Genomic DNA, 56,277 nt, shown 5'->3' with positions numbered 1-56,277 from the left:
CGGGACCTTCTCCGGATGGCAGCGGCGAGCGCACACGCACACGATAGCGAAACGGCCGAGGTTGTCGCGGTGAACATCATCGAAGTCCCACAGCAGACTTCACTGGAACAGGACCTCACATTCGAGGAGACACGAGTCGAACGCCAGCAGGAACTGCTGGACTCTGCACGGGACATCGCTGACGACCTCGATGTCGGGCTACGAACGCGCGCCATCGTTGGTCGCAACGCTGGCTCTGCGATTCTGGACGTTATTGAGGAAGAAGACGCTGACCACGTTCTCTTGGGCTGGAAAGGCAAGCGAAGCCGCCGAGAACACGTTCTCGGCTCCACGATCGACCCTGTCATCGGTCGTGCATCGTGTGATGCGACGCTCGTGAAACTCGGTCCTGAGGGTGGACGCGCGACGGGCGAAATCATGGTCTTAGCCGGTGAGGGGCCACACGCACCAGTGGCTGCTCGTCGGGCCAAAGAGTTTGTCAAGGCGGCCGACGAGGAAGCCACGTTAACGCTGTTCAACGTTCAAGAGCCAGGCGAAGACGACGAAGGCCTTTCCCCACGGGAGCGAGGTGAGGCGCTCATCGAAGAGTTCGTTGAACGGACTGGTCTCGAAGAGACGCAGTACGAGAGCCGTATCGAGGTGGCCGAGGATATCGAAAGGGGGATTCTCGATGCAGCTACAGGATACGATACAATCTGTGTGGGAGCGACCCGCACGGGAGCGGTGTCACAGGCTGTCTTCGGCTCGCTGCCCGAGACGATTGGTGAACAGACGGATCAGACTGTCGTCATGGCCCGTGGGCCTGAAGAATCCGCGATGTCGATCCGCCAAGCCATCGTTCGACGCCTCGAATCGTAGGCAGTGGGTCCGGTCCCCACTACTGCACGCAGGGGAGACCGCATTGATGCTCAACCTGTCTTCTTGTATGAATCGGCACCTCACTGAAATCGACAAGCGCTTCAGCTCGTTCTATCCTGTCGCCATGCTGGCCGAGCCAGTACAGGCCACAGTACTGTCTCGCTTGGCTTCGCGGCTCGTTCCGTAGCCACCAAGTTGTGTTGATAAAGTCAGGACACGACGTTCTGACGTATGGTCTCACTTGCTGGACTCGCTCTCGCTCTCGCCACCTTCGGCCTCAATTCCTCGTTTCCATCGGTAGTAGAGAGACCGCATGGTCTGGTTAGAATCACGAGACATGAGAATAGTCAGCTCATCGAGCTCAGAGAGCGTCTCTTGTACAGACCCATAGACTAACGTTTCTAGTTGTGATTTCTGTTCCGGCGCTCCTATTGATACGGCATCATGAGACTCCGCTTCCGTTATAATTGCATCAGCGGTATCAGCAGCCTCCCTGATCGTTGTTGTAATCGTTACGTCGGAACCGAGCACGTATTCAGCGAACTTTAGCAAATCTTCACCGTCGCTTCTCGCCTCAGCAGATGATTCAGGTGGTACCACATGGAACACGGTCACAGATGCACCTGTGGCACGTGCCACCGCGCGCGCTGCTTCCGCAGCGAGGGCTGAGTGTGGGCCTGCCCCGACAGGTAATAGTATCGAGTTTATCGTTTCGGCTTCCGATTCGGCGAGCGGTGCGACAGTATGCTCATCAACGCTTGGTACGTACAGTGCGTTCTCTCCTCCTCTGGCCCCCATCTTTTCGACGAACACATCGCACTCAGCGTCCGTCAAGACCGCGTCAATTGTACTTCGTTTTAGCAACCAGCCCTGATTGAGGCCGGTCCCGCGTGGCAGCAGGACAGCCGTTTCACTCTCATCAGCTATGACATCAAGAATACCCCTAGTCAGGTCAGTCACAGTTCTGACGGCTGCACTGACCGGAACACTCGGCGTGAGTTCCTGCGCTAGAGTACTCATCTCCGCCAACTGTGTCCGTCTGTTCTCGAGTGTCTCGATGGTGGGGTTCATATCGGCCTGGCTCTCTTCTTCTGTCCGGATATACTCTCGAGCATGGCCCAGTTCCGCTTCGTCTGTCACCGTCTCGATGCCAAGCAAGAGCACCCGGCCGCCGTTATCAGCAGCCAGTGCCACCGCTGTCTGTAGGAACCGGCGGACGTTGATCCCTGTATAGCTATCAAGCAGCGTCTCAGTAATGGGAACGATAACTCTATACCCTGGAGATCGAATAGGCGGCCCGCTACGAAGATACGGTTCATTATCCGAACCCGAAGATCGTTCTGCGACGGTGATTCGAACGCTGGCTGGCTCGGAGTTATCGGACATCTTTATGAACCCCTGAACACATCCGTAACCCGACTCGTCGCCCCATTTTTAGCGAAAACGGTGACGGTGTCACCAGCACGAATCTCGCTTTCCCCCTGCGGAATGAGCAATTCGCTATCTCGGACGATGGCGACGATTATCGTCTCTTCGGGCAACAGATCGTTGTTATCAGCTTCGATTAAATCGAGGCCATCAATCGGAGCGCCCGAACTGACTGCCATCTCGAAGATTTCAGCTTGACCAGCAATGGGCAGGAAATCCTGAATCCCCGGGTGCTGGACGGCCCGGTAGAGATATTGACCGTTGAGACGGTGCGGACTTTCGACGATATTCACGCCGAGGTCCTCGAATAGTTCCATGTGGGCGGGGTCGTTGATCGAACTTACGAGCGTCTCGACCCCATACTGCTTCCCAAACATGGTCACCATGAGGTTTACCGAGTCAGTCTCCGTGGTCGAAATAAGTGCGTCGGCCTCCTCGATGCCAGCTTCGAGCAGGATATCTTTCGATGCTGCGTCAGCGTTGATAACCATACAGTCGTAGGTTGCACTCACCTCTTCGGCCAATTCTGTATCGCGTTCGATGACGACCACCTCATGGTCGTCCTGCGTTGCGAGGTTGATAACGGTGCTTCCGGTGCGGCCTGCGCCGATGATGATTACGTACATTGGTGGTAGTGTGATGGTATTGGTTGCGTAGCGATACGAGCAAGCGCTTCTACTGTGCAGGGTGGGCCGGGTACATCGAGCACAGGCGGGCGGAATCGATACTGACTATCCATCCAAGTCACCGCCTGAAGATCGCGTTAATCAGGACGAGGACGGGGATAATTTCGAGCCGTCCCATCCACATCTGGAGGATCAACAGGACCTCAGCGATGACCGGCATGCCTGGACCAGTGATCCCCGACGATAGGCCGACAGTTCCCTGTGCCGTCGCTACTTCGAAAATCCCATCGGCGAGCGTGAAATCCGTCGGAAGCACTGCCAACAGGACGAACAGCGAGAGGACGAGCAAGACGAGGTACGTGAACGCGAACGTCGTTGCAGCGCTGATCTCGGTGTTTGCTTCGTCGGTTTTGAGTATCCGCTGCCCAATCCGGAGGTCGTCGATAGCGTGGTCGGGGAGGAACACGCGAGTGACCTCCCAACTGATGCCACGAGCGATAATGTAGCCACGCAGCAGTTTGATCCCGCCGACCGTTGCTCCGGCACAACCGCCGAGTAACATCGCACCGAAGACGATGAACATGACCGCGCCGTTGTTCCAGTCACCGATTGCAGACGTCTGCCACCCCGTCGTCGTCTGTGCGCTAATAAACTGGAAAAGACCATCACGGAATGCCTGACTCGTCGCTACACGCCCGATGTATGCGAGCGGCTCACCATTGTAAGGCACCCCGACCCATCGAGCGAGAAACGCCGTCAGGCCGACTACACCGATAACGAAGGAGCCAAACAACACTCTGACCTGTGGGTCGCGTGTGAATTCTCGGATATCTCGCTCGGAGAGCATCCCATAGTAGACTGGAATCGAAATTGCCCCGGTAATCATCGCGGGGATGTGAACGAGCTCCATCGCGTATGAGTCGTAGCCGGCGATAGAATTGTCGAGTGTGCTGAACCCGCCGGTGGACTGGCCAGTCATCGCGTGGTTTATCGCGTCGAAAATCGTCGGCTCGATACCGTAACTCGGGGTAACGAGGAACGTGGCTGCTGCCAGATAGAGGGCAACTAGTGCGGTGACGCCGACGTAAATCTTCCAGATTGCACGCGCCGTACCCACGATGCTCGGCCGAAGTTTCTCGTTTCGTGCTTCTGATTGATACAGCGAGAGTCCCGCAGTCCCGTGTGGCTGACGCAAAATTGCCAGCGAGAGGACGATCATCCCCGCGCCACCGATCCACTGCATCTGTGAGCGGTACCAGAGGAAGCCGTGGCCCACCGACGGTTCGTGAACACTCATCGTCAGCCCTGTCGTTGTGTACCCACTCATGCTCTCGAAGAAGGCATGGAGCGGGTTCTGGAAGTTGAGCAGGCTTGACTGATAGCTCGCACTCGCTGGCACGAAGGATTCGAGTACTGCCGGTGGCGTGATGTAGGCCGCGATTACGAACGGGAGGGCACCGAACGCCGCCGTAGCGAGCCACCCGAGGGCCGCGACGATCATCGCGTGGTGACGCTTCGGTTCAGGGGCATCTTCGCACAGTTTGTACGCTGCCCCGCCAGCAAGCGAAGTGATCCCTGCACCGATTAGAAACGACAGTCCGCTGTACCACTCCTGATAGACCAGCGAGACAAGCATGGGGACTAACATCAGCCCGCCGATGAGTACCTGCAAGGCACCAACGTCTCTACAGACCGTTTTCGAGGCTGTCAGGAAGTCAAGGCGACCGACAGATGAATTGGACATTGATTTGGATTCTCCCGTGATCACGCTGTTTGGTCCTCGTAATGGCCGAAGATGTCGGTGAGATCTGGGTTCGCACCAGCTGCGGAGTAGACGGTTAACAGGTCGTTCGTTTGGATTCGGGTGTTCCCACGCGGTGTCAGTGGCCTGTCCTCGCCCTCACGACCGATGGCGACGATCAAGACATCGTTCGGAAGGATGCCCTCCTCACCGGCTTCGGTAAGTGTTTTGCCAGCGATTGGCGCATCGTCCCTGACCGTGATTTCGAACACTTCTGCGTCCTCGCCGATACGCATGTAATCGACGATAGCCGGTCTGGCGACCGCACGGTAGAGATGCTCGGCGATGAGTTGCTGTGGATTCTCGACCGTGTTCACCTCGATCTGACGAAAGAGGTTCATATGCGCTGCATCGTGAACGACTGACGTGATTGCCGGAATCTCGAACTCTTTGGAAAGCAGACAGACCATCACGTTCGTCGCGTCCTGATCAGTTGTCGAGATGATCGCGTCGGCTCGATCCGCTCCGGCATCCTCCAACGTCTCCTTGATCGTCACGTCCGCGTTGATGACCAGGCAGTCGAACTCGCTTGCTATCTCCTCGGCTTTTCCTGTATCTTTCTCGATAACGACAACCTCGTTTCCAGTTCGAGTGGCGATATTGATCAGCGGTGAGCCGATATCGCCTGCTCCGACGATGATGATGTACATATATGGTTTCAGTTAGGTGTTTGTTGTCGACCCGGACGTCCGTCTCCTGGTTACACTCACGCGTCACTCACCTCTCGGTCAGGGAGTGCCAGAATCGGGACGTCACTCTCGTTAATGAGATTGTGCGTCACATCGCCAGCTAACAGTTTTTGCCAGCGGCTCCCCCCACGGGGAGTGAAGACGATGGCACTGGCGTCAAGTTCGTGTGCTGCCTCGAGGAGTGTCGATGCGATATCGGTCCCGTACCGAAGCTCTGTTTCCAGTGTGACACCCGTGTCAACGAATCTCTCCGTGACGGCAGCGAATATCTCTCTCGCAGCCAATTTGCGCTGTTCGACTGACGCTTTGTCCGGCGTGCCACCGGCTTTCTCGATGACATGGACGGCGATAACAGTGCAGTCCGACCCTGCTACGTACGGGCGGAGTGCAGAAGTTGTCGCCCTCGCGTCGTCTTCGTTAGCGACTGGAACAATGACTCGCTGGAAGAATTCCGCAGACATCTCAGTCACCCTCGTTTTCTTCGTAGACTTTTCCGAGATAGTGCCACCGGTACTGTCCATCTTCGTCGCCGATACCGTGTTCCCACCTGACCCTGTAGGCGAACGGGCCTCGTGCTTCGCCCGTTTCCTCCGGTCGTTCCACGACGACAATCGTGTACGCTCCATGGTCCTCGATTCGAACGAACTCTTCACCGGGGCGAGATTCGATCGCATCTGTGAGCGATGGATGCTCCCGCAGGAGTTGCTGTGCGTAATGGATAATCTCCCTGAGACGTGCGTCACTACTGGCTTCCAGTGCAGTCGTGATTTTCTCCGGGATATCTTTGGGCGGGTTGGTTTCAGATTGTGTCATATTTTATCGGGTGCTGCTCTGTCTCTGACTCCGTTGAGCAGTCGATATAGGCCGGCGAGTCAGCCATTCGAACGATTCGGCTACTCTCACGGGACCTGTCCTCTCGACTCTAGAAATATCGCTTGCTTAAAAAAATACCGCCTTATTTCCTTATACAGTAAGAAGATAGGTCAATATTTAGCATTCGAGAATTATTTTGGTATTCTGTCATTCAATGGTTCGGTGAGTCTAACACTTATATATACCGTCGAATGGGATCACCTGATCGGGCCATTGTAGGAATATCGCACATACCGAGTCTATTGCAACAGTCCACTACCGTGGGCTCGTTGATACCAGGATTGTTACCAGATTACTTCGCTTCGAGACTGAATCCCTCTCCACCATTCCGCTGTACTTGAGGACTGCATTCTCTGATTCTTCGGTGACGCTCGCAGTGAGGGAACCCGTGACGAACTCTAGAAGGCTGCGTTGCGTCGGTTTCCCCATCATAGTCACATCGTAATGTGCGGACTCGTTGATGAGTGCTTCCGCAACGTCGGGCGCTTCAAGATGCCATGTATCCAATTCGACAGATTCCGGAAGTCGCCGCCAAACCAGCCCCGCAGACTGTAGGTCGGAACACAACTACCGGCGGCTATCAAACTCGATGCGCTGGCAACGGGTCGGGACAGTAAGTTGCGTACTCGCGACCCGTTTCCGCGGTGACACAGACCGATCTACCTTCGCTATCTGCAACCGCAGGTGAACAGACGGACCAAAGCTTCTCACGCCGCACAATCCGGAAGAACCCACGTTGTCAGTCCGTCAGACCATCGTCCGACGCCTGAAATTGTCGAAAGTCCGCGTACAGGTAACAGGGAAAAAGGGATTGGGACGCATCCTGTACATCTAGTATGAGTCGTCGTCTCGACGAAATTGACAAGCGCATTATATATGCGATGCAGGAGGATGCACGGAATATCTCGGCTCCGATGGTCGCCGAGGAGATGGATGTCTCTCCGGGGACCATTCGCAATCGAATCAACCAGCTTGAAGAGGTGGGCATAATCAAAGGGTATCACGCTGACATCGACTACGAACGCTGTGAAAGTCGCATGACTAATCTATTCGTTTGTAACACTTCGGCGAGTGAGCGGGAAAATCTCGCCAGAAAGGCACTCACGGTTCCCGGAGTCGTGAACGTTCGCGAACTCAGGACGGGCCGTGGGAACCTGCAAATCAAGGCTGTGGGCGAGGAGATGAGTGACCTCACACGAATAGCCCACCAGCTCAGTAAACTCGGCCTAGAAATCGAGGACGAGGATCTGATTCAGGAGGAATATTTCACCCCCTACGAGCCGTTCGGGCCGGACGGCGCAACCAAGCAGGGTGCAATGACAGATATGGTGTCTCTCTCCGGTGGAGCCGAAGTAGTTGATGTGACCGTCAGCAAGGACGCCCCTATTGTCAACACGACACTACGAGAAGCTAACGAGCAATCGCTGCTTGGCAGTGAAGTGCTTGTTATCGCTATTGAGCGTGGAGATGAAATGATCACGCCCAAGGGTGACACGGAGATTCGTGCTGGTGATCTCATCTCCGTGTTCGCCCGGGACGGCGTGCCAGAGTCGACACTAGAATCGTTTGGCAATACGAACCAACCGATGACACCATCGTGAAAACCCCCGCGATTCTCCGTTACTTCTAGACCAGTACGACACTCTACATTTCTTCGGATTGCTGGTCTAATCCTCGACAGCATGTGGATTACGCAAGATAGCGAGGTTTTTATTTCAGGACTGTAATTCTAACCCAAGTGAACCCTCAATTACGTCCGCGGTATGTCGGCAGACAGCGAGACGAGCGATTCGCGCGGGACACTGATTATGAGGGACTCAGCCCAAAGCGGCACCAGTAGAAGATATAACACATGTACATAATCACTGTCGGAGCTGGCGATATCGGAACGCCGCTCATTGAAATCGCAACCGGAACTGGAAACGAAGTTGTCGTCATCGAAAAAGACGCGGCGAGAGCGGACGAAGTCGCTACTGAGTTCGACTGCCTGGTCATCAACGCGGACGCGACGATCAAGGAGACGCTGGAGGATGCCGGAGCTGACCGGGCTGATGCGCTCATCTCAACGACGGATCAGGACGCGACCAATGTCATGATCTCATTGCTCGCACAGGAACTTGAAATCCCTAGCATCGTCTCAGTCGTCCACAACCCTGAGCACATGAACCTATTCAGGCAGATCGGCGTCAACACAATGGAGAATCCACAGCGCCTCATCGCGGAATCACTGTTCCGGTCTGTGGATCGGCCATCGATTGTTGATTACATGCGTGTCGGCGATGTTGCCGAAGTGTTCGAGATTACGGTCGCCGAGGACGCACCGATCGCCGGTCTAAACCTCGTTGAAGCGGACAACGAAGGACTGCTTGATGAGGACACACTTGTCGTAGCAATTGAACGGCCCGATTCGGATTCTCCTATTACCCCTCGGGGACAGACCCGCATCGAAGCCGGTGACTTGCTCACGGTGTATTCTGGCAGTGGCGCAACACCAGCGGTGACAGATATCTTTGGACATTACGAGGACCACGAAACGAACAATTCGAGCGGGTTCAGTTTATGAGATGTGTGCGAGTCGCTCAGGGGGTAGTCGTAGAACCAGGAAGCGAGTTCAAAAATCCCCACAGCTGTTTGTAGCACAATTCTTGGAACTGTCCAAACCTTGTCCGAGCGCGGAGCGTCTCACCGTACTGCTGCTTAGGCGCAAAGAGAACGACTTCAACTACTGATTCTTAGTAACAGATATTCTTACTATGGCGAGCGTTGTTCGCGATATCAAACCAATGTCACCTGCGGTATTCGATCAGTGATCAAACATTGACGTCCCGAAGTCATGCAAACCGTCCCAGTCATATCCTTTGTCACCGGTAACTGTCTGTAAGTGGCTACACTATCCCTGCAAGAGCAGTCGCGTAAGTCAATCTGATCGCTCCGGCACCGAATCCGAAACCAATGAACGAGGCGAGGAAACCTCATTGTGGATTCGGCCTTCACTCCTGTTGAGGAAGGCAAGCCCGATGGGTGAGCCGGTGCCAGAACAAATAACCAGGCCAATTAGGAATCCCATCCAGGCAAAATAGACATCCTCTGTGGGGAGAAAAATTCATAGCTAGGAGACCAGAGCCCCAGTTCGATGAGAGCATATCCTCCGAGTAGGTAGACGAGAACGAGCGAGCTGCCTCGAAATCACCGTCGGTTGCGACGTGAAACAGGGTCACTTCGGCACCTGCAACCGTATACGCGGCGGCAAACATTTCTGCGAGGTCCGAATTTGCACCGCCCGCAGTCGGTACGAGAACGCGCTTGGTGTCTGTCGTCCCGTCGGTTTTTACGACAGCAACATCACACTCGGCGTTCTCGACGACGGTGTCGATATTTGAGCCCAGCGCATAATCGGACACACGTTTCCGCTGCCCTCGCCAGCCGAGTAACACGAGGACACTGTCGCGTTGATAGGCGACGTTGTTGATTCTCTTCGCGATGTCATGGCCGATTGTCACAGTCTGATGTACTAGGATATCATCAGGAGCGTACTGCATTGCCTCGCCGAGTAGTTCTCGCTGTTCATTAACCGACGGCCTTCCGACAGTGGCGTTTGCTCGGGAACTGTGGCGACACTTGTAAGCAGAACCTCGCCGTCTTGGTGGCCAAATCGAAAATAACATATGCTCGACATCAAGACTTTTCCAGAAAGCGGTGCCCGCAGGTAACTATTTCCCATAGCGCAATCTAACGGCTCACCTCTTTGGCGTGAATCAGCCAATTTAAGTTCTCGTTCAGCATACCGAAATTGTATGGCTAATCGTCTTGGGACAATTGCTCGCGACCTCGGGCGGATGCTCGAGGCGCTAGCAGGTCTTATTCTCGTCTCCGTTCTTATTCCGCTCGTCTGGCGAGAGTGGTGGGTTGTTCCTGGAATGATCCTTTCAGGACTGCTCCCTTTGCTAGTCGGATTCGGACTTTCGCGGGCCTTTCAGGACGCAGATGATCCTGGTCGATTGCATGGGATGATGATCGCCGCCTCTGGGTGGTTCTTCGTCGCAGTCTTCGGCTCTGTCCCATTCCTGCTTATTGCCTGGACGGCACGACTTGATCCCTCAGTTCTCGAAATTCCGGCCCGGTTCACGACCGGAGGAACTAGGACGTTCAGTACACTCGCTGCGTTCCAGAATCCCCTCAACGGGTTCTTCGAGAGCATGAGCGGGTTTACCGGCACGGGACTGACGATGACCGATAACGAGGCGGCGCTTCCACACACGCTCCAGTGGTGGCGTTCATTCATCGAATGGGTTGGTGGCGTCGGAGTCATCGTGCTCACGACCGCTATTCTCGCACGCCCGGGGAGTGGGTCACTTACGCTCTATGAAAGTGAAGCGCGTTCGGAGAAGATTCATCCGAGTATCGTGTCCACCGTCAGGACAATCTGGTGGATCTTCCTCCTGTTCACGTTCTTCTCGATCCTCCTCCTGTGGCTGGCTGGCATGCCGATGTGGGATGCAATCAACCATGCAATGACGGGGCTCGCAACCGGAGGGTTTTCGATTACGGATAATTCGATAGGCACGTACAACAGCGTCGCCATCGACTTCGCACTCATCCCCATCATGATTCTTGGGAGTATTGCGTTCCCGATTCATTATTTAATTCTACGCGGAGACCTCCGGAACCTCTACAGAGACCTCCAGACGCGGTGGGTCTTCATTTTCTTCGGCCTTGGGACGTTGATTTTGACTGCCTTACTGTTTGATCAGGGATTCTACCAGACAGAGACGATGACCGTTGCTGGAATCGTCCTTCATGGCCGGGCAGCAACGCTCTTTCAGACGTTCCGATTTGCCATATTCCAGTTCGTCTCGGCGGCGTCCTGCACCGGGTTCCAGACTGCAGGCTCGCTCGGGCCGGGATGGTCGGCGCCTGCACAATTGACGGTCGCGTTCGGGATGATCGTCGGGGCAGCTGCCGGATCAACTGTCGGGGGTATCAAGCTCATCCGGTTGCTCACTCTCGGAAAAGGGATTCTGTTTCGTATCCGTGACGTATTCTACCCTTCAACTGCTGTTCGTACATTCCGACTGGATGATCGAACATTATCAGATGACGAAGCAGCGCAGGAGTTTGAAGAGGCCGCTATCATCACGTTCCTCTGGATCCTTTTCCTCGGCGTCGCTGCATTCGTCTTTATGATCGCCCTTCCGATGGGTCCAGAAGGCTACACTCTAGAAAACGTTCTGTTTGAGGTTGCCTCCGCGCAAGGTAACGTTGGGCTCTCGTCGGGCATCACCGGCCCGGGGATGCCGACGGTCACGAAGGTCATGTTCTTATTCAACATGTGGATCGGACGACTTGAGATAATCCCGGTTCTAGTGCTCCTGCGGAGTTTATTCGTCTCTATGGAGGGCTATGACTAATGCGACTCAAACAAATTCCGTTCATTGGCCCGCTCCTCGCGGCTGGCGCAGATGACTCCGTATTCGACGCGCTTCTTATTTTAGGGCCGATCGTGATCATTATCATCACTTTCCTTGGCCGCACGTTACCTTCAGTCCTTCTTGCAGTCGCCTATACGGGTGGGTTTCTCAGCTATATCGCATATAAAGGAGTTGCTGAAACTACGGAGAGTAGCACTTAGGATCTACTACTTAGCAGCGGATTTGTTCACCTCAATGGTATCTTAACACGTTTAGCGAATTAACGATTTCATCTCTCGCACAAGTGCCTGTATTCTTTGCGACAATTCATATATATGATTATTCGTTCAACAAGATTGGCCGTTTGGAGAGCAATCTGAGTCAGTTTCCGTTCACTGGATCGGCCGAAACCACACATCACAGCCCGGCTAACCCCTCTGTAGTCTCAACTTCCCACAACCTCGGAGGATGGAAGTGATGTGTGCCTTCTGTTATTGCTGCTCCAACAGAATCCTTCGAAGCACAGGACTAGTCGAAGACGCTATCTATTTACTCACTTCTGTGGCGTCGAGATCGGCTGGGTAGTCGCGGATCAGATCGTCGTCGACGTGCTCGAGGAGCCGTCGGTGTGCCCGCTCCGTTCGGCGTTCGACTTCCGTCTCGTCGATCTGCTAGTTCTGCTGTCGCTTTGCGAGCTCCTGGGCCCGTTCGCGAGCAGTCTCCTCGTCGAGGTCGTCGGTGCGGCGTCGAGGTGCCAGCCGGTCGCTTTATTGAGCCACTCGTCGCCGGCGTACCGACCCTGCTGGACGACCCAGTCGGTGTAGGACACTGACGCTTCCCAGATATTCTCCTCGGTACGGCGGTACGACTCGATGAATGCAACGCCGACGCGGGCACCGTGGCCGACGGCAGCGACAATTTAGCTCTCGACGCCCGCGGTTGGCCCGGCGAGCCAGAGTCCGTCGACAGGCGTCTCGCCGCGTTCACCAGCGAGATCGGGGTCGAGCCATTCTCGCCACCGTCGGATCTAAAGTGGTCGCCGAGGACGGCTTCGAGATAGCTCATGTCGTAGGCCGATGCGGCCACCACACGTTCAGCCGTATGGGCTCCCTCCTGGGTTTCGACACAGAAGCCGTCGTCCGTCTCGGTAAGACCGGTCGCCATGTCGTCGACGACCGTCGCGGCGATGCGCAGGGCGTGGGCCTGACTCATCGCGTAGAACGTCTCGACGTCGATGCCGCCGGGGAAGCCTAGGCAGTTCTCGATGGGCGCACACTGCTGGATAGAAGATTCCCGCGGTCAAGCACGAGCGTGTCGGGCCCGTACCAGGCGGTGAAGACGGCCGTCGAACAGCCCGCCGGGCCGCCACCGATGACAACGACGTCGTACGCTGTGTTCTCAGAGGCTCCCATTGATAATGTCCGCAACCCGTTGGCGGTCGAACAGTGTGAGTGAGTCTTCCCGAAGCGTCTCTATCCCGTTCCACTCGCCGAAGGCCTCGGGGTAGAACTGCCTTGCCGCCGCCTCCGTCTGGAAGAGATTTATAACCGGCCCCTGGTACGATGTGCCACCGCGGTAGAGCCGGTCGTTCTGAACCGCTGACAACTGACTGCCGACCGAATCCTCACGAATCGCCTCCATTCGGGACTCAAACTCCTCGGTCGAGACGTGCGAGAAGCCGTACTGGAACACGATAGCATCAGGGTCGATCTCAAGCAGTTGCTCGTAGTCGAACTCGCCGTAGCTCCCCTCGATGTGGTCGTCGAAGGCTCCGCGCATCTCAAGGTCGCGGTACTGCTTGTGATTATTCCCCTCTTGGACGGGATACACGTAGAACGTGGCCCCCTCGAAGTTAGAATTGACTGACACGAGTCCGACAGACGGTCGGTCTTCTGACGGCGGCAGCGTCTCCCCGATTGTCGTCTGCATGCCGTCGTGGATGGACGCGAGCGTTTCGTACCGCTTTCGCTCGTCGAAGGCGTCTGCGACGATCTCAAAGGCCTCGTACAGCGAGTAGTACTGGTAGTCATGCCAGTCGGCGCCACGTCTTCGGATGTAGTTACCGAGGAATGGACCGACCCGGGTGGCGATTTCATCGATGTCCTCGTCTCCCCAGTCGTCGGCCAGAACACCGATCCAGTTAGGATCGAACAGGTGGACATCAGCATCCAACTCGTAGAATATTTCCTTGTCGAACTCGCCGTTACCGGAGACCGGCGAGACATCCTCGAAGGAAACGTCGACGTTCGGCAGCGCGTCATAGAACACGTTTGGCATGCCTTCGGGGTCCCACAGGCCCTGGAGGCTGTCGGCCTTGCCTAAGGCGATGCCCATGTCGCCGTATGTACTGAGGTAGCTCACCCAGTTCTCGGGCGACTCATCGAACTCGACGGCTCCCATTGGTTCCATCGTCACCGAGTAGGCCCCGGCTTCGGTTGGCGTGTCCGTGTCGGCGGTCGTTTCGGTCGACTTCGAGTCGGTCGCCTCGGTCTCGTCCGAAGCGCCGTCCGTCGTCGTTTCTGGCGGTTCAGAGCTACCACTGCCGGTACAGCCCGCGAGCAGTCCACCTCCGACGACCGCCCCGCCGTACTTCATGTACTCACGCCGCGTCGGTGCCTCGTAGTCGCTGGAATCGTCTGCCATACGATTTAGGCAAACCTAAATATTGAAAAGCGTTCCGAACTTTTGGCTGACCTAATCCCTTAGTGAGGCGAACCGGAGCGCAGACACATCGGTGGTGCTTTCGGGGAGATCGAGCCCGCAGTGGGGACACTAGGTGTCGTCAGGTGCTTTCATCGCTTCGACCACGTCATCGGTTCCATCTCGAATCGGCTCGGTCGTGGCGACTCCGTCCGGGGACGGTTCGGAATCCTCGTCGGTCACTCGCCCCAGACAGAACTGCACTCGCTCGGACAGAAATGACGGCGGGTCGTCGGCTTCGATGTCGACCGAATCGAGTATACAGGACCTGACTCGACTCCCCCGTCCGTTTCTGCGAGCAGGCCGAGGGCCCTCACGTACCTCACTCACAGTCCAGAACTTTGTGAGCGACTAGACATAGAGACGGTCCCAGACCAGTCCACATTGTGGCGCAGTTGGCACGAACGGTTCACCGCCGAGTTTCGTGAGACAATTGAGGCAGCTGCGAGGACGATTCTAATCAAAGCCCAGAATGCAGGTGTTGCCGTTCCGCTCGAACCAGAATGGAGCTTTCTATCACAGGATGACGGGGCGGACAACTCAGACCCAGACGATCAAGCCGTCCTCGACGAAACGGTATCGATTACGAACCACGTCAGCCATATCGTCTTCCCAGCCTTCTCGTTAGATCGTGGTGATAGTTGTGAAATCCACGAGAACGCTTACTGGGACTTACAGACGCATCTCGGACTTCGAGAACGGCTGGCTGCAAACGAAGGGGCCCGCAGCTTCGTCTATGAGTCAACCCGTGACCGGACACCGCTAGGTCACGCCCATCGCGAGCACATCCGCGGCTTGTCGATTGAACAGGTTCGAGAGATGTACCGGCAGGCTGTGAACCGACTACTGGATGAAGTAGCGAAGACGGAGGAGTTCTTCCGGGCTGGGATCGTCGCTATCGATATTACGGAAGCGGACCCGTTCACAGGTGACAGGACTGGGCACGAAGACGAAATCATCGGCACGAAAGAAAAGACCGACGAGTACGCTTATCAGTGGGCCACTGTTCAACTGGTCGGCAATGCGGTTCCGATTGTGCTGGATGCCCGTCCTGTGCGAAGAGGTGAATCACGGAAAGAGATAGTGGAGGCTCTGCTAGATTCAGCCCAAGACGCCGTTCGCGTCGATAACGTCCTGATGGATCGTGAGTTCGACAGCCAGCACATTCTAGAGATGCTCAGCCAGCGTGGACTGTCGTATGTCGTCTCGAAACGGATGCAGACCAGCGAGAAAGCCCAAGCTAAGCGTTTGCTTCAGCGTGGCTAGGATCGGTACGAAACCGACAGGAAACTCCATCTCGGGAAGAACGAGTGGCACGAGACGACACTGATCTATCGGCTAAAAGAAAACTCCGAGCATGACGACCACCGGCAGTACTCAGTGTTTATAACGAACTGCGGCAGTGGATTCCTTACCGAGTATGGGTATCGCTGGGAGATTGAAAGCGGCTACAAATCGATCAAGCGGTTCATGGCCGCAACGACGTCGAAGGATTTCGGGTTGCGATTCTTCTACTTCGCGTTCGGTCTGTTGTACTCAATCTGGCGAGCGGTGGACCTACTTGTGCAGGTAGAGTTGACCGGGGAATACGAACACTCGCCAATTGTGACAGCTGGTAACACACGGACGCTATTGAAGAAAGAAACCGGAATCGGATAGTGAGGCAGTCCTCAATCGGCGATAGGTTTCAGCAGTCCTGCTGAATGCAGAGCGCGAGTCAAGCACAAGCGCTTGAGGCCCAACCAGTGTAGAACGAATACCCTACGTACGCTCAATATAAATGAATACGAGCCCGACGCCGGCTGCGACGACCCCACCAAGGCGCTCCTCAACTCGTCGCCACCGAACTTTCGACGCCGAATAGTCCTCCTTGTTCGCCACGACGCGGTCGTGTTTCTCTGGTGAGCGAATCATCCAGCCACCCGCAAGGATGCTCAGCGTGCTAAATGTTGCAAGCATCATAGACCCACTGATGTACCCGTTTCGTCTGAGGAACGGGAGCCCCGCGAGCACCAGCATCACCAGCACGGAGAACCCACCCATTTTCAGAAGTTGCGTTCTCCCGATTCGACTCATCGGACATAAGTTCGAGATGCGACACTTAGATACTTTGGCTCCGTGAAAAATATACCCTCTGTCTCGGTCACACGCTTCTGACAGCACTCGTGGAGGGTTTTCTAGTCGTGTCGACCACACACACACACACACGTCCTCGGGCATGAGAGGCCACGAGATTCTGTAGGGATGCATCGATATTTGTTCACACGCAGTCGGTACTTTTTGTCGAATACCAGTACAAAATCGTAAGGACCTCTCCACGGTCGTCGAGGACATCAATAACGCCCACCGTCGGCGAAGCTTCGACGAGTCGCGAAACTCTACAGTTTCTTCTACTCACGGGTCCTCGGCCGGGACACATAAGTCGGTCTACTGAATCGATTCGCGCCGGACGATACAGGTCGAGTGCTTGAATTTGGGTTCGGAACTGGCCCCTGCTAGACCGAACAGGGGGCGAATACGATATGATTTTGGGGTCGATTGAACCGAAGGGCGTCGAGTGCGTGGCCCGAGCGCTGCAAGAGAGCATGCCGACCGTCGTTGGCGAGGATGGGTTCAGGGACAATCCAGCTATCCTATCCGATAGCACCTCGAGCGGAACGCCATTACGGCTTAGTAGAAAAATAGAAATTCAGGCTTGCGGAAAGAATATGTTCGTATTGTATTTTTATATAGCAAAAAACAATCTAGATGACGAAAATAATGCCAACAAGAGAAAATATTTAATGTCGTATAGTGAACCCGGAAACGTGGTCATAGTGTCAGATACGATATCTGCTTCGATGATGGATTCGGGAGAGATATATGCCAAGTAGCGACGAGCAAACGATTCACCAGCCTTCACAGGAACGGCTCGCAGAACTCGCTGCTGCTGCCGGACTGCGGCTAAATGAGGACGAAATTGAAGATTATCAAGAGTTAGTCAACGCGACGCTCGAAGACGCTGAACGCGTTGCCGAGGCTGACAATCCTCAATTTGGCGTTCACGACATCAAGTACACTGATAGGTCACCCGGCTATCGACCGGATGCTACTGAGGACCCCTACAACGCGTGGATTACGAAATTCACTGTTGAAGGGGCCGAAAGCGGTCCGCTTTCGGGGATGGAAATCGGGCTTAAAGACAACATTGCGCTTGCGGGATACGAAATGACATGTGGCTCGTCCGTACTTGAAGGATACGTGCCGCAGATTGACGCCACTGTGGCGACCCGTTTGTTAGATGCTGGGGCGACTCTCACAGGCAAGCTCAACATGGAGAGCTTTGCGTGGTCTGGATCCAGCGACACGAGTGATTTCGGAACCGTTGAGACACCACATGCTGAAGGGCACCTTACAGGCGGGTCATCCAGTGGCAGCGGCGCCGCGCCGGCCGCAGGTGACTGCGACGCTGCCCTCGGCGGCGACCAGGGTGGTTCGATTCGGGTTCCGAGCGCTTGGTCTGGCCTTGTCGGGCTGAAGCCAACGACAGGCCTTGTTCCGTATACCGGTATTTTCCCGATTGACCGTGGATACGATCACACGGGACCACAGGCCAAGACTGTCGAAGATGCTGCAGCTATTATGGAGGTCATTGCCGGCGAAGATCTTCAGGATGGACTGAAAATGGACCCTCGGCAGCCACGCGGTGTCGAGGCAGACGATTACACTGGGGCACTCGAGGGAGACCTCGATGGCGTGTCCATTGGCGTCCTCGAGGAAGGATTCGGTTGGGAGAGTTCAGATGAGGAAGTCGATACCGCTGTCCGAGACGCTATCGAGGTTCTCGAAGGACTCGGTGCGGAGACCGAGTCAGTGTCAGTTGAGACACATCGTCTCACCGTCCCGATCTGGACGGTCGCTGCGACCCAAGGCGGTATCAGCTTGCTAAAAGATGAGGGCGTTGGCACGAATTACAAGGGGTGGTACTGGGATGATCTGCTTGAGGCGTTCAGTAAGTTCCGCGAAGCACGTGCCCACGAGTTCCCGCCAACAGTCAAGACGTCATTACTAGCTGACGCTCACTTACGTGATGAGTACAGCATCGAACTGTACGCAAAGGCGAAGAATCTCGCATTAGATGCCGAGCGAAAGTACAACGTCCATCTGGAGGAACATGACGCGCTGGTCCTCCCGACAACCCCGATGCTCCCGTACGAGCGGGACGACAGTCTGAACCGGGTTGACCGGGTTGGCCGTACGCTTGGCAACCTGGCGAATACGGGGATGTTTGACCTGACAAACCACCCGGCTCTAACCGTTCCGTGTGCGAAGCCGGACGGACTTCCTGTGGGGATGATGCTCGTTGGGAGCCATCTCGACGAGACGGCCCTGTTCAACATCGCCAGCTCGTTCGAAGCCGAAGTCGACTGGGAGCAGCGATAAGTCGCGTCAGGTCCAAAATGCAGTGCCGATGAACCATGTCCCAGATGAGGCACTGAACGCCGTTGACCGACTCGGTGAGGGGCTTCTCATCGGCGAGGGCCCGCGTCCGAGAACGGTTACGGACTGACCTTCGGGTCAGAATCCCTTGTACGGCTGCGGACATCAAAGCCGAACAGACGGTTGGTCGGTACAAGATCAAGCATACGCGGCGTGAACCCACGCTGCGGGTGTACGATTCGTTTGTCGAGACAATCGTCGTCAATATCGACGACCGGCTTCTGTCGTGGGGCATTGAGCCGCAGACAGCATACGAGTACAGCGAACGACATGACGATCGGTACGTCTACGCTGGCCTACCGCAACTCTCATAAGCGGTGTGGAACGTCGTAATCGGGATCGAGAGGAACGTGTGTCCGACTTGCCCGCTAACGCATGTGTCGGCGAAATAAATCGGACACGATGACCCGCCAAGTCAACACAGACGGGTCCGGACTATTACTCACGCAACGATACGAACAGCGCTTGCTCCGCGACCAGTAGGCAAACTGCTGGTACTCGCCGTCACACCGGTGGCAGACGACCCCACAAGCGTTGACGACTCACTTTCGCTGCTACTGGCTGGTTCAGTTATTCAGGAGATATTTGACGGCTACCAGTCTTTCTGAGCGCGGTTTGGACGTTGGCGCTGATAGACCTCTTCCCGAACGTCTTGAAACGTATTGATGAGTTCGGCGACGGCGTGGGTGATGTTCTCGAAGTATTCCTCGCCGAGGTCCGCTGTCGCCTCACTCGGATCGCCCCAGACGCCGGTCTCACTGACCCGGTAGAATGCTCCCTTGCCGATAAGCAAATGATCTAGCAATGCACCGGGGTTCTCGATATCGTCTGGAAGGTCAGGGTCGTCGAAAGATGTGTTCTCAAGATCAACCAGTCCCTCATCAATAGCCATAACTGCTGCTGTCTCACCGATGTTAGCGTGCCAACCGGCGTCAAAGGAAAGATACTCTTCCATATCTTCACTACTGAGGGCGTCCCAGTACGGGAATGCGTACACATAGTGCTCCTCAGGCAGGGCATGTGATGCTTGGTTGGCGCCGACTTTTGCTGCCCAATCGTTGGTTAAGTGCCCGGAAATAAACACGATGTCTTGGAAGCCACTCTCCGCGAGGGAATACGCGATATCGTTCACAACCGTTGCTAAGGTACGATACGTGAGGTATGTGATCCCCTCGTAGCCAGCGTGCATATCCGAGGCACCGTAGTTGATCGGCGGGCCAACGAGTGCCTCAGTGTCTTCGGCGATCCGTTCGCAGATTTCTGTCGGAATAAACGCATCTGTTCCCATGGCGAGATGGTCACCATGCTGCTCAGTTGTCCCAACAGGGATCAGAGCCGTTGGGGTCTCTGCATCCTCAATATATGCTTCGACCTCTGGGTGCCGTAACTCGTCAAGTCTTCGTGAGACTGACATGCAAGTAAATAGTGTAACTTAACTTAAAGTATTGTCTGAAAACATATTTCAATTGATAGTTTGTGTGGAAGGGCACTGTTTAGTTCTTGATTGCCACAGCTGGCGTTTTGCTATTAAGTGCTTGGTTCGGTCGTTCGTGGTTGTAGTGGCGTCTGAAGCGTCGTAACCACTGTTTCGCGCTGGATTGACTGCCCGCCCAGAAGGAATGAAAGCGGTCGATTCGTATGGTGACAGTCTGGAACCACTTTTCGATGTAGTTCCGGATTCGATAGTCAAGCCGACCGCTCAAGTCGTGACGTGAGAGGGCAGTCAGATAGCCACCAGCATTGACGAGAAACTCTGTTTCGGCGACATCGTGTTTCTGAGTGAGTCGACGGCGGCGTACAGTCACTTCTTTTCGCCGTCAACCTCGATTTGTTTCTCGTCGGTCGCGACTCGCGACGGATGGAGACCGTTCGGCTGAGCCCGACTCTAGTGAGGGCACTGAAGGACTCGGGTCATCAAAAAATTACCTGATTCACGAGGTGGTTCCTGACGGCCAACGGCAGCGCTGGCCCGCCTAAGTGGATTTCCGACAGTCGTCGACGCCAGTTGTCACGTTATTATTGACCTACCGCAACCGCTGAGACGTCTGAAACCCCGGGTATAAGACTCCGTAATAACATCGTAGAAATTACAAATAATACTACTCTCAGTTAAACGAGTTATTGAGAGCTAGTCTGGAGCGGTTTCCACTCGACGATTCGTCCAAATACGCGCATTACAGGTCCGCTAAACCCGCTGTAGTCTCAACTTCCATGGGTTCCCAGTAGTCGAGACTGGCGCTCTCAATGGATACGGTCCGAATACCACAAGGCCCAGCCAGGGTTCGTATCGTAGAACTCGAATACTTGGGGTATCGATGCAGCGATACACCGGGACGCCAATAATCCGTTTCCTTGACCCGAGTCGTATTCGGCCCGACAGCGTTCCATAGAACCGCACACCTCGTTTCGACCCTGGCTTGTCACTCGCTCCAGAATGCCTCGATTCGTTCGTCAAGACGAGTAAGTACGGTGGCGAGCACGTCCTGCCACTCATCTGGATAGTTTTCATCCTTGCCTGGCGTCGGCGCTTCCGGGGGCGGGTGGAAGTGGTCGCGGGAGTTGTGGTCATTAGGGTGGCGGTCCCAGCGGCACTCCCAAGAGTTCCCCGTCCGGTATTGCTCGGTGTAGTGGATTCTGAAGTCATTGGTTTCGAACCATCGGATACGAAGATACGCCCGCGTGACCCCGCTTGGGAGGTACCCGAGGTCGTAGTCAGCAACGACGGCGTTGGGTGCATACTCAGGGCGTGCTTGGACATCGGCAAAGCGGGCGCTTCTGGAGAGACGCGGGGGAATCCGGTCGAGAATTTCAGCATCGATCGGGCCGGTACTGGACGGCCCGCCCCGATTGTCAGGCATCGATATGACCGGGGGAACTACCAGAAGTTGAGTGATCACGACGCGCCGCATCAAGGAGGGTAGCTTTGCGTTCGAGCGTTTTCCACTTAGAGAGTGCTTCCCACACGTCTTCAGTTGCCATTTCGCGGCTGGCTTCGACGAGAGAGACGGAATCAGGATCGTCTGCGTCGAACTGTTCTCTGTACTCCTCGATCTGTTCGATGACGTCTGAAAGCACCTCAACGATCTCTTGGTCGGAGTATTCGTCGCGGATGCGGTCGATACGTCGCCACTGGAAGTACGCGTCGTTGCGCTCGTACCGGACGGGGCGGCCGTCGTGACAGTGAACCAATCCCATCCTGTCGAACCACTCCAAGTAGTCGCGGGCAGTCTCAGTGTCGCAGTCAGCGAAATCGGCGATGTCGGAAACCTTCGTAGGGGTTCGAAGCCCGGTGACGATATCGAGGAGTCGCTCGCGGATCGGACCACTCTTGAGCAGCGAATCGGACGATTCTAAATCATCGAGATCCGGCGGTGACTCGTCGCCAGCGTACGCATCGTCGGGAATGTCGGTGATATCCATTCGTGACGCCTCCGTACCTAATCTAACACTTTGGCAGATATATCTACTGTATGCTGAACTATTTCTGTTCCAGTATTCGACGCCCTATCGAGAAGAAATCCCGTATTCAGGAAACAGAGATTATTAGCGATTTGGAGTGAAACAGCTGTTCAGTGAGCGTGCGGATTGACCACGGCAGGGACTAACCGAACATGTCGTTGCTGGTCTCATTCTTCGACGCGAAACCCCTGTGCGGGCCCGGTGGGATATTCCGGGCCGATGATTGCGTCGCAGTCGTCCACAGCGAGAGTCGCTTGGAGCCTGTCAGAACCGTCTCGACGGAGTTGAACATAACTGTCCCGAGAGCCCCGTGGGGCTTCTTCGACCGAGGCGCAACTGGCTGTAAACCAAGTCAGTGGCATCAGTTTAGTGCCGTCTATTCTTAGTTCGACCGTGTACTCCACCTCCCGTGCACCGATGTCTTCGAACTCAATACCGCGTTCAGATGGGAGTTCGTACTGGCCCTCGACGAGGGCGTCCCCGCCTTCATCGAGGACACGAACGGTTGCGATTTCTGGCGTGGTGGTGTAGTTTACGACATACAGGTCATGCGGCTGCTCCGGCGTCTGTGACGGTGTTGGGGAGTCTGCCTCGGGTTCGACGGTCGATGTCCCCGTTTCGGTTTCAGTTTCGTTCGAGGGTGGAGGGTCATTTTCAGTGTCGTTACCAAAACTCACTTCCATACAACCGGAGAGAGGCATGGAAAGTGCTGAGGTTGAAAGAAATTGTCGGCGATTCATACTGTTGCGTGGAAATGAATGTGTAAATGCTTTGTGAGGTGACAGTAATTCAGTCAGATTACGAGAGCTATGTAGATCAGCTGTACTGAGCGAAGCGACTCATCACATTGAGGCAAGTTCTCACCAGCGGATTCGAGAGTGAAACAGCTGTTCAGTAGGAGTGCGTATATCACAGGAGACGATCACCAGAAGAGAAGATCATGAATCGGCCAGTCAAAATTGATGAGTGATTAGCCCGTTCGTCTTGTCCGTGTGCGACTGATTCCTTCTGACCGGACAAAAACATATACGAGCCCCATCGGGAACGAACTAACATGCCCAAGCCCTCCCGAAGACAGATTCTATCTGCCCTCTCTACAGGTTTTGCCACACTGCTTGCCGGCTGTACGGCCGCCCCAGACGAGTCGAATGCGGCATCGACGGCAACCGCCGGTGGCAACTCCCCCACCGAACCGACCCAATCGGTGCCGGAGTTCCCCGGTAACACTACCTCGGACGCGTGCCCAACGTTCGATTACACCGCCCAAGTCGTCTGCTACGAGGCAGTCGATCCTGAGGCAATGCCAGTCGTCCTCGTTCCAGAAACCCAGACAGTCCAACTGGACCAGCCAACCGATTTCACGCTTCGAAATCGGAGTGGACAGCAGTTCAAGATGAACTTCTACAACTGGCAACTGTACAAACGAGTCGATGGCGACTGGTACCACGTCATGCCGCAGCTCGTGCCGGAACCACTGATGTCTCTGGAATCCGGCGAGGAACACACGTGGACCCTGACTGTAATCCGCGGTCGCGTCAGTGACGGCGCGTCTGTCAAAGGCGTCGAGGGGACGGAATCGCTCGCGGTCACCGCCCTCGGCGGCGGCCACTACGCGTTCGCGGCCGACGGATGGTTCGCGGCTGGCTCTCCCCAGGACTCTATCGCGCTCGCGGCGGGGTTCGATCTGAACGCCGATCCGCTCCAGTTGACGCCGACCGATGCGATCGCGGAGACAGAATGGGACGGCGAGACGCTGGTCGCACGGTCAACCCGAGGTGAGGTCGGCAACGACGGCGACGAACACGATGCATACATTCTCGAACGAATCGACGACTCCGAGCCCGATGCAGACCAAGTCATCATTGAGCAGGTAGTACGTGACGACCAGTTGCGCGATGCCATCGCACTGAGCCGGGAATACGACGCCGACCGGGTCCGGATAGAAGAGTTCACCAGCGCCACCCCACCGTTCAAACTCGACGATTCCCGCATCTACGGGTTCCGGGGAGAACGCTACCAGGTGACGACAAGGGCGGGGCACTCCCCGTAGTGTGGTCCAACTGATTCGTGGTGGCACGCCCACTGTGCCGCTCACAAAACATACTCTATCTGGAACAAATGAGGCCGCTGTGCTGACTCCGCCCTCTGTATCTCGCACGCAATTTCTGACACAATGTAGGGAGATCCGTACTGTGTGTCGGTATGTGGGTCACCTGTACTGAGCGATCTACGGTCGGTGCTTCCGGATTTGTTCGGCTGAATCAACCGTAAGATCGCGCTTACGTATCAATCACCCCGGTGTTCGAGATAGCGGAACAGACCATACATAGTAGCCGCCGGAAAAAGTGATACCGCGAGCCCAAGGGAGACGACGAACTGGCTATCCGAAGAAATCGAATACAGGTCAACGACGAAAGTTCCACAGAGAAAACACACACCAATAAGCACGGAGAGTGGAAGGGCAAACCGCTCGCGACGGAGTCCTTGTATTCCAACTCCAACCAAGACGCAAGACACGAGGATAATTCGATGTGAATACTTACCGTGGAGCCTGTCATACAATAGTTCTCAGCAATATAATTCAGAGGATATAAATTGAATAGAACCGGCAGATAGCGAAACCACGGGTTTAAGAACGAATTTACGCCTGTATAATCGCTATGTAGAGGGCATGAGACGCATTATATGACACGCTGTGCGTCGCAAAGCCGTTTAATCTCTGCTACCGCAATCTACGGTAGAATCACCGTAATACTGAATGGGCTGGTGAAATGGTAGAAAACGGCGGATAGAAGCGTTATATCTACACCCAACTATGCCATCGACGATCGTTTCTCGTCTGGTCAGGGCGAGGGCGAGAACTCTGGAGGACTTTGCGACGCGATCAATTATTATGGCCCCTGATTGAACTACACGAAAGACGCCGTAATAATGTCACTTAGCCTAGTATCGATGGCAATGCTCGCTATTGGAGTGACGGTGATCTACTCCGGGATACTCTTTCTGCGTCGACCCGAAGATGCTCTGGATAAAAGTATCCACTATGATTCGCCCACGACGGAACTCACGGACTCCCTGCGACTCCTTTCGACAGCCATCAGTATTCTGCTTGGCCTTTTGGGAATCGCCATTCTTCTGTTCGCTGTGCTGTTCGTGATCCAGTAAGGACCAGATTCTGCCAACCGTAGAGCGTGTCATACAATAGTTCTCAGCTGGAATGTTTCGCTCAGTTTTCTCTGGATAGAATCTGAAATCTCGTATTTCTCTGAATCAGCGATAAAACAAAGTAGGCAAAATTACTGCGTAGAGGGTATAAGACGCATTCTATGACACGCTCTACCGTGTGGTATTATTGTATTCTTCAGTATGAGATACGCTCTGTATGGCGGGCCAACTGAAATCTATCTTCGACAGCGGTTTTCACCAGAGTTTGATAATCATATCTACTGAGTATCTTGGTGAGTCTCGTATTTCCCAGATAGGGTGGTAGTGATCGAATTGCATAGGATGTAGAATAAGGAGATGTATTTAGATTCCGCTGCACCTCTAGCAATAGTCAGAATATGTATGTATATTGCGTATGCGAAAATATTTTCAATCGAGTAGATGCGAAATATTTTGAAGTTGAACGGTAATCGTCCTCAATTGCTGATTAATATGAACCAGATGCCGAACCTGTGAATAACTGGGGTTCACAGTACTTGAGACTGGCGCTCTCAATGCATACAGGCTAATTTTCCCGCAATTTCGTTCAGCGAGATGTTGACCGGATCAGCTACTCAGTAGGTTTGCATATCTTGCACAGATTTTTCACCTGAGTCAATCAGATTGGATTGACGGATACACGCTCTGTATCGAACAAACCGTTGTTCTATTCAATTTCTGTCACAAGCGACGTGCAAGACTCTGAGGCACTATTACATTGCCGTCGTTGCTTCCGTCTCTCCTGCTGAATCAGCTGTTTAGTGCGAGGTCAAAGTCGGCCTGACCCCCGCTAGAGCGGCGTCGTCATCTGTGCCGTGCGGTAGCTTTTCCGGCCGAGAAGCCGAGTTCCTCCGCGACTGTCACGGTGTTTTCATCCGTTTGCGTGAGGTCGACTATTTCATCGACAGAATGTTTCTACAGCGAGAGAGTGGCCGAAAGGCGTGCCCAAAGTTTTCAAGTGTTGCTTGGCCAATCGTAGACGATGCGCCCTCCAATAAACTGGCAAGTCATGGGACTGGTAGCCATGATACTCTTGGCCGGTTGTACTGCCCCGGAAGTCGGTGGTGATATCTCAACACCAACGACCACGTCCCAATCTCCCGGTACTGCCACCTCAACACCAGCGTCCACTTCCAAATCTGCCGGTACTGCCACCGGTGTGGTCGCAGCTGAGAACAAAGAGGTGCGACTGATTAATGACTGGAACCAGAGCGCCGACGTACAGCTCCGTATCATTCGACTTGCAACGAACGAGACTGTCCACAACGAGAGCTACACTCTGTCACCTGAGTCACGCCGGACCGCCTATAATATCAGTAGCGCTGACACCGATGGCATCGAGTCCTTCGAGGTAATCGTCACAGCCCGAAATACAACGGCACGTGACACCTTTACCAACGATGCGTGTTATGGTGATATTCACGTGCCGGTCAGATCCGATGGGATGTTCGATGGCCCCCACTACGGTGGTATCTGCTAACTCTGCACTGACCGTACCGCACGCGAACTACTCACCCAGGGCCGTCCGCTCTTTCTCGGCGTCAACAGTGAAGGCGCGGCCCACTACTGGGACAGCTACGAATTCGCTGTGGTCCTTGTGGCGGCTAACGGTGATGCCGAGAAGATTGTGTTAGCCGAAACGCCGTTTGAGTCGCTCTCGGAGTGGTGCGAATATACTCGTGGCGAGCCTGGCTGGGACGTTGGGCCACACGTCGGTGGGTCACTGGTGGGCGATCTTGTCCGGGGTGTTAAGACGTGAGCCGTACCGTGGAAGAGCGCAAGCGCTTCGGCGAGCCAGACTGAGGCGACACCCTGCCAAAGCGGATGATTAGGTGGACAGTCGGGAGGCGTAGTCGCGGCTGGAATCCATGCAACACTCACCGGTGACTTTGGAACAACTGGTACACTTAGAGGGGTATAACAGTTAACACAGGACAAAAGGAGAGCTGCCTAAGTTCGGAGATAGCCACTCCTCAACCATGGTGGAGGCACAGAACGACGAATTACGGTATTGCTTGCACGGTGCGGACTCCGCTCGGTCAGGATACTGGAATAGCAGCCCAGATCAGGACTTTGCGATCAGTACGGAGAATCACTCTAAGACACGTTCGCGCTCGGTTGTCTGCTGTTCTGGTTCCTCTGTCTCTATGAGGTGGTCAAGACGCCGCTCAAATTCTTCTTGATCAAGTTCACCTTCTGCATACCGTCGCCGAAGCGTTTCAATTGGCGTTTCGCTTGACTCGTGTCGCTGCTGTCCGTCTTGTAGACTATCCGCAGGGGCTGCATTCGCTTGTCGAATGACCCCCCATATCAATTGTCCGGCGACACTGAGTGTGACGGTGCTGAGCAATAGGAACAATATCCCTGACACGACGCTTCCAGTCAGCGCAAAGAGCCCAAACACGAGTGCTGGGACACCAATCAAACAGGCGACGATGGCAATCGCAGTTCGACCAGTGGGGCTTTGGGGGGCATATCGGTGGACCAATTCGAACACACCTACGTTATTACTATTTTACAACTTAATAACCCCGGAAGCGGAACATGATTTCTCTGGGCGGCTATCAATAATTTACACTTTTGCATCGGCCGTGCTGCGTATCTCCCATAGAATCATCACAGATACTAATCCAGCCGTTCAGCTGCTGTAATAAATGTTTTATATCAACAACGTGTCTCTAAATGTGAATGTCCTCCAAAGATATCCGAACAGGAGACAATCATGCGTAATCGGATAGCTCAGCTCATCCCTAAAAAGCTGCGCCCCCAAGCAACTCTGGCTGTATCTAGCTTCGTGCTCGGCGTGATATTTCTAGGTAGCTGGCTCACTGCAGCCGGAAAGCATCTTCTCCATCCCAGTTATGTGTCAGCGGGTGTGCTTGTCTTGTTCTTCCTTGGAGCCGGATGCATTCTGAGTTCGCTAAGTCTGGTCTACGCGATGATCGAACACTCAATCACGACTGACCAAGGCGCAGAAGACGAAGATACCGATTCAGCGGTTGATATACTCCGCAAGCAGTACGCAGCGGGGGCAATTACTGACGAAGAATTCAAACACCGGTTGAATACGCTGCTCCAATCCGAGGACACTGATCAGCGTGAACAGGCAGAGTCCCCAGCATTTGAGGATGTAGTAAACCGTCCAGCTAGCGCTGATGCTCCATCCACAGCGGAATTGAACACGGATCAAAGTCGATGAGTCAGTTCCTGCGTAACTAAACCGGCAGTTGGCTCGGGATAGGAGTCAGGCCTTGGCAACCGTATGGACTGTACTGACTGTTCCGGCCACGAACTACTCACCCAGGACTGACCGCTCTTTCTCGGCGTCGACGGCGAATGCAGGGCCCACTACTGGGACAGCTACGAGTTCGCCGTGGCCGTTGTGGCGACCGATAGCGACGTTAAAAAGTGGAATTGACGGAGACGCCCTTCGAGCCGCGTGCTGAGTAGTGCGAATACACTCGTAGCGAGCGCGGCTGGGATATCAGTCTACAATTGTGCCGGCAAACTGTTACTTCACAGCGAGACTGAACTTGACCCACTGAGGGTCTCTGGGACAGTTAATTGAATCTCGGTGGTTCCACCAGTCGGTGTGGTAATTCGTATCGTCGCCGAGTCACCCTCTGCGAGCGAGTTACCGAAGCTGTCTATGTTAGTTCCACCGACGCTAACATCGAACGGGGCAGCTCCGACGTCAAGTGTTATTTTGAGTCGGTCGGCGCGGTCGTTCAAGACTGGCCGCGAGCCGTCGTCGTCTTGGATTATCGTCGTTCCGAACGTTCCGTCGGTGGCACCACCCGATTGGCTCTGATGGACCAGACTGTACGAGCCTGACGAATCGACCCATTGGATAGTCGTCTCAGACAGATCGATGTTACCGGCGCCCGGCGCTCGACTCACGCTGATGTTCACGACGCCAACACGGTCTTCGCCGCTCACAGTACCTATCTGTCCGGTTGTAGAGGCTTCCTGTAGCCGATTGGTGACTTGGTCAGAGCTCTGTTGCCCCGTCTGTTCGGCGCTTGATTGAAGAAATCCGGCCGTATTGATCAGAACGCCGGCCGCGATTGCTGCAACAAGTACCATCGCAATGAAAACAATGAGCGTGCCGATACCAACCTGTCCACGAGAACCGTCCGGGCCCGTGTCGTAAGCGCCTTCCATATAATATCAAACAAATAGAACCGATATATAATGTTTCCTGCAGCATTTTCAAACGTGATACTTTCGACGCCCTTCGACGGGCTCGAAGTGCATTCTTGGCCTGATGATGAGCTGGTGCGCTCGACGAGCGGCCAACTTTGGTCAAAGCTCAAGGCGATGCAGCAGGCTGTGTCACGGAAGCATTCCCCGAGCGCGAGACGGACGCTTCGCCTGAGCAGTCGGAGTTAGCACAGGACGGCGAGTCCGTCGAGCATCTTATTTAGCGGCCAGCCGACACCGTTTCAGGCGGGGTATCAGCACGCCGCGCAACAGCATAAATCAGCAGAACACTAGCCAACAAAGAATGAGCACTGTCCCAGCTGTTGGTTAACCAGCTCCCGCTCCATTTTCTGACCGCCATCTATTACTCGGTTGGTCATCTGAACCAACTGCTCGGTAACCGTGTATAGTCAGCAGGGGAGGTCGTCGGTCAGAACAAATGAATAGTGGTTTGTACGGGTGCCCCAGCGATGATGAACATCTCAAGTGAGGTACTTACTGATCTTTCTCTCGTTCAGAAATTTTATCATTTTCCGAGAAGCCAGCTATTCTTGTGAAACGGTTGGTGACTCCGCGCCAATTAGCTGCCGTGACGATTGCAACATCGCTTTGTTCAGTACTGGCGACTATCATTGCAATTGTAACGTATACACAACCCGATCCCGATGGGACGAGCTTAGCTGGTCTCTTTTTTGTGGTGCTACTAGTTGTCGGGCTTCTGAGTGCTGGAAGCGGCGGATTGTTAGCCGCACATACACGGTGGGGGCAGTCTGGAACGTGGCCCAGGCGCCTTCTATACACCGGCGCTGTTGCTGGTGTTCTGGCTTCGGTGGTGGTGATTTTGTGGAGTGGTGCCAGCCAGATTCCTGCAACATCGGCTCTTGAGCAATTGCTTCCGCCCATTGGTGGCGTCTTCTTCGGCATTGCCATGCTAGCAGCAGCAATTATGTTACTCTGTGCAGCATTGGGCCTTCTGACACAGGGCGTACAGACGCTCACGAAGCACAGATCGTGAAGACACGGCTACTGGTTCGGCGTGAAACCATAGTTAGCTTAGACGTGAGTCCGCTGTACTGACTAAATCTCTGCTACCTATTCACTTAGGACACCTATTATTCCTCAGCGTTGACGGCGAGGGTGCAGCGTATTACTGGGACAGTTATGAATTCGCCGTCGCTGTTGTTTCGGCTAACGGTGACGCCGAAAAGTCGAACTCCCCAAGATGTCTTATAACACACTCGCACACTGTTGTATGCATACACGTGGCGAGCGTGGCTGGGACGTTGGGCCACACGTTGGTGGGTCGCTGGTCAGCGATCTTACCCGAGATGCTGAGGCATGAGCGGCACCGTCGAAGAGCGCAAGCGAGTGCGGCGTGCAGCGCGGGCGATTCGCGATAAAGTAGCGGCTGAGTCGGTTGATGTATTCGGCAAACAAGATACACATTCGTGTAACCGATGAAGAATTAACACACTGCCGTTAGAAGCGCCTGTATGGACATCCGACGGAACCTCTACGTCGCGGCATTCGTTGGTGCATCATTATCGTACATTTTCAACGTGCTTGCGTTCACTGGTACCTTCGATGTGTTCCGTTGGTTCGTGTTCGCTGTCGGTTTTCTCGGCTTTACGTTTGGGTTTGAGAAGTTCATCGGGTGGCAGACTAGATAACAAGAGCCTCAATTGGGACGTGTTGGCATTCAGTGCTGCAGACAACGTCTGTGTGGACCACACCGTTACTGACAAATGTCAGATAGTTGTCGAAGATGCTGCTGCATACAGAGCGTGAACCTCGTAGTCTGTCGCCTCCCGCCTCCTGCAGTACAATCGCGTAGTATAGGAGAGGTCGTTTTACTGGTATCACATTGAAACATCCCTTTGTATCGTGAGCAGGAACGGGTATCGTATGGTCCCCTATATCAGCGAAATGCTGTTCAATGAGCCACAAGGCCGTCCACTTGCACTCTTTCAGTTTGGCGTGTCGCTCACCTTCTTGTGTATGTTCACGTATACCGCGAGTATCGGCGGCGGAGACGATGCTAGATGGGTCTTGTTTCTCGTCGTCGGACTCGCGCTGTCCGGACTCGCAGAGTCTCTCCCCAAGAACCGGCGACAGGCGGCGGGTGTACTCCGCTTTGTGGCAATTCTCGTCTTAGGAATTTTAGTCGCTGCTCCGTTCATTGGTTTTAGATTCATTATTGGAGGATAACCGTCCGTGTTGTTGCTCTCTATACCGATCTTCGCCGGCGAGCGTATTGGGTATTGGAGGGTCAATTCGCAGTGTTACTCCCCACCTGCTTTCCTGCAATCTATTTCACTCGAATAGCCTCCTGTTGCGTACTCTCTGGACCGGGAACGCTGTTACGAGGAGGTAGTATGGCTGGGTACGCGCTATACAGCAGAGTCGTATAACAGGGAAGTAGCTATTGATCGGTACAGGAGCGCACCGTCGGCAATTACTTTGAGATACTTGGTGTGTACCTGCCACTGTTGTCTGTGGTAACGACTGCGAGCTCGATCTGGCCCGAATCTCTGAGAACGGCTTGGAGATAGTTCACGTATTCTCGCCCAGGTGGAGCGGGGTGAAACATAGCTTCAGTTTGAAACTCTTCTTGGGTAGTCTGCTGCCCGTCGACAGTACATTCGACCGCGTACCACACAGGTTCAGTGAACACATCAGTGTACGTTGTTGACTCCTCTGACGACAACTGCTCTGTGGCGGTCAGATTGCGTTGTGGTGCTGGAACCGGTACGTCGCCCGCAACTGTTCCGGTTTCATTGTTGAGTTCACTACCAACGTCCGTCACAGCCAGTTGCATTGCATGAGGAAGAGAATCTTGGTTAATGAACTGGAGGCTTCCAGCCGGGGGATCATCGGTCCCGATTGTGGAGCAACCGGCAAGCTTGCCAACAGTGCTCGCTCCGAGCGTGGCCAGAAACGCACGTCTATTCAGGGAGGGCATAGGCTATCCAAACTGCTCTTGGATTAAATAAATAGCCACCTCGAATAGATTCGGTAGTACGGGATGCTCCGGGAGTTAGGCTGGGTTGGCGTTGCACCCGACGCCGTCGCAGGCGGGATACGAGCACGTAGCAGCGACGGTGTAGGTAAGTAGAACGCTAACCAACAAGAAGTGAGCAAGGCACACAGCTGTTGGTTAGCCAGCTGTCACTCCGTTTTCTGGCAATCGGTTATTTCACGGGTACTTTCCTGAAACAACTGCCCGATAAGCGTGCGTATCTCGCAAACGAGGGGTTAGTACCAGTGGGGTTCAGCGAGAGTGCTTCGTAGATGGACGGAGCGAATCTTAGTCGGTCACTGGTGGATCGGTATCCTTGTCATCACGGTGACGCCACCACCAGTAGAGACCACCAGTGCCTGCAACAAGCAACACGATAGCAACTCCATCAAGTACGTAATTAAGGGGCGTTCCAGTTGGAACTGGTCCATCCTGTGTTACCTGAAGCAGACTATACGAAAGCCACGTCGCACACACCCCAAGCAACATCGCGAGCCGGGGGGATGGAATTTTGCCGCGACGATATTGTACTACGGCGAATCCGAGGAGAAGCAAGTAACCACTTCCGAGGGCGAGGCTGAAAATCTCGGGAACCATCACAGCCCGAGTTTCAGATTCCACTCGTGAATTGCTTTTGTCTTTCTATATCTTGGTATTGAACGAGTTTCGAAGGAACTCTGCGTCACGTCCTCGTACCTATCTTTGCTGAGACGACGTGTCTGGCCGGGCATGGCTATTGTGCAGAATGATGCGCTCTAAAGTAGCTGTACACCAAGGCTACGCATACGTTGATCAAAGCGTAACCCATGTCTCCAAACAAGTCCCTCCTATTCGCTCTAGTGTGTGGCCTTGCTGTCGGCAGCCTCGTCTACCGATTCTTGCTTCCGGATTGGTTCTTCGCGCTCGGCATTGCAGCAGTGTACGCCGGTAGTGTGTACTTCTATGTCTCGTTCGATATCCCGCTGCTTGGAGAACATATCACGTTTCGGAAACAACCATACAGACTTGGCCATGCAATTGGGATGTTCGGGCTGACTATAAGCCCATTAGCACTCATCGAATACGTTGAATTACAAACAGCCGAGGTCGCCGGAGTGCTTGTGTGGACCACTGGTGTCATTGCATACCTTCTCTTGGTGTCAACCGCTCAGGGCCAAGAGTAACAGTGGAAGTCCAGACTTCAGACGACCCGTGTGGGGCTGAAACTCGGTATCCTCAGAGTGTGGTTGCTGTGGGAGATCTCCACTAATTCATTTCGGTGGTCCTGTAGCGGTGATTGCCCACAAACGTGGAAGGTCAGTGACCAACTCTAATTGAATCACCACTGACCGGTCCAGTGTCCGCTTTTTTCATCTTCAGAATGACCGGGCTTCGGTTCAGCGGTGCTATCGAATTCGAAGTATGTTTCTTATTCAAGTATAATGAATTGATTGTCCTCACTCATGACCCAACGATTCCCGACCTCCGTCCGCGGTCTGGGCCTAATCGTTGCGAACTGTATTCCGCTGGTCGGAGTCACTGTCTGGGGCTGGGACCTCTGGCTATTACTCATCGTCTACACAACTGAGGCCGCCTGTTCAGTCCTTATTGCAGCTACGAAGGCGTTGTTCGCTAAGCAAGGATCTCCGGGGCGTCCCGGGCAGAACGAGCCGTTACATGAACTTCGGGAGAAACGCGGTGGTTTCCAGATTTATTCGGACTGGTCGCCAATATACCCGCGAAACATCCACTTCGCGCTAATGGTGCTAGGGGTTTGGTTCGGGTTCATCGGGCCAATCAGCCTCGTCTATCTTTTGACGGTCGGACCTACAATTCAGCTCTCAGTGGGCCTCACAGTGAGTATCGTGGCGTTGATTCTCTCACAGGTGGAGGAGTTTGTGGTCGAGTACATTGGCACCGACGAGTACCGCGATGTGTCCGCACAGGAACTGATCCGGACTCCAGCACAGTTGACTTTAGTGCTCCTCTTTGTCGGGTTTCTCACGTTAGGTGGGTCCCGAGCCGGTCGAATGACGTTGCTAACCGGACTCGTCATCGGGAAAACTCTCAGCTCACTCTACCGGTTCTACGTGGATCATATCGGAGAGTCATCTCTCAGCGTCGATCTGGACCTGGCAGATGAGTTGCCCAAAAGCGAACCGCCACCAGAACTCACGGTACCGGAAGAACCGGTAGAGGCTAGTGTTATTGTCGATAAGAAATCGGTTCTCTTGGGAAGTCTCAGCGCCGTCGGGTTCGCACTGATCTCGCGGTTCACAGTTCTCACTGTCGCGGCGTTTGTCATCGCGTTACAGATCGGGAACCCAGTCTGGATCGGACTGGTTTCGGTCGTAGTTCTCTGTATCGTCGGAGCTCATATACTGAGTTTTTACCTACGGTACGGAACAATTGAGTATCAGCGCCGAGGTGAGTTTCTGGTCGCCTACGACCGATTGTTGGAGTCCCCGCAGTGGATCGCTACGGTCGGTCCGGGAACCGATTTCTCCGTGATTAATGCTATCGTCGACCGGCTTCGCGGCACGGGGCGGCTACGGATCGCCGGGGTTGATTCGGTCAACCAAGGTACCGTGCAGTTTGGCCCGCTATCTGATCTCGACGGAGCTATCGAGACGTTGAATCTACCAGTGTACCAAACGGATCGCCCAGACCGAGATCCGACGATCATCGCGGCTGCCGGCGGCTTGTTGCTCTTTTTTCTCGCAGTTCCAGCTGGGCTGCTTCTGGCCCCGGGAGTCGACTCTGGGACAGCCTACGCTTCACTGGTTGTTATCGGACCCTTCGCAGTAATTCACGCGGGTATCTTGTTGTACGTCGCGTTGTCTCGGATCTAAGTGGAACTCCTCGCCGAGCCATCGGTCAACTGTTTCCAATGTCGGATGAATTGACATGGAGTAGTCGAAGAGAATTCAATTGGAGTCCGCGGTTCGGGTACCAGACAGTTTCACCGGGCGTATGATGCACGCCTATGTGGTCCTCAAGCAATTGTGGATCTCGCCACCGGAACCGGCCGTTAGAATCATAAAATATCGGCAGTTCGATTTCTCTCAAGAGAGTGTGTATTGCGGTGTAATTCGGCGTAGCAAACGTAAAATGAAAATTACGACAGAACACAGTCAAGGGGCGGATCCAGTAAAGAAGCCCATCGGTGCCGGTCGTCTGAGGTTGAAACAGTGAACTGAGTTTTTCTGCAGTGACAGTAACACAGAGGTAAGGCCAATGAGTGACCGTCAGTGCCCAGACTGTGACGTACAAATGGAGCAGACAAACATAACCGCAGAAGGTGTAGGCAATCTCTATGTTGAAACTGAGAGAGACGGTGGGATACTTGACCACCTCGGTGTCGGTCAGCAAACGCCACTCCATACATTTCTCTGCCCGGAGTGTGGGTTGACTCGGCTCTACGCTGATCTTTCAGAGTAACCCGCTGCACCTGATCCTCTACGGGGAGACCTGTACTGTGTAGCCAACAACACTCATAACATCCACCCAACGCTGTCAGTACCAGTACGGCCGATACAGTGGTTTAGGACCACAAACCATTCGTCTTTAGCTAATACTCACAGTAATACTATTAGACCGTGATTTCGGTCGAATTTTGGCTTCATACCACACCAGCACGCCCAAATCCACCGATTTTAGCGTTGGTCATCGCGGGATTTGACAAGGAACAGCGCCTCGACTGACGGAATTGTCACCCCTAACACTCACAGTTATAATTATTTGACTGAAGGTTACTATCGGTGTTAGCTAAAGACGGATGACCAGAGTAGACTATTTCGAGGCGCTCATCCTCCACCGAATCAAGTACACGATTGTCGATATCCAGAATGTAGCAAGGAAGACATACATCGCGTCGCCTTGGGGGTATATCGACTGCGTGAACCCCAACGAAACTGCATAGCCGATAGCAGCGACAAGAATAGGGACACCGACGTGCACAAGAACGGATGGCTGTTGGGCGTCGCCCTGCAACCAATCTCCCTTGCTATGAAGATACATTCCAACCACTGTCAGGGGGGTCAAAACCAGTATTAGGCCGACCAGTCCGAAAGCAGAAAGAATCGACACGATATCAGTTGTTGAAGCAAAGAAAACGGCCCAGATGACGAGGGGAGACAGGACAACGTACCCGAATATAATGAGCGGCCATCCACCGGGGAGAGTAACATGGGATTCAAATCGCTCGACAAGGGCTAACGAAAATGGGTACCGCCATGCCGTCCCAAAAATGGCTTTCACCATCGCGATGAGTCCAACAGCGAACGTCCAAACCGTGACAGCGAACCAGAGTGTAAAAAGTCCGGAGATAGCAATACCGGCGACCGTCGACACGGACGACGGAAGAACGGAAACATCGGTAATGCCCTGTCCAGTAAGTTCGGCATACGTGAACAGAGAGCCAAACGAGATAGCTGTTAGCAGCAACACAGTAAGGTGCCAGTCAAGGGCATTGCGGGCGTTTCGCTTTGTGAACTCATCAGTGGCGAGGAGGTACAGGAGTCCAGCTCCGACGATACCGGTTGGAATCGCGAGGAAATGGACGAAGATTCCACTGAGAGAGCGTTCATCAAGCAGTTTGGGTCCGGGCGTAGGTGGTGTGGTGGACATGGGTTGCGTGGAAGGTTTCGAAGTCGTATTGTTGATTTCTGATTCGCTTTGCTTACGTCGACGGCAGGAGGTTCAGTGGGCCATATTTGTCACGAACCCACCGAGCGGTCCGTTCGGTGACGAGCAACAGTATACTCACGAATACCAGGTTGAACGCGGTATCCCAGAGTACAATGTCGCTCTGGGCACCGCTTACGTCAGCACCAATGACTGTGAGGACGCCACCAAGTGCAAGCAGGACGAGGCTCAACTGGAATCCAGCGAGCACAAGGGTGCGGATTCCGGCCGTGTCCGAGAGGGTAAGGAATCCGCGAGTGGAGAGCCGATCCAGCGGGGAGCTTGCGTTCAGCGCGCGTTTGCCCTCGGGTGATATCGGCCAGTCCGACTCCGGATGATTGATGTAGTACAGGCTGATCGAGTCAGGATACGTTTCAGTTGCGACGACATCGATCTCCTGTAGCTCCTGAAGCCGGTTCCGAACCGTGGCCCGACTGACGTCAGGCTTAATGCGCGCATGCAGTTGACGGATCGAAAAGAACGGTCGATCGGACTCAAGCATCGTCTCGACAACGTGTTCTTGCGTGAGCGTGTTGTCGAGGTTCCGATCAATCCGTTCGTCAATCCAGGTTGGAATCGCGGACACGGTATCAGTGGATAATTGACGGGGATAATTAAAATCGGACGAGGATTTCAACCCCATGAACTGCGATTTGATTGCCGTGAAACGGAGTTAGTCCATCTTTAAGAACTGAGAACCCACCGTACTGCGACCGTTTTTGATACAGCTTTTGAAAACACAAACTGAGAGGAGTTCGGTGCCATGCACTAGCTATTTTTTAGCGTTGACACTGACCGACGGTCGCCTATACAGACTAACAAGCGCACCATTGACCTGTTCGAGAACTATTTGATACTAAAGCTCTCAACCGGCTTGGTCGTTGTCAGCAGCAGCAACGCGTGCTATCACTTCGGTAGGTGACCCGCAAACGTACGTACTGACACGGGTAGTGGTTCTATCGGATGGCTCAGATCTTCTTTACAGCGGAAAAAGCTGTAAAGAGAGCGAAAAGCCCCCCAATTCCGATAGCGATGATCGGGGCGTTTGATGTTTCGTTCTTCAGAAACGCATCTCCTGGTTCATCTGGCGACACGTATGCAGTTGTTTGTGTCCCCTGCTCGTAATCTTCGATTTCCGATTCGGCTGCTGATCGTGTCTCATAATTACGCTCAATATTCGCTGGATAGAGTTGTGTCCCGGTGTATCTTGTCCCATTGTACGCGTATTCAAATTCGACTATCGGTTCGTACTCCACACCTGGGTTTGACGATGTGCCACTATCTGTCTCGATACTGAGTTCTGTGACAGTCGCGTCCACCGCAACCGAATTTCGAACTGCTTCGGTCTGCTGGACGTAATCGTATCCTCCATAGCTAGCGATAGCGACACCGATAAGGATGTATAATACTGCTCTCCCCAAGGTATCAGGGCCAGTAACACTGAAGCCTGAATCTTTGGCCATACTACCAGACCCCCTCGTGCTGCTGAATTTCTGGTAACAGCCAACAGCTGTCTCTGAGGCCTCGAAGTAATTGAGGACTGGCTCGCTTATTCGGACGGAAACGTCGGGGCAAGCAGCTTGGGGCCACAGGCCCGGCGTCGTGTCGTAGGAGTGCTCGGTGGTACTCCTGGAGGGCGGAATACACAAGAGACCATCATAGTCGCTGGCCACTAAAACATACATATCAGCGTGTCATAGAATACGTCTCACGCCCCCTACTTGGTGACTTTGGCTTTGCCATCGTCATCTTGGGTGGTGTCGGATTCGCTACCCTGTTGGGTCTGCCAATATCGGCGTCCAGGTTACTGTTTCGGAGAGGAACAGTGTAGTGAGCCGACGCATGATTCTCGATGAGGAGTCGCTGTTGGACATAGCTCTTGCCTCCTCGTCCCTCTCGAAAAGTAGCCTCGATAAGCGACTACTGTCATGCGGTTTCTTTCTTAGCTAAGGACGGATGCACTGTTTTCAGGTTCTATTCAGACGGGAGTCGGCATGGACCAAATGTTGTCGTTCACTCGGAGAGGGTGTCATAGAACGGTTGGCTTGGTTTTCTGATACCGGTCGAGAGAACTGCTGTTGTTACTTTTGAATAGCGGCAATAATTTCTATCTCTCAGACAGCGGTTTTCTGGAAGCTACTGAAGTGTGTGAATCGTTCTATGACACCCTGAGTAGAATACACGGAACTTGCCAGAGTTGAGAGAAACGCTTCTAGCTGTCTGTCCGGAGCGGGGATGCTGCGCCGATGCCTGTAAACTCAATCTGTGCTCCACCACTAGGACTTTCGGTTACGGTTGCACTCCAGTTATGAGCGTCAGCGATTTGTTTGACAATTGAGAGTCCAAATCCAGTCCCACCGCCTGTACTTGTATAACCGTCAGTGAAAATCTGGTCACGCTCTACTGGATCAATTCCGGGCCCATCGTCACTGATAAAGAATCCATTTGTAAGTGTATCAACTGTAACCGTCACGTCGGTACCACCATGGGTCACTGCATTTGCAAAAAGATTCTCAAGCAGTTGGCGGACACGTCCTGGGTCGGCCTCAAATTCAACATCATCATTGATGACAAGTTCAGCGTTAGCGGTTTCTAGAACGTCCCAGCAATCATCGGCGAGTGATGCAAGCGAAACTATCTCAGTGGTATCGATTAATTGTCCCCGTTGTGCGAGTGTGAGCACATCCTGAATGAGCGTTTCCATCCGGTCAAGTGCCCTGTAACCTCGGTCAAGATGATCGACATCAGTCGTCTGGCGAACACCATCGAGTGTCCCTCGTAAGACCTGCAGTGGATTCCGCAGGTCATGAGTGACAGTCTGAGCAAACTCCTCAAGCTGCTGGTTCTGTTTCGTAAGTTTCTGTGTTTGTTCGCGGAGAAGTGCCTCCCGATCGACACGCTCCAGCGCAGTCTCAAGTGTCGAAGCGAGAATCCAGCCGAACCGCTTGTCTGTCCTGTCAAACGCGTCTGGCGTATTGGCTGCGAACACAAGGAGTCCGTGCCCTACCAGTGGATATAGCAGCGCGCTACGGCCTGGGGTATCTGATGGGAGCGCTGGGTGGTCGCTCGCGTCATCCACATATTCTGGCGTCCCTGAATCGTACACTTCCCAAAGGAACGTACTGATGGGGTCGGCATCTGCGCCATGTTCGAAACCATGGTATGTACTGAATTCCGCTGCGAACGTATCAGTCGTAAAGAGTGGTTCCAAGACTTCTTCACGCTCATCTTCTTCGAGGAACCCGGCGAGAGTCGTTCCAAGGATGTCTGCTGCGGCATCAACAGTAAGCTCAATCGTGTTTGTCAGAGTCGTGGTTTGCATTAGAGCACTCGTTCGCTCTTGAAGCAGCGCAAGCCGTTGCTCTCGGTCGAGACGATCAAGCGCACTCTTTGTATTCTCTGCAAGGAGTCGCCCTAACGAGACGTCAGTATCGTCGAAATCACCAGGCTTGGTTGAGTTTGCGAGCAAGAGACCATGCTCCCCAAGTGGGAAGTACAACCCACTCCGGAACACTGTTTCAGGGTTGTATATCTCTTCAGCGTTGTGGATGTCGTCGTACTGTCTGGCCTCTCCAGACTGAAATGTTTCCCAGGCGATTCCATGATCAAAAGTCACTAGTTTGTCGACGAACCGCTGTGTTCGGTCTGACACAGCGACGGGTTTTAGCCCGCCTGCTTGTTCATCGTAGAAGTGGACGCCGTTCAGTTCGAAATTAAGAATCGCGTCTGCTGTGTCGCTAGTGATCTGTGCAACTTCTTGTTTAGTTTTAGCATCATACAGGTCACGCGTCGCTTTGTGAAGCTTCTCAAGACGACGTTCGCGTCGATGACGATCAGTGATATCAGTGAGAGAGAAAACGACACTCTCGACTGAGCCTGCATTCATAATTGGTGCGCCGCTCACAGCGAGTGAACGCTTCGTCCCATCGGGCCATCTGATTGTATGCTGGTCTCGTACCTGTTCACCATCATGCAAGACACGCCTGAACGGTAATTCGGTATCAGGAATTGGATTCCCGTCGGGGTCTCTGATATCCCACGCAGGATCGTTATACGCACGCTCTTCGAGTTTTCCTTGTTCCAATCCGAGCACTGTCTCAGCCCTGTTGTTCGCGAAAATAAACTGACCGTCTCTGTTGAGCTGAACGACACAACTCGGGACAGTCTTCAGCACCTGTTCGAACCGGCGGCGCTCTCGAGTTGCCTCTGTCACAGTTTCGTCGGTTGTGACAACAGTACTGATACTATCTGCTAGCAATTCGTATGGCTCGTCGCTCTCCGTCTTCTGGAGGTAGTCAGAGATACCCGCAGTAACGGCGTCACCGGCGACCGACTCGTTCCCGTACTCGGTGAACAAAATAAATGGGAGGGTAGGGTGGTTACTCTGGATGTGTTCGAACAGTTCGAGCCCAGTACCGTCTGGGAGCTTGTACTCTGAGACGATGCAGTCGTATCTATCGTTGCTCAGAGCCTGCAATGCAGACCCCAACCCAATAACAGTCGTAACCTGTACTTGAGCGTTCACCTGTTCAACTTGTTCAGCTGTTCTACGTGCGAACTCCAAGTCTCGCTCAACGTATAACACCTGAACGGTCATGAAATTAGATTGACCGCAGGCTACTAGAATGTTGCTTCAAATGTAGCCTGAAATGAGTATATATATAATATCAATACAACATCATCCAGTGATTAATTACTGAGTGCGTGGACCACCCACTATCGGGCGGATGCCTATCGCTGATGTCAGCGACTGTCGTCGCGAACGATAGTACGGACTTCTTGCACTGGGAGCCTGTCACTATGGACGGCTGATTTCTCAAGCGGTTCCAATTGTGGTACTCGTGAGGATTCGTCTGAAGCGTTTTGTGCGTTCTACTCGTTTCTAGTCGACCACTATCCTAAGTCCCCGAAAACTATCTTGAAGTGAGCATATTGTCGAGAAGACTCTTAATCTACCAAATCCACCATCGAGCGTAGTTCAGATTTGATTTCCGCCATCTGCTCCGATCCCGTGACGAGCAGTAAGGCTTCAGCGTGGTTGCCACCGCTCAGGGAATGCGATGGCCAGTATCGAATCGTCAAAGCCGTGTACCGACGTCGTGTGAACACGGAAATAGTCTAATGCGTCGCTAGCGAGATGTCACTCGATCTCGGCGCGTATCTCACGAACGACGGACAACACCGACTGCCACTGTGTCGCCGAGCCGGGGATACCGTCCTCGTCACTTCCAGCGCGGTCCGTAATCGCTGCCTGAACTGTCTCGGGATCGTCGATCCGCCGGAACTGCAGATCATCGCCGCCCGCGACTTCGATGGTGACGGTTCCGTAGCCGAAGGCTGAGCCCGTGAGGGACCGGCTGTAACCGGTGTTTTGGACCTTGTTTAGTCCGACGCGATGGACGGTGCGACCGGCTATGCCGTGTTTCAGCCAGACCGCCCGCGTCGTGAGCAGGTACTTCGTCCGTCGTACCCGTAGGATGGCCCACGCCATCACCCCGACGCCAGGAGCGACACCAATGGCCGCTCGTGGGTCCGCGAGCACCGCCGCTGCGGCTGCGAGGGTACACACTGCGATCCCGACACCGACGCCGGGGAGCGCCGCCGAGAGCCGCGGCTGCCCCTCCCAAGCGACGCGCTCGTCGGTGTGCCGGAACCACCAATCGTCGCTCATCGCTCCTCAGAGGCTGTTCTGTCACTGGAGTGCTGTTCCCCGCCGACCGGATCGTTGCCATCGTTGTCGGCCAGTTCCTGACGGATCGCCTGGAGCTCGTGGAGGATCTCGTCTAGCACGTCGCTGGTGTCGGCTTCCTCTGTCCCGTTGCTCTGCTCCCGGTTATCGACCTCTCGTGCGATCAGTTCCTGCACCGACGCCGGATCCGGGATACTGCGGAACTTGAGTTCGACGCCCGATCCGCCAGCCGTGCTGACGTCGACGGAACCGTATCCGAACGACGACCCCAGCGCCGACTGCGAGTAGGAGATATTCTGTATCTTCTCGAATCCGATTTGTTGGACATCGCGAGACAAAATTCCGCGCTTGCTGTAGAGCCCGCGGTTCGTGACGACATAGTTCGTGTTCGTGTACTGGAGGTACGAGGTAACGAGGATCGGAATCCCGATGAGGACCAGCGAAAGCGGGATCCCGATAATGAATGCGGGCACGAGACTGTACTTGTGGGGCGTACTCGCCCACTGAATCGATTCCCCATCTTCGAGTGTGAGCCACTCAAGATCGAGGTCAGCTGTATCAGCTGAATCGCGCTTTGGGGTGTCCTGGAGGGCCGTATTGGACATACATCCGTCATGATGATCGAGTCAGAAAACCATAACGAGTTGCGAGTGACCGACTCGTGTGGCCCAGTATCAATGCTTGACCGAGACTGTTCACGGATACGCCAGAAACGGTCGGTCTATGATATATTCAGGCACACAATATTTATTTAATAAATAGATTTATGTTAGTATAATCTATCGATATGATTGGACCAATTATTGAGGTGATTGTTGAGGTGGCTTTTGAGGTTGTCTTTGAGATCATAATAGAGCCCATTGCCAATGTCATATGGAGGTTCCTGCTTGTTGTGGTCGGCATCGTAACGGCGGCTATCGGTATTACAGTGATTAACGAGTCACCGAAGGCAGGTGGGGCACTAATTATTGTTGGGACGGTCTTGCTGGGAGGGTCACTTGTCTCGTTGTACCGATAATGGATTGATACCGAGACAGGGAGCAGCCGTATTCAATCGGGTGATGCAGACATATTCGTGAAGAACGTAACACAGTCTCGATGCTGTTGATCTGTGCTGTACTCCACACAGTATGGTTAGCAAGTATCGGCGAATTCAAGTGAAAAACCGCCACCCCTGAGCGACACGGAACCACACACCGGACCACAGTGAGACCAGCGCTGGAGCCCCGGGTAGGTTGCTGTCGCGGACTGCAAGATACTTGACCGTCACGACCCCGGTACACAGGAGCGCCGCGAGTTCAACTGATCCGAAGACCAGTTCCTCGAAGGTCTCGCCGCCGTAAGCCTGTACTATTGGGACAGCGAAGTATACGATCTGGGAACCACCACCCAGTAGAATCAATCTTGATGGAACCCAGGTCGCGTCGGTCGCTCTCACACGTCGTCGGTCCAGCACCAGTCCCGCAACGTAAACCGGTGTATAGAGGTGGCCCAGCCCGAGGAACAAAAGCATCAGCCCTCCGGGGAACAACGGAATAAACTTCGGTAGGCCGAAGGCTGTCGTTGCGGTGCTGATGAGTGCAAATAAGAGCACGGCGGCTAGAGCTCCGGTTGTCAGAACTGGATGGACGGCAAGCACAGTGGCCCACCGCCACGATGCGTTCACCTCGTCGGTGGCCAATGTATGCAAGTCTTTGATTCTCGACATAATTAACCGTTGTTCCAGCCTGTGGGCTGATTTATTGCATGCCGACCAGACTGGGCAGCCGGTGACGCGAAAGGAGGTGCGAAGGGCGCATGAAAGCCGATCGTCTGTCCCCCTGATAGTGCTCCACCTTGGCTCCTCGTCGGAATCATATAGGTCCCCCCAGTCGAGTCCTTTCTCTGGGTCGACTCATCGAGAACATTTGCTCTATTCCTCCTCTTTCCGTCTCTTGCCATCATCGCTATTGTATTGTTCTCTCTGACGCAACTCGGTCTATTCTGGCTCTAAAACAGGGGAAAGACCGAAGCATTACGTGAGAGAACTACCTCCGAGTCGGTGGGAGGCCGGCCGCCATCACAAATCCGTGGCGACGACCGAACCGGAATTAGAATCCAATTCAACAAACAGACTACCGGTAGTATTGATGGCAGTCATCTGTGCAAGCAGTCGGCTATTCACCCGCTAGATGTGTCGGTGAGAAAATAGGGTATCGTCGGCATCGCTGACGGAGGCACCACGCCAGACAATATGACCTCCTGAATCGATTGCGACCAAGTTTTTACCCCGCTCATATTGGTACGTCGAGTCAGAAACACCATCCGAATGCGGGTCAAGAACAACCCCCACACCGTGTTCAAACGGGAGTGTAGACCAAATCTGATTGGGAAACCGCTTTTCAGTGCCTGTCCCGACAACTTTACCACGATAATCTACCTGTATATCCTCACTCAGGTCAGTTGCACGGTGGTCTCGATGAGCGGCGTCCAGCCCGAGGCAACGTCCGAGTCTATCGGTTCTGTGGGGACAGAGCTGATATCTCCGGTGAGGCGTTCACCTACGTCCGGTGGCCCGACGAAGTGGACCGAGACGATGGCGTGTTCGAGTTTACGATTTGCCGGGATTGTGCGCTTCAGGACCGCGACAACTTCGAGCAGGCGGCGTCGCTCTTCCACGAAGCAGATCGAGACCATCTCCTCACCTGCGACGTCTGTGGGGCCGTTGTTGCGCGTCGGCTAGTACTCGCCATCCAGCAGCAGAGACGTATCGGCTCGCAAGCGTCATCCCTTGGTCAGTGAATATCAACGGCTTCGACGGAACAGCGACCTCTTGCACTGAGTGCGGTCCCATCATGCCGATCGACTGCGTGAAACGCTTGACCGGACATACGACGAGGAAGTGTCTCAGTAGATTCCTCTAAGCATTTTTTGAAACAGTTGAGGTTCGTGGTGTCCAGAGGCCATATAGTATCAAACATAGCCCAATAGTCTGGTTGATAGCACTAATCGCATAGAAAATAGTTTCCTCTGCTACTGGGAATATGAACACGAATAACAACAGAGTGGGCGTCAAGAGTACAAAAATAAACCCGACAGTAACGAATAACATTGGCCGCTGACCATTCCGAAGATAGCCGCGCATAGCAATGTATGTAGTACCAACCCCGAGTGCAAGGGCTATGAGTGAAAAGACTAAGCCAACGATTGCAAGCGGGTGCCACGAACCCGTTTCTATCATTGATCCCTCACTTGGTTTATAAACTCGCTGAAACGGTCAGCCATTCGTTCCCGCTTACTGATAGTCACATTAGCATCCTCTTCAGAAATGCCAATCACAATCTGAGTTGGATCGGCGCTATAAATCTGAAAATGGTGGCCGTCTTCATCGTATTCCATTTCTGTATCTAACAGACCATATGACGAGAGTTTGTCTGTCCGACGATAGACTGTCTGTGTCGATATATTACATATCTCACTCAATTCATCAGCTGACATTGGCCGTTTCATTGTTTCTTGGAGAATTGTTCTCGCATATTCATCGCTTAGGATGTTCAAGATGCCACTCAACTCTTCGTCGGTCATCGTGTCTATATATCTCTGAGACGCACTCTACCTGCCATTGCTATTCAGATCCATGTTGGAACGGAACATAACTTGTAACTCACAGTTCCACAACTTGGAATTGTGTCTGATCTTTCTTATTGCCTCTGTGAATAGATATGGTGTACTTATGACCGCGAGCGCCACTGGAAAGGAGAGTAATCGTAATCAAAATACTGCTATTGCAGCACTGGTTCACATCGCCGGACTGCTGTTTGGCTTTTTTCCCATCGCCTTTGTGTATTTAGTATCGGATGAGAACTTTATAAAAGCGAATGCAGCTAATGCATTAAATTGGCACGTTCCCATGTCTTTGGTCGCTGTGTTCGTTGCTATAACCGGCATCGTAGTGAGTGAGCTTATTGGTGTAGCATTGGCAATACTCATAGCGGTAGCAACGATTTGCTTTGCGCTTATCGCGAGCATGAAAGCGTATCAAGGCCAAGCATGGAAGTATCCGATATTCTATCAGATGATCTGATACTCTTTGACCGGCGGTTCCACGCCACACTGTTCCCGATTGGCTACAAATCGTTCAACTCACTTTTAGCTGAACTCACTGTCCGCTTCACAGTCTTATTGAGCAGGTATTTCAGCCAACACAGTGAGTAAAAACCCTAGGGAGTTGCAAGTGCCCGTGGAGTCAGTACAATCCCGACAAGGAATGCAAACACGGGAAGCGAGTCGCCTTCGCGACCGGCAAGCGACCCATCCCGCAGTGGGTGTACGACGACGCTCTCGACGACCAGTTCGGTTGTTGTCAGTAGCAGCAATGCGTCCTATCGCTTCCGGTATTTCGTTCGGCTACACGCTGTTGAAAATCCGGCTCGGTATGGATGGGAATTATTCGGGTATTGTGGGTGTCCAGACGCTCGAGCTGTCAATAATGACTGAGCTGCGAATCGGTCTGACTTCCTGTGGATATGTCCCAACTGGTAAATGGCAGTCAAGAGTCTATCAGGTGAAATGGGCTTGCTAGACTCGTTCGGCATGTTAGTCAGTAGTGTTATCGCATCAATGGTTTTGCTGGTGTTCGGCATCATTAGTTACTTCATCACTGTGTTCATCGTTCAGGTGGGTGCAGGGTTAGCCGGCTATTCACCCGGTGGGGATTTCGTCGCGCTTTCGGCTGCGATACTCGCTACGGGCGCCATCGTTGCCGGTTCGACCCCGATTGCAATCACTGAGTGAGATCAGCGAATAGAGCGGTCTGTCCTCGGTGAGAATCCATCGGAGACATTTGTTGATTCTAATTCTGTCGACCGTTTGTTACACTCCGTACTGAGCAATTCAAGTCGCTGAAATCGTGTGCCGAACCGGTGACCGATACGCGCTCTGTATGTAGCAGCCGTTCATCATCTACTCAACTATTCTTTAGTTATGACATTATTTCGTGGTGTCGGCTCAAGAGCGAAGTAACTACGAAGATGACCCTAAGCCGGTAATAAGGGGTGACGGCCTTCCCCAGCCGCTGGGAGTAGTCTAGACTGACGGTCTGCCAGCTTACCAAGGCATAGGGTACGACCATCGATACGTCGTCCACGATGAAAGATGCGTCTCTTGGGCGAAAGCATACAGACCTAGAGGACAACAGCCGCGAGTGCCGGCACTGTTAGCAGTAGTGAGACACGCTGAACTCCAAAGCTATCACCAGTACTGGCTACCAGTAGTGTCAGTATCACCGTGAAGAGCGGGAAGACGATACAGCCAGTGAGAACAGCGATCAACGCAACAGACGAGACTTTCGCTACCGTTGGATCATGCGTTGGGAAAATCTGAGTGGAACTGTCTCAAGCTATAGAAGTATTCCTCACGAAATCATGCCATATGTCGATTTCTGTCGTGACCCTTGCGATGGCTACACCTGCAGAGGGTGTGGATAATTCAGGCGAGGTCAGTTCCACGGCCGGGGGAGAGTCTGGTGGTCTCGGCGAGTCAATCAGTGATATGGCCCCTGGCAGCAGTGAGGCCGGGGTCGCAGCAAATGCGACTTCGGCCGCAAACGGGGCCGCGGACAATGCCCCTGACAGATAAACACGCAGTGGTTTCAACAATTGGATTTGATCGAGATAGTAGCAGAATACCGCCTCGTCGCTGACCGCTTCTTTTGAGTTCTCTAAGCAGGTGTAACCACCGTTTCATCGTATGGTGTCGACAAGGGAATCAGATTGTTAGGGAGTGAGTGGGTCGCTGGGTTGTGGCTAACCAAGACCACCGTGAAGAAGTTCGAGATGTCTTGTTGCACACCGCCTCCTCGTTCCTCTCAAAAGTACCCACAATAAGCCGTCGCAATCACATCGGTCCTTTCTTAGCTAAAGACGGATGAGAGCAAATACTTAAACCGGACACCCACAGCTCCTGTCTATTCGGGATGTAGCTGCCGTTGAGCTTCTATTGCTCCATTTTGACGAATCCGGACTTCATGCGTCTCAACAGAAAAACGAACCTCGGTAAACTGTCGCCCCGCTACTGCCTGAAGCCCGTTGCAGAGCGACTCCGCGTCAACATACTCGTCCAGTACTGGTACGTCATCAGTAGATAACTTCTCCAGAACCTCTGCAAGCTCTACGATGAGCTCGGTGTCGCCATCCCAGTGATGAACTGCAAGCGTTTCCCAGTTCTGAGGAAGCGATGGAGTAGCAGCACTCTCTGACATACCTGTACTTGGATACATGCGTACATGAAAATATCGTCCTAAGTATCAGCAGTGATAACCACACAAAATAAGTTAAACCAAGTAATCGACTTCCGGTCACGCGCGCCTCCGACTTTTCTCCATGTCTTGTCCCAGTCTGGGCCAGAGGCATCCCGCCGGAGGCCACCAATGACGACCCACTACGCACTGACGGGCTTCCGGCGCGATATGCTGGAAGCCAGCGCCGCGGTCAACGAGGATCCCTACGGTTTCGCGCCCAAGCACTACCTCGACGAGCGCTACGCCGGCCCGATTAATCACAGTCGTCCCTACTAGAAGCTCGAACGGAACATCATCAATCGCGACGAACTTGACGCTCGCACGAGCGGTATACGTTGACTGACGCTGGCACACAACTACTCCAACGGCAGGCAGACACACTCGCAGGCCTGCATGAGTGGCCCCACCCTGTCGCTACTGGGGGTGAGAAATAATGCCCCAACAATCTACAGAGCGCCGTCAAACAGTACCTCAAAGTGGGAACCCAGTCGGTTGATGTTGTCAGAGGCACGTGATTACTGGGCAGGTGATTACCGACTGGTACCCTGCCAGAATATATGCAGCACTCTTTCATAATTGTTGTTGTCGGGGAGTTCAAGTCGGTATCGTTCACAGTACAGCCACCCGCCAAAACCGGCGAGAGACTGTATTGCGTGCCTCTGACAATTCCCCAGGACAAAGTGAAAAGCTTTGTTCTGGTACTACGGGTATAGTTAGTCAGTACAATTATAACTTTTGCCTCGCGTTTTGAACGGAATACGCCTCTCGACAGCTTGAAAATCAGGCTCTGGGCTGTGGGAGAGAGATGGGAGAAATGGAGAGTATGTATGGCACTTCGGTGCCTGTGCCGGACCTTATTCGACCGCTGTGGAGTGGTTTCCGAAGGCACTCATTCATTCAGGCCCGCAGCCGTCCAGCCACGACGAGCGGCGTCACACCCGTTGTGGTGGAGTCGTCACCCTAACCCTGTGCCACGCACGACTAGAATCTGAATCGACGCCGTTGGACGTGGTGGCACGTGCCCTGCCGCCGCCGACGCCGCTGTCTACTAGTTGCAGGAACCGGGAGCGACCTATCTTTTTAGCAGTGAGTGCGTAATCATAAGACGAACGGAGCGACCACAGCGATTCCAGTGGTCACAACAGGTGTGACAGATCCGTCTCACCACTGAATTAGACCTGTCGAGCCCGGGTAGGCGTCGGCTGGATGGATAGCCCGGTCCGCTCCAGTTTAGGGATGGTTTGGCTTTTTGACAGCGCGTACCAGCACATCGGGGAGGCTTTTTGTGGCATTTGTCCGAAGAGATCCCATATGGCACGTCGAAGCATCTCATACGATGAGGACGGTCACATCTACGAGTTTTCTCCGGAGATGGATCCCGTCTATACGGCTACTGACGGGGAGTCGCTCACAATCGAGACTATCGATAGTCTCAATAAAACGATTCAGACTGACGACGACCTCCTTGATTCGATTCCCGAAGAAGTAAACGCAGCGACCGGCCCAATCGCGGTAGAGGGTGCTGAACCGGGTGACCTCTTGGAGGTCGAAATAGAAGCGGTTCGGGTCAACGAGGGTCAGGGTCGGGTCGTCACGACGCCGGACTTCGGATTGCTACAGGACGACGAGGAGATTGAACACCCCGCTACCCGAATCACTGAAGTCGACGGCGACACAATTGAATTCGACGGTCATGAGATTCTGATCGAGCCTGTAATCGGGACAATCGGTGTAGCTACCGCAGAAGAGAGCATCACAACATTGACCCCCCACAACCACGGTGGGAACCTCGATACCACCGATATGACCGGCGGTACCACTGCTTATTTCCCCGTATTTCAAGATGGGGCAATGTTGGCGATGGGCGACTCCAAGGCCGCTATGGCCGATGGAGAAATGTGTGGAACAGGTGCCGAAATTGGGACCGAAATCGATGTCACGGTTTCAGTGATTTCGGACCCCGATATCGGACTTGACCGTCCCATTGTGGATACGGGTGAGAACATCAAATCAATCGCCAGCGCCGACACGATGGAAGAAGCAGTCAAATTGGCTAACAGTGATGTCCTCGACCTCTTGCAAGCCGATCACGACATATCAAAGACCGAGGCGTACCTCTTTTCGAGTCTCGTTGGCGGACTCGAAATAAGCCAAGTCGTCGATCCGCTCGTAACCGTGCGGAACTCCATCCCCGCAGAGCACTTGTCACTCCCGTTCTGATTCACGTGTTGGTTTCATCATAACACGAACGGAGCGACGACAGCGATGTGCTCGGTCACAACAGGTGTGACGCCACGTCTCGGTCAGATAGGCCTGCTACATAACCTCGGAGACTGGTTTTGATGCGTGCCTCGATTCTGATTGAGTACCATCGAAAAAACCGCGTCGTCAGAGATCGGTCAGAATATCAGCCAACTATGGACAGTTCCGCTTTCTACCAAATGACGTCGTCACCGACACTAATCTCCCCAGATTCGATGATCCATGCATCGAGACCCCCACGGTGTGTGAGTGCCTCCGCAGCGTTGGGTTGGTCCGCGAGGGACTCCATGTAGCCGCAGGGCTCACACAGACCAGTTCCCTCAAGCACTGCCTCGCCGACTTGGAAGCGTTCCCCAACGAGGTGGTTGAGTGGGACCCCTCGCGTCGTGATATTCCGACGGTGTGCGCCGGGTTCGAAGTCTACGTTGTAATCTTCAGCCGCAGCGTCCAGTGCTTCAGCCTCGATAAGGGTGATGTCACTCGGTTCAAGCTCCTCTCGTTCGTTGTAGATTCCATCGCCTTTGAAATATCGATCCCCTTTGAGACCCCGGCCTGCGACAGCTTCGACGGAATCTCGTGATTTCGGGCCTCCACCCGTTTTCGGGGCTGTATGGATATGCTTGACTGAACCAACCAAGTTTCCCATAGTTGATGGTTGTCCTTCTTGACTCATATCTACTGCTACTTCTTAGGGGAGATCGGTCTCCCTCGATTGAAGAATACAGCCCTCGTTCAAAGACTACAGCGCATAGACGGGGACGGTTGGCTGAACACACTCTCTGTATTGGCCATAATCGGGCTAGGACTTGCTACCCGCTGAGAAGTTCAACAGAGCCAACGACGACAAGCGAAATAGCGGGCAACAGCCATCCGGATGAAGTACCTGAAAGGCACGTCCCCTTCGGACGCCGGGTGTACTGTCTGCGAGAATTCTGACCAGCCGCTTGAGAAGAAAAGGCGCTGGTTTGTGACCGGCCTTGATCGCGGCCCACGTGGCTAGCCAACACAACCGACCACCGGGCGTATGTTGGTTAACGTATGTCTGACTGCTCCCATGCCAAGACGGCACTCGAAACGGGGGAGTGTGGATTGGATAATTTGCCTCCCTCTCGTCTCGAGTAAGTCACTTGTTTCGCGAAATGATCATCTCTACAGAACTGCTGCTGTTATGCGAACCAACGCTCCGGTGACTGCTCTGGTCTGGTGGTTAGCTTTCAGTGAACCCGTGCGAGGCAGCTTTCATTTGCTGCTTGTTCTGTTCGGGGACGGGTCAGTTCCATCTACAAGCAGGGGCTGACCGATCAGGATATCGGGATACCATCCAACAAGATTGATCTGTTTATAGCCAATTGTAAAACCTCTAAAGAATTTTGAGACGGTTTCTCACCGTCGTAAAAAGTGCTAAACTATCCGGTAGACAGTGAAGTGAATCAAATATACGCTGATGGTCTGCGCTTTATATGGGGATGCCAGTGCATTAGAGTAGTACGCGAAACTCCAATGTCGACCTCCGATTCCTCTCTCCCACGCCCACCTGCTATCGAATCGAGCTTCCGACCACCGTTGGCGATGCTCGTCGAAACAATCGTCTCCGTCTTCCAGGGAATCGCCTTCTGGGCGAGTATCCCACTCCCATTTGTTATTGTGGGTATACTTGCGACGGACATTGTTACAGCACAGCCTCTACTGACCGGTGCACTGACTGTATTGAATATCGTCTGTGCCGTCCTCGGCCATACCTACTCCCCGACCGCATGACCTTCTCGATACCCCGCACCAGCGACTCTAACCAGCAGTTTTCAAAAACAGCGCTGTTTTGTCCAACCTGCGAGCACGCCAGCCCGATTGACGGAGACTGGATCATGGACGATTCAGTCCACTCCGACCGCCTGCTCTGTCCCCGCTGTAGCACTGTCGTCATTGACCAGCCCCAACTGTAGCGCTGGTGTCTCCCCCGTGCTCAGCACTGTGATGACCGCACTCTCGCTTGGGTTAAACCTGGCATCGGAGACTGCGAAAGTGTCACGAGTAGTTAACGATCAGTGGTATTGTGGTGCGTACCAACACCTGTGACAGGGAGACGATGCACAGCAACTTATCAACGTCACACGGGACTTCGGCGACCGCTCCGTTGAGATCACTGCCTATCAGGTCCACATATCCGACTGCTATCCAGAGGGCATCAAGTACTCGATGCAGTACGGGAACGCAGCCGGCGAGACCATCATCCTGTATAATAACCTTCCCAACCATCCCGATGCAGCACACCATCACAAGCATCGTGCTGATAGCACGGTTGTCGACGTCAAGTTTGATTGCCACCAACCACTCTTCCAGCCGTTCAAATCAGAGGGGGTTGATCAGGGCCACACCTAGTAATTCAAGCACGACCGGCCGCACGCACCGTATCCGATTCCAAGAGAGTAGTGACGATGGTCTTGAAGATACCCTCGCTGCACTCGATCGATGCGGAACGCCTGACCCACATCTCGAAGTCGTGTATCACGACCCAGCTGATGTCCATCGAGTCACTCGACCAAAGTCGCTCGAACTCTTGCGGGCGATCGTTCAGCACGACCCTGACAGTATCCGCGAGACAGTTCGCCTCGTTGAGCGAGATGTGAGTCAGGTTCACCGAAACCTGACCGAACTTGAGGAGCTTCACTTAGTCGAGCTCGTCGACGACGGCCAATCGAAGCGACCGTCAGTTTGGTACGAGGCAATTGATATCGATTTGCCGCTCGTGACACCGGATGTCGGGTCGGACGAAGCGACGGCATGGTTGCTAGTACTGGCACTCTGTTTTGGCTGGCTTCATCAATTCAAATCGCATCCAGGCGGGTACTTACTGGAGCGGTATCCTGAGATTCGGGAGTCATATTTCTGGCGCAGCGGGTTCAGGAAAGTCGGGTACTACGTGGAACAGCGAGTGTGGTGTCGGAGGAAGTAGTTGAGCGGCATATCGAGGTGAGGCTCACTTTTTCCGTCCGTTTTTGACCAGTTCAGCGAGCCGTTGTGGGTGTTCCATAGCGAGTTTGAGGAGTGCCTCATGATACTCCCGCTTCGGGATATCCCGCAGGCCAGCGTCGCGGAGTTCGCGCTTCACTTCGAAGTCAAGCATATCCTCGAACTCGTCCCACGTATCTGAGCGTGGGTAAATAGCCTCCTGAGAAGCGTCGTCATAGGGAAACGCCGGTCGACGTTTCCAATCGTCACTGTTGTCTGTAGACTGTTCGGACTGTCGGCGGTCGGTCTGAGTCGTATCTGGCATCGCTCTTGATTCCGCCTCAACCGCATCGTCAGCAGTGTCAGCATTGTCACCGTCCTGCTCGGCCGCGGCATCTTCGAGATCGTCGAAGCCCATCAGCGACGCACCTCCCCGGTTTCGACGATTTGTGCGAGTTCGTCGTAGCACTGGAGTTGATCACACTCGGCATCGTAGTCACGCAATGGCACGCCCTCGTCGTTTGCATTGTCGATGGCCGCGCGGTGGCGGATACCCGGCAAATCGCCATCATATGAGCCGTTGTCGATGGCGTCCCAGTCCTCCGGTGGAATGTACGCGTAGTTGGGAACGTGCTTTGCGACGGCTTCACGGGTCGTCATCTCTCGCAGAAGTTGGCGGTCACGTGTCTCTTGGTCGATGCGGCCGCTGAGGTCTGTCGGCGTGACGGCGAGGATGTCGAGGTCGAAGTACTCACGAGCCTCGATGACTAGGCGCTGGACCGTATTCGTAAGGCCGGTCTCGTAGCCGTTCTCCGGCCGCAATGGAATGATGATGTTCCCCGTTGCGTACATCGCGTTGTCGTTGAGTTTCCCGCGGTTCGCTGGACAGTCGATGATTATGTAGTCGTAGGTTTCGCCAAGCAATTCGCTGACGAGTTCTTCTTTCAGGCGTGTCGTCCCCATTGTTGCCTCCTTGAGCCCGGACTGGACATCCTCCAGGTCGACGTGCGCAGGGAACAAATCGAGACCATCGCTCACCTGCGTAATGTAATCGTGTGGGTCCGCGCCGTCGAGTAGTACATCAGCGGCGTGGTTTGTGTTCCAGCGTTCACCCCGATACGCGTCGTCGTGACCGAGGATGAGCGTCATATGGCCGTTATCATCAAGGTCGACCAGCAGCGCGCGCTTGTTCCGGTGTGCAAGTTCGCGCGCTAGGTTGATTGCTGTCGTAGTCTTGCCGAAACCGCCTTTGAGGACGCCGACGCTGACTGCACGTGGCGTCATTGCATCACCACTCATAGCTAACTGAACCACCTTAGGTGACTTAGCTATTTTGCCTTATTTACCTGAGTTACCTCAGGTACCTGAGTTTTTCGACGTAGATTAGGTCGGAGTATATAATGACACCGACGGATAAGCTAACCAACACAGTCCCGATATTACCCCGAAATGGTATCAGTGAATGAACGGTGAGGATTACGCCCCGGGACTCTGTCAGCGCTGGAACGCATTGCCAGCAATGGCCAAGACCAGAACGCTCACTGATGACCCAGTCCTTGTCGTGAAAACTGGTACTGTATCGAAACCCAGCATTTGATCTGTTATATGATGCATCAGAAGAGTAGCAGAGATCGGAACAATCGTCGCTCACAGATTACGAGAACCAGCCGGTCTTGAGTGATTCAGTTCCA

Annotated in this window: 54 protein-coding genes and 9 pseudogenes (1 of these 63 only partly in view); 29 read left to right on the top strand and 34 right to left on the bottom strand. The window is 53.9% G+C overall.

The annotated features are described in order from the left end of the window. A protein-coding gene (locus RBH20_RS18250; RefSeq protein WP_306711346.1) for an amino acid permease crosses the window boundary here: on the top strand, positions 1-858 show its 3' portion. 1,416 nt of this gene lie to the left of the window's left edge; the window shows 858 of its 2,274 coding nt (coding positions 1,417-2,274); its start codon lies off the left edge, out of view; it ends in the stop codon at positions 856-858. Positions 859-1,095: 237 nt separating this feature from the next. Here RBH20_RS18250 and RBH20_RS18245 read toward each other — a convergent pair whose 3' ends face one another. The 6 genes from RBH20_RS18245 to RBH20_RS18220 all read right to left on the bottom strand — a co-directional run bounded on the left by RBH20_RS18245 (position 1,096) and on the right by RBH20_RS18220 (position 6,215). Further along, complete coding sequence (locus RBH20_RS18245) at positions 1,096-2,244, bottom strand: universal stress protein (RefSeq protein WP_306711345.1); 1,149 nt, start codon at positions 2,242-2,244, stop codon at positions 1,096-1,098. Positions 2,245-2,246: 2 nt separating this feature from the next. Beyond that, entirely contained in the window at positions 2,247-2,927 is a 681-nt protein-coding gene (locus RBH20_RS18240) for a TrkA family potassium uptake protein (protein ID WP_373567985.1), read from the bottom strand. 103 nt (positions 2,928-3,030) lie between these two features. Next, the gene (locus RBH20_RS18235) at positions 3,031-4,548 is read right to left on the bottom strand and encodes a TrkH family potassium uptake protein (protein WP_373567984.1); all 1,518 of its coding nucleotides are present in this window, start codon (positions 4,546-4,548) and stop codon (positions 3,031-3,033) included. A gap of 128 nt (positions 4,549-4,676) precedes the next feature. Next, positions 4,677-5,363, bottom strand: coding sequence for a TrkA family potassium uptake protein (locus tag RBH20_RS18230; RefSeq protein ID WP_306711341.1), 687 nt, complete (start codon positions 5,361-5,363; stop codon positions 4,677-4,679). 56 nt (positions 5,364-5,419) lie between these two features. Then, positions 5,420-5,863 carry a universal stress protein gene (locus RBH20_RS18225; RefSeq protein ID WP_306711339.1) on the bottom strand — a complete coding sequence of 148 codons (444 nt, stop codon included), beginning with the start codon at positions 5,861-5,863 and terminating at the stop codon, positions 5,420-5,422. A gap of 1 nt (position 5,864) precedes the next feature. Beyond that, on the bottom strand, positions 5,865-6,215 hold the full coding sequence (locus RBH20_RS18220; RefSeq protein WP_306711337.1) for a hypothetical protein: 351 nt from the start codon (positions 6,213-6,215) through the stop codon (positions 5,865-5,867). Between the two features lie 896 nt (positions 6,216-7,111). On the opposite strand from RBH20_RS18220, the gene RBH20_RS18215 reads away from it, so the two are divergent. Together RBH20_RS18215 and RBH20_RS18210 are read left to right on the top strand one after the other, a co-directional pair. Next, a complete protein-coding gene (locus RBH20_RS18215; protein WP_306711335.1) occupies positions 7,112-7,876 on the top strand; it encodes an Lrp/AsnC family transcriptional regulator in 765 nt (254 codons plus the stop codon). A 251-nt stretch (positions 7,877-8,127) separates the two neighbouring features. After that, positions 8,128-8,838, top strand: coding sequence for a TrkA family potassium uptake protein (locus RBH20_RS18210; protein ID WP_306711333.1), 711 nt, complete (start codon positions 8,128-8,130; stop codon positions 8,836-8,838). Positions 8,839-9,265: 427 nt separating this feature from the next. Here the strand turns inward: RBH20_RS18210 and RBH20_RS18205 are convergent, their stop codons facing one another. Beyond that, positions 9,266-9,814 (bottom strand): universal stress protein, encoded by a 549-nt coding sequence (locus RBH20_RS18205; protein ID WP_373567979.1) that lies wholly within the window; start codon positions 9,812-9,814, stop codon positions 9,266-9,268. A 255-nt stretch (positions 9,815-10,069) separates the two neighbouring features. On the opposite strand from RBH20_RS18205, the gene RBH20_RS18200 reads away from it, so the two are divergent. Next, positions 10,070-11,683 carry a TrkH family potassium uptake protein gene (locus RBH20_RS18200; RefSeq protein ID WP_306711329.1) on the top strand — a complete coding sequence of 538 codons (1,614 nt, stop codon included), beginning with the start codon at positions 10,070-10,072 and terminating at the stop codon, positions 11,681-11,683. Then, positions 11,683-11,904 carry a hypothetical protein gene (locus RBH20_RS18195; protein ID WP_306711327.1) on the top strand — a complete coding sequence of 74 codons (222 nt, stop codon included), beginning with the start codon at positions 11,683-11,685 and terminating at the stop codon, positions 11,902-11,904. The genes RBH20_RS18200 and RBH20_RS18195 overlap by 1 nt, the downstream gene beginning before the upstream one ends. Positions 11,905-12,275: 371 nt before the next feature. Here the strand turns inward: RBH20_RS18195 and RBH20_RS18190 are convergent, their stop codons facing one another. Beyond that, positions 12,276-12,512: a hypothetical protein gene (locus tag RBH20_RS18190; protein WP_306711325.1), complete on the bottom strand. Its 237-nt coding sequence runs from the start codon at positions 12,510-12,512 to the stop codon at positions 12,276-12,278. Between the two features lie 272 nt (positions 12,513-12,784). On the opposite strand from RBH20_RS18190, the gene RBH20_RS18185 reads away from it, so the two are divergent. Beyond that, a complete protein-coding gene (locus RBH20_RS18185; protein WP_306711323.1) occupies positions 12,785-12,937 on the top strand; it encodes a hypothetical protein in 153 nt (50 codons plus the stop codon). On the opposite strand, the gene RBH20_RS18180 is transcribed toward RBH20_RS18185, so the two are convergent. The 3 genes from RBH20_RS18180 to RBH20_RS18170 form a co-directional block, all read right to left on the bottom strand. Then, positions 12,934-13,095: an FAD-dependent oxidoreductase gene (locus RBH20_RS18180; RefSeq protein ID WP_306711321.1), complete on the bottom strand. Its 162-nt coding sequence runs from the start codon at positions 13,093-13,095 to the stop codon at positions 12,934-12,936. The genes RBH20_RS18185 and RBH20_RS18180 overlap by 4 nt on opposite strands. Then, positions 13,082-14,326 carry an ABC transporter substrate-binding protein gene (locus RBH20_RS18175; protein WP_306711319.1) on the bottom strand — a complete coding sequence of 415 codons (1,245 nt, stop codon included), beginning with the start codon at positions 14,324-14,326 and terminating at the stop codon, positions 13,082-13,084. Before RBH20_RS18175 ends, RBH20_RS18180 begins: the two co-directional genes overlap by 14 nt. A gap of 129 nt (positions 14,327-14,455) precedes the next feature. Then, a complete protein-coding gene (locus RBH20_RS18170; protein WP_306711317.1) occupies positions 14,456-14,713 on the bottom strand; it encodes a hypothetical protein in 258 nt (85 codons plus the stop codon). Between RBH20_RS18170 and RBH20_RS18165 the strand changes: the two are divergent. Beyond that, positions 14,696-16,042 (top strand): annotated as a pseudogene (locus tag RBH20_RS18165) (transposase); the annotation flags it as partial. The gene RBH20_RS18170 and the pseudogene RBH20_RS18165 overlap by 18 nt on opposite strands. 102 nt (positions 16,043-16,144) lie before the next feature. On the opposite strand, the gene RBH20_RS18160 reads toward RBH20_RS18165, so the two are convergent. Beyond that, complete coding sequence (locus tag RBH20_RS18160) at positions 16,145-16,459, bottom strand: hypothetical protein (protein WP_306711315.1); 315 nt, start codon at positions 16,457-16,459, stop codon at positions 16,145-16,147. A 509-nt stretch (positions 16,460-16,968) separates the two neighbouring features. On the opposite strand from RBH20_RS18160, the gene RBH20_RS18155 reads away from it, so the two are divergent. From RBH20_RS18155 to RBH20_RS18145, 3 genes are all read left to right on the top strand, one after another. Beyond that, positions 16,969-17,256 carry a hypothetical protein gene (locus RBH20_RS18155; protein WP_306711313.1) on the top strand — a complete coding sequence of 96 codons (288 nt, stop codon included), beginning with the start codon at positions 16,969-16,971 and terminating at the stop codon, positions 17,254-17,256. Next, positions 17,246-18,805 carry an amidase gene (locus tag RBH20_RS18150; RefSeq protein WP_306711311.1) on the top strand — a complete coding sequence of 520 codons (1,560 nt, stop codon included), beginning with the start codon at positions 17,246-17,248 and terminating at the stop codon, positions 18,803-18,805. The genes RBH20_RS18155 and RBH20_RS18150 overlap by 11 nt, the downstream gene beginning before the upstream one ends. 227 nt (positions 18,806-19,032) lie before the next feature. Continuing rightward, the gene (locus RBH20_RS18145) at positions 19,033-19,176 is read left to right on the top strand and encodes a hypothetical protein (protein WP_306711309.1); all 144 of its coding nucleotides are present in this window, start codon (positions 19,033-19,035) and stop codon (positions 19,174-19,176) included. A 278-nt stretch (positions 19,177-19,454) separates the two neighbouring features. Here RBH20_RS18145 and RBH20_RS18140 read toward each other — a convergent pair whose 3' ends face one another. From RBH20_RS18140 to RBH20_RS18120, 5 genes and pseudogenes are all read right to left on the bottom strand, one after another. After that, entirely contained in the window at positions 19,455-20,276 is an 822-nt protein-coding gene (locus RBH20_RS18140) for a creatininase family protein (RefSeq protein WP_306711307.1), read from the bottom strand. A 79-nt stretch (positions 20,277-20,355) separates the two neighbouring features. Beyond that, positions 20,356-20,747, bottom strand: a pseudogene (locus RBH20_RS18135) (integrase core domain-containing protein); the annotation flags it as partial. A 535-nt stretch (positions 20,748-21,282) separates the two neighbouring features. Continuing rightward, a complete protein-coding gene (locus RBH20_RS18130; protein WP_306711306.1) occupies positions 21,283-21,720 on the bottom strand; it encodes a hypothetical protein in 438 nt (145 codons plus the stop codon). Next, on the bottom strand, positions 21,713-22,282 hold the full coding sequence (locus tag RBH20_RS18125) for a hypothetical protein (protein ID WP_306711304.1): 570 nt from the start codon (positions 22,280-22,282) through the stop codon (positions 21,713-21,715). Before RBH20_RS18125 ends, RBH20_RS18130 begins: the two co-directional genes overlap by 8 nt. A gap of 206 nt (positions 22,283-22,488) precedes the next feature. Next, on the bottom strand, positions 22,489-22,998 hold the full coding sequence (locus tag RBH20_RS18120) for a hypothetical protein (RefSeq protein WP_306711302.1): 510 nt from the start codon (positions 22,996-22,998) through the stop codon (positions 22,489-22,491). 377 nt (positions 22,999-23,375) lie between these two features. On the opposite strand from RBH20_RS18120, the gene RBH20_RS18115 reads away from it, so the two are divergent. The 3 genes and pseudogenes from RBH20_RS18115 to RBH20_RS18105 all read left to right on the top strand — a co-directional run. After that, a complete protein-coding gene (locus RBH20_RS18115; protein WP_306711300.1) occupies positions 23,376-24,371 on the top strand; it encodes a hypothetical protein in 996 nt (331 codons plus the stop codon). Positions 24,372-26,684: 2,313 nt separating this feature from the next. Beyond that, positions 26,685-27,005 carry a hypothetical protein gene (locus tag RBH20_RS18110; RefSeq protein WP_306711298.1) on the top strand — a complete coding sequence of 107 codons (321 nt, stop codon included), beginning with the start codon at positions 26,685-26,687 and terminating at the stop codon, positions 27,003-27,005. A gap of 9 nt (positions 27,006-27,014) precedes the next feature. Beyond that, a pseudogene (locus RBH20_RS18105) lies at positions 27,015-27,284 on the top strand (hypothetical protein); the annotation flags it as partial. Positions 27,285-27,617: 333 nt separating this feature from the next. On the opposite strand, the gene RBH20_RS18100 reads toward RBH20_RS18105, so the two are convergent. Then, positions 27,618-27,896, bottom strand: a complete 279-nt coding sequence (locus RBH20_RS18100; RefSeq protein WP_306711720.1) for an SHOCT domain-containing protein — start codon at positions 27,894-27,896, stop codon at positions 27,618-27,620. A gap of 351 nt (positions 27,897-28,247) precedes the next feature. Here RBH20_RS18100 and RBH20_RS21365 point away from each other — a divergent pair, with 351 nt between their 5' ends. Further along, the gene (locus tag RBH20_RS21365) at positions 28,248-28,724 is read left to right on the top strand and encodes an SHOCT domain-containing protein (protein WP_373567978.1); all 477 of its coding nucleotides are present in this window, start codon (positions 28,248-28,250) and stop codon (positions 28,722-28,724) included. A gap of 63 nt (positions 28,725-28,787) precedes the next feature. Further along, positions 28,788-28,972 (top strand): annotated as a pseudogene (locus RBH20_RS18095) (hypothetical protein); the annotation flags it as partial. A gap of 69 nt (positions 28,973-29,041) precedes the next feature. Here the strand turns inward: RBH20_RS18095 and RBH20_RS18090 are convergent. Continuing rightward, positions 29,042-29,689: an archaellin/type IV pilin N-terminal domain-containing protein gene (locus RBH20_RS18090; RefSeq protein ID WP_306711296.1), complete on the bottom strand. Its 648-nt coding sequence runs from the start codon at positions 29,687-29,689 to the stop codon at positions 29,042-29,044. 60 nt (positions 29,690-29,749) lie between these two features. On the opposite strand from RBH20_RS18090, the pseudogene RBH20_RS18085 reads away from it, so the two are divergent. Both RBH20_RS18085 and RBH20_RS18080 read left to right on the top strand, forming a co-directional pair. Then, positions 29,750-29,952 (top strand): annotated as a pseudogene (locus RBH20_RS18085) (hypothetical protein); the annotation flags it as partial. 849 nt (positions 29,953-30,801) lie between these two features. Further along, positions 30,802-31,070: pseudogene (locus RBH20_RS18080) on the top strand (hypothetical protein). A 1,113-nt stretch (positions 31,071-32,183) separates the two neighbouring features. Here RBH20_RS18080 and RBH20_RS18075 read toward each other — a convergent pair. Next, on the bottom strand, positions 32,184-32,690 hold the full coding sequence (locus RBH20_RS18075) for a hypothetical protein (protein ID WP_306711294.1): 507 nt from the start codon (positions 32,688-32,690) through the stop codon (positions 32,184-32,186). Positions 32,691-33,035: 345 nt separating this feature from the next. Further along, positions 33,036-33,344: a hypothetical protein gene (locus RBH20_RS21360; RefSeq protein WP_373567983.1), complete on the bottom strand. Its 309-nt coding sequence runs from the start codon at positions 33,342-33,344 to the stop codon at positions 33,036-33,038. Positions 33,345-33,553: 209 nt separating this feature from the next. Between RBH20_RS21360 and RBH20_RS18070 the strand changes: the two genes are divergently transcribed. Next, positions 33,554-33,910 carry a hypothetical protein gene (locus RBH20_RS18070; RefSeq protein WP_306711292.1) on the top strand — a complete coding sequence of 119 codons (357 nt, stop codon included), beginning with the start codon at positions 33,554-33,556 and terminating at the stop codon, positions 33,908-33,910. Between the two features lie 279 nt (positions 33,911-34,189). Then, positions 34,190-35,578, top strand: coding sequence for a DUF6498-containing protein (locus RBH20_RS18065; protein WP_306711290.1), 1,389 nt, complete (start codon positions 34,190-34,192; stop codon positions 35,576-35,578). Between the two features lie 940 nt (positions 35,579-36,518). Here RBH20_RS18065 and RBH20_RS18060 read toward each other — a convergent pair. From RBH20_RS18060 to RBH20_RS18035, 6 genes are all read right to left on the bottom strand, one after another. Then, positions 36,519-37,355 (bottom strand): DUF4870 domain-containing protein, encoded by an 837-nt coding sequence (locus RBH20_RS18060; protein WP_306711288.1) that lies wholly within the window; start codon positions 37,353-37,355, stop codon positions 36,519-36,521. Positions 37,356-37,407: 52 nt separating this feature from the next. After that, positions 37,408-37,998 (bottom strand): hypothetical protein, encoded by a 591-nt coding sequence (locus tag RBH20_RS18055; RefSeq protein WP_306711285.1) that lies wholly within the window; start codon positions 37,996-37,998, stop codon positions 37,408-37,410. 382 nt (positions 37,999-38,380) lie between these two features. Next, on the bottom strand, positions 38,381-38,875 hold the full coding sequence (locus tag RBH20_RS18050) for a DUF3592 domain-containing protein (RefSeq protein ID WP_306711283.1): 495 nt from the start codon (positions 38,873-38,875) through the stop codon (positions 38,381-38,383). A gap of 749 nt (positions 38,876-39,624) precedes the next feature. Continuing rightward, positions 39,625-42,009: a GAF domain-containing protein gene (locus RBH20_RS18045; protein WP_306711281.1), complete on the bottom strand. Its 2,385-nt coding sequence runs from the start codon at positions 42,007-42,009 to the stop codon at positions 39,625-39,627. A 543-nt stretch (positions 42,010-42,552) separates the two neighbouring features. Continuing rightward, the gene (locus tag RBH20_RS18040) at positions 42,553-43,083 is read right to left on the bottom strand and encodes a PH domain-containing protein (protein ID WP_306711279.1); all 531 of its coding nucleotides are present in this window, start codon (positions 43,081-43,083) and stop codon (positions 42,553-42,555) included. Then, on the bottom strand, positions 43,080-43,706 hold the full coding sequence (locus RBH20_RS18035; protein WP_306711277.1) for a PH domain-containing protein: 627 nt from the start codon (positions 43,704-43,706) through the stop codon (positions 43,080-43,082). The genes RBH20_RS18040 and RBH20_RS18035 overlap by 4 nt, the downstream gene beginning before the upstream one ends. A gap of 182 nt (positions 43,707-43,888) precedes the next feature. On the opposite strand from RBH20_RS18035, the gene RBH20_RS18030 reads away from it, so the two are divergent. Then, positions 43,889-44,119: a hypothetical protein gene (locus RBH20_RS18030; RefSeq protein WP_306711275.1), complete on the top strand. Its 231-nt coding sequence runs from the start codon at positions 43,889-43,891 to the stop codon at positions 44,117-44,119. Positions 44,120-44,254: 135 nt separating this feature from the next. On the opposite strand, the gene RBH20_RS18025 is transcribed toward RBH20_RS18030, so the two are convergent. Then, positions 44,255-44,809, bottom strand: a complete 555-nt coding sequence (locus tag RBH20_RS18025; protein ID WP_306711272.1) for a hypothetical protein — start codon at positions 44,807-44,809, stop codon at positions 44,255-44,257. Positions 44,810-45,559: 750 nt separating this feature from the next. Between RBH20_RS18025 and RBH20_RS18020 the strand changes: the two are divergent. Then, positions 45,560-45,985: pseudogene (locus tag RBH20_RS18020) on the top strand (hypothetical protein); the annotation flags it as partial. Between the two features lie 332 nt (positions 45,986-46,317). On the opposite strand, the gene RBH20_RS18015 reads toward RBH20_RS18020, so the two are convergent. Further along, positions 46,318-46,665 (bottom strand): helix-turn-helix domain-containing protein, encoded by a 348-nt coding sequence (locus tag RBH20_RS18015; protein ID WP_306711270.1) that lies wholly within the window; start codon positions 46,663-46,665, stop codon positions 46,318-46,320. Positions 46,666-46,813: 148 nt separating this feature from the next. On the opposite strand from RBH20_RS18015, the gene RBH20_RS18010 reads away from it, so the two are divergent. The 4 genes and pseudogenes from RBH20_RS18010 (at position 46,814) to RBH20_RS17995 (ending at position 48,717) form a co-directional block, all read left to right on the top strand. Beyond that, the gene (locus RBH20_RS18010) at positions 46,814-47,164 is read left to right on the top strand and encodes a DUF4870 domain-containing protein (protein WP_306711268.1); all 351 of its coding nucleotides are present in this window, start codon (positions 46,814-46,816) and stop codon (positions 47,162-47,164) included. Between the two features lie 485 nt (positions 47,165-47,649). After that, positions 47,650-47,874 (top strand): hypothetical protein, encoded by a 225-nt coding sequence (locus RBH20_RS18005; protein ID WP_373567982.1) that lies wholly within the window; start codon positions 47,650-47,652, stop codon positions 47,872-47,874. Between the two features lie 202 nt (positions 47,875-48,076). Continuing rightward, positions 48,077-48,244: pseudogene (locus RBH20_RS18000) on the top strand (IS1595 family transposase); the annotation flags it as partial. A 293-nt stretch (positions 48,245-48,537) separates the two neighbouring features. Then, positions 48,538-48,717: a hypothetical protein gene (locus tag RBH20_RS17995; protein WP_306711264.1), complete on the top strand. Its 180-nt coding sequence runs from the start codon at positions 48,538-48,540 to the stop codon at positions 48,715-48,717. Positions 48,718-49,045: 328 nt separating this feature from the next. Here RBH20_RS17995 and RBH20_RS17990 read toward each other — a convergent pair whose 3' ends face one another. Further along, positions 49,046-49,339: a hypothetical protein gene (locus tag RBH20_RS17990; RefSeq protein WP_306711262.1), complete on the bottom strand. Its 294-nt coding sequence runs from the start codon at positions 49,337-49,339 to the stop codon at positions 49,046-49,048. Between the two features lie 168 nt (positions 49,340-49,507). Here RBH20_RS17990 and RBH20_RS17985 point away from each other — a divergent pair. Together RBH20_RS17985 and RBH20_RS17980 are read left to right on the top strand one after the other, a co-directional pair. Further along, positions 49,508-49,812, top strand: a pseudogene (locus tag RBH20_RS17985) (DNA-binding protein). An 877-nt stretch (positions 49,813-50,689) separates the two neighbouring features. Next, the gene (locus tag RBH20_RS17980; protein ID WP_306711260.1) at positions 50,690-51,598 is read left to right on the top strand and encodes an acetamidase/formamidase family protein; all 909 of its coding nucleotides are present in this window, start codon (positions 50,690-50,692) and stop codon (positions 51,596-51,598) included. 214 nt (positions 51,599-51,812) lie between these two features. Here RBH20_RS17980 and RBH20_RS17975 read toward each other — a convergent pair whose 3' ends face one another. Beyond that, entirely contained in the window at positions 51,813-52,286 is a 474-nt protein-coding gene (locus tag RBH20_RS17975) for an MOSC domain-containing protein (RefSeq protein WP_306711258.1), read from the bottom strand. 923 nt (positions 52,287-53,209) lie between these two features. On the opposite strand from RBH20_RS17975, the gene RBH20_RS17970 reads away from it, so the two are divergent. Then, the gene (locus tag RBH20_RS17970) at positions 53,210-53,398 is read left to right on the top strand and encodes a hypothetical protein (RefSeq protein ID WP_306711257.1); all 189 of its coding nucleotides are present in this window, start codon (positions 53,210-53,212) and stop codon (positions 53,396-53,398) included. Positions 53,399-53,737: 339 nt separating this feature from the next. Further along, positions 53,738-54,016 (top strand): DUF6516 family protein, encoded by a 279-nt coding sequence (locus tag RBH20_RS17965; protein ID WP_306711718.1) that lies wholly within the window; start codon positions 53,738-53,740, stop codon positions 54,014-54,016. 4 nt (positions 54,017-54,020) lie between these two features. Here RBH20_RS17965 and RBH20_RS17960 read toward each other — a convergent pair whose 3' ends face one another. The 3 genes from RBH20_RS17960 to RBH20_RS17950 all read right to left on the bottom strand — a co-directional run bounded on the left by RBH20_RS17960 (position 54,021) and on the right by RBH20_RS17950 (position 55,885). Then, positions 54,021-54,305: a hypothetical protein gene (locus RBH20_RS17960; protein WP_306711255.1), complete on the bottom strand. Its 285-nt coding sequence runs from the start codon at positions 54,303-54,305 to the stop codon at positions 54,021-54,023. Positions 54,306-54,614: 309 nt separating this feature from the next. Next, a complete protein-coding gene (locus RBH20_RS17955; protein WP_306711252.1) occupies positions 54,615-55,004 on the bottom strand; it encodes a hypothetical protein in 390 nt (129 codons plus the stop codon). Continuing rightward, positions 55,004-55,885, bottom strand: a complete 882-nt coding sequence (locus RBH20_RS17950) for a ParA family protein (RefSeq protein WP_306711250.1) — start codon at positions 55,883-55,885, stop codon at positions 55,004-55,006. The genes RBH20_RS17955 and RBH20_RS17950 overlap by 1 nt, the downstream gene beginning before the upstream one ends. Between the last annotated feature and the right edge of the window lie 392 nt (positions 55,886-56,277).

This window comes from Haloarcula sp. H-GB4 (genome assembly GCF_030848575.1).
In the GTDB taxonomy this organism is placed as follows: Archaea; Halobacteriota; Halobacteria; order Halobacteriales; family Haloarculaceae; genus Haloarcula.
Note: the sequence above shows the minus strand (reverse complement) of the source record. Positions and strands in the feature narration are given on the sequence as shown.

What these genes read in the sequence shown, in the direction of transcription:
- RBH20_RS17995 (WP_306711264.1), top strand. Translation starts at nt 48,538, where the DNA reads ATGGCTACACCTGCAGAGGGTGTGGATAATTCAGGCGAGGTCAGTTCC.
- RBH20_RS18230 (WP_306711341.1), bottom strand. Translation starts at nt 5,363, where the DNA reads ATGTACATCATCATCGTCGGAGCAGGCGATATCGGCTCACCGCTGATC.
- RBH20_RS17990 (WP_306711262.1), bottom strand. Translation starts at nt 49,339, where the DNA reads ATGTCAGAGAGTGCTGCTACTCCATCGCTTCCTCAGAACTGGGAAACG.
- RBH20_RS18010 (WP_306711268.1), top strand. Translation starts at nt 46,814, where the DNA reads ATGACCGCGAGCGCCACTGGAAAGGAGAGTAATCGTAATCAAAATACT.
- RBH20_RS18130 (WP_306711306.1), bottom strand. Translation starts at nt 21,720, where the DNA reads ATGCCTGACAATCGGGGCGGGCCGTCCAGTACCGGCCCGATCGATGCT.
- RBH20_RS18115 (WP_306711300.1), top strand. Translation starts at nt 23,376, where the DNA reads ATGCCCAAGCCCTCCCGAAGACAGATTCTATCTGCCCTCTCTACAGGT.
- RBH20_RS18180 (WP_306711321.1), bottom strand. Translation starts at nt 13,095, where the DNA reads ATGGGAGCCTCTGAGAACACAGCGTACGACGTCGTTGTCATCGGTGGC.
- RBH20_RS18185 (WP_306711323.1), top strand. Translation starts at nt 12,785, where the DNA reads ATGGGCTCCCTCCTGGGTTTCGACACAGAAGCCGTCGTCCGTCTCGGT.
- RBH20_RS18215 (WP_306711335.1), top strand. Translation starts at nt 7,112, where the DNA reads ATGAGTCGTCGTCTCGACGAAATTGACAAGCGCATTATATATGCGATG.
- RBH20_RS18015 (WP_306711270.1), bottom strand. Translation starts at nt 46,665, where the DNA reads ATGACCGACGAAGAGTTGAGTGGCATCTTGAACATCCTAAGCGATGAA.
- RBH20_RS17970 (WP_306711257.1), top strand. Translation starts at nt 53,210, where the DNA reads ATGCTCGTCGAAACAATCGTCTCCGTCTTCCAGGGAATCGCCTTCTGG.
- RBH20_RS18050 (WP_306711283.1), bottom strand. Translation starts at nt 38,875, where the DNA reads ATGGCCAAAGATTCAGGCTTCAGTGTTACTGGCCCTGATACCTTGGGG.
- RBH20_RS18005 (WP_373567982.1), top strand. Translation starts at nt 47,650, where the DNA reads ATGGGCTTGCTAGACTCGTTCGGCATGTTAGTCAGTAGTGTTATCGCA.
- RBH20_RS18125 (WP_306711304.1), bottom strand. Translation starts at nt 22,282, where the DNA reads ATGGATATCACCGACATTCCCGACGATGCGTACGCTGGCGACGAGTCA.
- RBH20_RS17955 (WP_306711252.1), bottom strand. Translation starts at nt 55,004, where the DNA reads ATGGGCTTCGACGATCTCGAAGATGCCGCGGCCGAGCAGGACGGTGAC.
- RBH20_RS18065 (WP_306711290.1), top strand. Translation starts at nt 34,190, where the DNA reads ATGACCCAACGATTCCCGACCTCCGTCCGCGGTCTGGGCCTAATCGTT.
- RBH20_RS18160 (WP_306711315.1), bottom strand. Translation starts at nt 16,459, where the DNA reads ATGAGTCGAATCGGGAGAACGCAACTTCTGAAAATGGGTGGGTTCTCC.
- RBH20_RS18175 (WP_306711319.1), bottom strand. Translation starts at nt 14,326, where the DNA reads ATGGCAGACGATTCCAGCGACTACGAGGCACCGACGCGGCGTGAGTAC.
- RBH20_RS18070 (WP_306711292.1), top strand. Translation starts at nt 33,554, where the DNA reads ATGTCTCCAAACAAGTCCCTCCTATTCGCTCTAGTGTGTGGCCTTGCT.
- RBH20_RS18245 (WP_306711345.1), bottom strand. Translation starts at nt 2,244, where the DNA reads ATGTCCGATAACTCCGAGCCAGCCAGCGTTCGAATCACCGTCGCAGAA.
- RBH20_RS18045 (WP_306711281.1), bottom strand. Translation starts at nt 42,009, where the DNA reads ATGACCGTTCAGGTGTTATACGTTGAGCGAGACTTGGAGTTCGCACGT.
- RBH20_RS18195 (WP_306711327.1), top strand. Translation starts at nt 11,683, where the DNA reads ATGCGACTCAAACAAATTCCGTTCATTGGCCCGCTCCTCGCGGCTGGC.
- RBH20_RS21360 (WP_373567983.1), bottom strand. Translation starts at nt 33,344, where the DNA reads ATGGTTCCCGAGATTTTCAGCCTCGCCCTCGGAAGTGGTTACTTGCTT.
- RBH20_RS17950 (WP_306711250.1), bottom strand. Translation starts at nt 55,885, where the DNA reads ATGAGTGGTGATGCAATGACGCCACGTGCAGTCAGCGTCGGCGTCCTC.
- RBH20_RS17980 (WP_306711260.1), top strand. Translation starts at nt 50,690, where the DNA reads ATGGCACGTCGAAGCATCTCATACGATGAGGACGGTCACATCTACGAG.
- RBH20_RS18155 (WP_306711313.1), top strand. Translation starts at nt 16,969, where the DNA reads ATGCCGACCGTCGTTGGCGAGGATGGGTTCAGGGACAATCCAGCTATC.
- RBH20_RS18200 (WP_306711329.1), top strand. Translation starts at nt 10,070, where the DNA reads ATGGCTAATCGTCTTGGGACAATTGCTCGCGACCTCGGGCGGATGCTC.
- RBH20_RS18235 (WP_373567984.1), bottom strand. Translation starts at nt 4,548, where the DNA reads ATGCTTGTCTCGCTGGTCTATCAGGAGTGGTACAGCGGACTGTCGTTT.
- RBH20_RS21365 (WP_373567978.1), top strand. Translation starts at nt 28,248, where the DNA reads ATGCGTAATCGGATAGCTCAGCTCATCCCTAAAAAGCTGCGCCCCCAA.
- RBH20_RS18205 (WP_373567979.1), bottom strand. Translation starts at nt 9,814, where the DNA reads ATGCAGTACGCTCCTGATGATATCCTAGTACATCAGACTGTGACAATC.
- RBH20_RS18060 (WP_306711288.1), bottom strand. Translation starts at nt 37,355, where the DNA reads ATGTCCACCACACCACCTACGCCCGGACCCAAACTGCTTGATGAACGC.
- RBH20_RS18035 (WP_306711277.1), bottom strand. Translation starts at nt 43,706, where the DNA reads ATGTCCAATACGGCCCTCCAGGACACCCCAAAGCGCGATTCAGCTGAT.
- RBH20_RS18025 (WP_306711272.1), bottom strand. Translation starts at nt 44,809, where the DNA reads ATGTCGAGAATCAAAGACTTGCATACATTGGCCACCGACGAGGTGAAC.
- RBH20_RS18225 (WP_306711339.1), bottom strand. Translation starts at nt 5,863, where the DNA reads ATGTCTGCGGAATTCTTCCAGCGAGTCATTGTTCCAGTCGCTAACGAA.
- RBH20_RS18040 (WP_306711279.1), bottom strand. Translation starts at nt 43,083, where the DNA reads ATGAGCGACGATTGGTGGTTCCGGCACACCGACGAGCGCGTCGCTTGG.
- RBH20_RS18220 (WP_306711337.1), bottom strand. Translation starts at nt 6,215, where the DNA reads ATGACACAATCTGAAACCAACCCGCCCAAAGATATCCCGGAGAAAATC.
- RBH20_RS18090 (WP_306711296.1), bottom strand. Translation starts at nt 29,689, where the DNA reads ATGGAAGGCGCTTACGACACGGGCCCGGACGGTTCTCGTGGACAGGTT.
- RBH20_RS18210 (WP_306711333.1), top strand. Translation starts at nt 8,128, where the DNA reads ATGTACATAATCACTGTCGGAGCTGGCGATATCGGAACGCCGCTCATT.
- RBH20_RS18150 (WP_306711311.1), top strand. Translation starts at nt 17,246, where the DNA reads ATGCCAAGTAGCGACGAGCAAACGATTCACCAGCCTTCACAGGAACGG.
- RBH20_RS18030 (WP_306711275.1), top strand. Translation starts at nt 43,889, where the DNA reads ATGATTGGACCAATTATTGAGGTGATTGTTGAGGTGGCTTTTGAGGTT.
- RBH20_RS18075 (WP_306711294.1), bottom strand. Translation starts at nt 32,690, where the DNA reads ATGCCCTCCCTGAATAGACGTGCGTTTCTGGCCACGCTCGGAGCGAGC.
- RBH20_RS17975 (WP_306711258.1), bottom strand. Translation starts at nt 52,286, where the DNA reads ATGGGAAACTTGGTTGGTTCAGTCAAGCATATCCATACAGCCCCGAAA.
- RBH20_RS18140 (WP_306711307.1), bottom strand. Translation starts at nt 20,276, where the DNA reads ATGTCAGTCTCACGAAGACTTGACGAGTTACGGCACCCAGAGGTCGAA.